We start from the raw sequence: 57,671 nt of genomic DNA on the forward strand, positions 1-57,671 counted from the left end.
GGGGAATACGGGGGCACCAAGGGGCCATCCAACTGCGGCGCCATAGATGGTGCCGGAAAAATCTGCTCCTGCGAGAATTGCTCGACACCGCGAATGGCAGCTTCAAGCGCCAATTCGGCCTGCTTCATCTCGGCCGGACCAGAATTGCCGAGTTGCTCTTGAAGCTTGTGGCGCGCGAGATCGTAAACGGTCCGGCGCATCAGCTCCGGGTCGCTCTTAACGGTATCGATCATGCGCGCGATGACGAGCGCGAACTGGACCTCAGACCCGGTCTGTTCTCCTTCGTCTAGGCTGGGCACTCGCAAATCACGGGACGTCATACTGCTTAGGCACCCCGCCGATGGATCATTTACTATCATAATCCGGTGTTTCAAAATTCTCAAAAGAAACTAGTGTACGGCGCATTAGCCGATGGGACTGAAAGTGTCAGTATCCATTCGGCAGGGAGAGGCATTGTGCGCATCAGATTAACCCCCGGCTTCGCGGCCTCCATTTTTCTCTGTTCACTTTTTGGTTCGGCCACCAGTCCGGCATCTGCGATCACTGCCGAGGTCGCTAAAAGGTGCGGCGCTCTCACGGCCAAGCAGTTTCCGCTTCGCGAACGGGGCAATCCCGCAGCGGGCAGTGCCAAGGGCAGCGGCAAGGATCAGCGGGCTTTCTTCAACAAGTGCGTCGCCAACGGCGGCAAGGTTGAGGATGGGAGCACCGAGAAATAGCAGCGAAAGGGTCGTCGCTGGGGGAGCACCTCGTCGCCTCTAGCCGTCGCCTTTTGGCGAGCTGGCTGCGTGAGCTGGCTCCGGGACATTGCCGTCCTTGCCCATGCATTCCCTGAAGTAGGTCTGACGATCTGCCGTTCCGGGGGCCGAGCCGGGTCGCTTGTAGGGATACGCTAGATAAGAAAAGCGCATGCATTTGCGTGCAGCATCTGCACTCGGACCGGCAACGGCGCTATCGTAGCTCACTGTCAGCGCCACGACTGACGCTCCTAGGATCCAGATCGGATTTTGAACAAACATCGCCATACCCGCTGCTCGGAGCAAATTCTTTTAGAAGTGCTGCTCCGCAATGCGAAATATGACATCGCTCGTCAAGCAGATGTTTCAATTGCGCTCTTGTTTGAGTTCGAGGAGCGGTCACCTGAAAGTCCCATGATTGCACCAGAGCATCTGAGTTCCACGGCAACTCCTGCTGTAGTGCGGACAAAACCCCTGTCCGTAATTTCACGGGCCTCTGCTTCTTGATGTACAAGAATTTAGGAGGCCGTTAAGTCTGTCCGTCGCCCTCGCACACATCATTCAACTTGTTGGCTTCCTGCTAAGTTCGCATTGAGGGGCATTTGATTGCTTGCTGCATGAAAAGGGCAAGCAGTCATGGCAAAACAAACCAAGTTGTTGAGCGGCGCTTACACGAGTGTGCTTTCTGGAACGTCTGGCTCGGACACTCTTTTTGGGGGCGCTGGAAATGACCTCCTCACGGGAGGGGCCGGACGTGACACCTTCGTCGTCTCGAAAGGTTATGGTTCCGACACGATTGCGGACTTCGCTGCCGGAGTTGGCGGCGATGTATTGCGAGTCGCGAATTACGGCTTTTCAAGCTTTTCCGTCTTCAAAGCCGCTAGCAAGCAGGTCGGGACGGACGTCGTTGTAAAGTTGTCGAGCAGCGAAACGGTTACGCTTAAGAATGTGAAGCTGTCTGCACTTGTGGCGGATAACGTAACTTTCGATAGCTCGGTTGCCACCAACGCTGCACCGGTGGCCAAACCTGTGACGCTGGCGGCGGGGACCGAGGATACCAGCTACGCCATCAGCGCGGCCACCCTGCTGGCGGGAGTGACGGACGTCGACAGCTCCTCGCTGTCGATCACCGCGGTGAGCATCGCAAGCGGCGGCGGCAGCCTGGTCAACAACGGCAATGGCACCTGGACCTACACCCCGGCTGCGAACTACAACGGACCGGTCAGCTTCAACTACACCGCCTCTGACGGCGCGCTGAGCGCAAGCTCGACGGCTAACCTGACATTGGCTGCGGTCAATGACGCACCGGTGGCCAAGGCTGTGACGCTGGCGGCGGGGACCGAGGATACCAGCTACGCCATCAGCGCGGCCACCCTGCTGGCGGGAGTGAGGGACGTCGACAGCTCCTCGCTGTTGATTACCGCGGTGAGCATCGCAAGCGGCGGCGGCAGCCTGGTCAACAACGGCAACGGCACCTGGACCTACACCCCGGCTGCGAACTACAACGGACCGGTCAGCTTCAACTACACCGCGTCCGACGGCGCGCTCAGCGCAAGCTCGACGGCCAACCTGACATTGGCTGCGGTCAATGACGCCCCGGTGGCCAAACCGGTGACGCTGGCGGCGGGCACCGAGGACACCAGCTACGCCATCAGCGCGGCCACCCTGTTGGCGGGGGTCACGGATGTCGACATCTCCTCGCTGTCGATCACCGCGGTGAGCGTCGCAAGCGGCGGCGGCAGCCTGGTCAACAACGGCAACGGCACCTGGACCTACACCCCGGCTGCGAACTACAATGGACCGGTCAGCTTCAACTACACCGCGTCCGACGGCGCGCTCAGCGCAAGCTCGACGGCCAACCTGACATTGGCTGCGGTCAATGACGCCCCGGTGGCCAAGGCGGTGACGCTGGCGGCGGGCACCGAGGACACCAGCTACGCCATCAGCGCGGCCACCCTGTTGGCGGGGGTCACGGACGTCGACAGCTCCTCGCTGTCGATCACCGCGGTGAGCATCGCAAGCGGCGGCGGCAGCCTGGTCAACAACGGCAATGGCACCTGGACCTACACCCCGGCTGCGAACTACAACGGACCGGTCAGCTTCAACTACACCGCCTCTGACGGCGCGCTGAGCGCAAGTTCGACGGCTAACCTGACATTGGCTGCGGTCAATGACGCACCGGTGGCCAAGCCTGTGACGCTGGCGGCGGGGACCGAGGATACCAGCTACTCCATCAGCGCGGCCACCCTGCTGGCGGCAGTGACGGACGTCGACATCTCCTCGCTGTCGATCACCGCGGTGAGCATCGCAAGCGGCGGCGGCAGCCTGATCAACAACGGCAATGGCACCTGGACCTACACCCCGGCTGCGAACTACAGCGGACCGGTCAGCTTCAACTACACCGCCTCTGACGGCGCGCTGAGCGCAAGCTCGACGGCTAACCTGACCTTGACGGCGTTGAATGACGCACCGGTGGCCAAGCCTGTGACGCTGGCGGCGGGGACCGAGGATACCAGCTACTCCATCAGCGCGGCCACCCTGCTGGCGGGAGTGACGGACGTCGACAGCTCCTCGCTGTCGATCACCGCGGTGAGCATCGCAAGCGGCGGCGGCAGCCTGGTCAACAACGGCAATGGCACCTGGACCTACACCCCGGCTGCGAACTACAACGGCCCGGTCAGCTTCAACTACACCGCTTCTGACGGCGCGCTGAGCGCAAGCTCGACGGCCAACCTGACGCTTAGTGCCTCACAAGTATCTCAACCTGCTCCGGGCGGAATCCTATTCGGCACCATCGGGAATGATGTACTCACCGGTAGCGGTGGTACCGACATGTTTGTTGTATCGAAAGGGTATGGATCCGATACGCTCAGTGACTTCGACGCTCGCACTGACCTCGTGCGAGTCCAGAACTATGGTTTTGCGACATTCGAGAGCTTCATAGCTGGCGCAAAGCAGGTCGGGGCGGATGTGGTTGTTGCACTGTCCGCAAGCGAGACGCTCACCTTCCAGAGCATAGCCCTTTCTTCTCTCACGGCGGCAAACGTGCTGCTCGATAATCCACTTGTGACCAGTGCTGCGCCAAATACCGCGTGGACCACAATTGGAGCCGGCGGAACACTCCTAGGCGGTACGAACAACGACTCGCTTCAGGCAATGGGCGACGGCGTAACGTTGATCGGTGGCGCTGGCGATGACACCTACTTCATGTACAATCACGGTACTCAGGTGGTTGAGCTCGCCGGCCAGGGAATCGATACAATTATCACTGGCATGATCGACGGCTATAGTCTCGTCAACGCCCCAAATGTCGAAAACCTGAGGCTCGGCGATAAGTTTGATTCACCTGCCACGGGCAATGATCTGAACAATATCATTGTCGGTAACGCCGGAAAAAATTTGATCGATGGCGGGAAGGGTAACGATGTTCTGACCGGCGGCGCTGGCATTGATACATTCGTGATCCGAGCGGGTAATGGCAACGATGTTATCACTGATTTCCAAGCTGGGGCAGGCGGAGACGTTCTGCAGATTAATGGTACAAGCTTCAAAGCTTTCTCAGATGTCAAGCTGGCCATGCAGCAGGTCGGAACGGATGTGGTTCTGACGTTGGGGAATGGCGAGAAAGTAACGCTTGAGAATACCAAGCTAGAGAACCTTACTACGTCGAATATTAACTTGGTCAATCTTCCGACCGGCTTGGTCCAGACGTTTGGCGACAATTTCAACTCGCTGTCCGCCGGACAGGATCCTCATCTTACCTGGAAAACGAGTTATGCCTGGAGCGGTGTCGGAAGCTACACGCTTTCTGGCGAACAGGAGGTCTATGTTGATCCAAGTTTCACAGGTCTCCCTGGGACGCAGGCACCCGGTCCCCTTGGCCTAAACCCTTTTTCGCTCCAGGACGGCCATCTTGTTATTACCGCAGCGCCGGTCCCGTCGACCGACGCGGCCTACGTCGCTAATCATCAATTCTATTCAGGTGTGATTACGACCGAAAACAGCTTCGTGCAGACCTATGGTTACTTCGAGATGAAGGCTTCGTTGCCTGGCACCAAAGGGGCATGGCCGGCTTTCTGGATGTTGCCGCTTAACACGCACGGGCTCGGCACGGAGTTGGACGTCCTCGAAGCGCTCGGCCGGGATCCCGACCAGGCTCATTGGGGCTTCGTGTCTGCTACGACATCCACCCAGGGCTATTGGGCCAATACCGCCGACCTAACGGCGGGCGACCACACCTTCGGTGTGGAATGGACGCCGTACTCGCTCACCTACTTTGTCGATGGCGTGGAGGTTGGGCAAGTCGCAACCCCATCAGATATGAACACGGCGATGTACATGATCGCCAATTTGGCGATGGGCGGCAGTTGGGCCGGCAATGCGGAAGCTACCGCCACGGCACAGATGAGCATCGATTACATCAAAGCCTACCAACTCGATGAGTATACGCTGGCAAAGTACGCGCTGAAAACCAGCGAAGCTCCAACATCAGTCATCGCTGGAACCGCGGGCGCAGATATCTTGACCGGAACGTCAGGCAGCGACCTGCTCGGCGGATCGGGCGGAGCCGATACCATGAGTGGCGGTGCAGGTGACGACACATACCTCGTTACGGACCCCAATGCGAAGGTCGTCGAGAGCTACGGTGGGGGTATTGATTCGGTAATGTCTTCCGTGAGTCATAAATTGGCCGACTATGTTGAGAACCTAACTCTAATGGGCTCAGCGGCGATCAGCGGAACCGGAAACTCCCAGTCGAATATCATTGTAGGAAACGATGCCGACAATCTTATCACGGGAGGTCTTGGTAACGACATACTGACAGGCGGAGGCGGGAGCGACACGTTCGCGATAAACTCGGGTGACGGATCCGACATCATCACCGACTTTGCAGCAGGCTCATCGGCGGGGCATGATGTCGTCCAACTCAACGGGTTTGCGTTTACCGCGTTCGGTGACATCACAGCGGCAATGACGCAGGTCGGCGAAGATGTATATTTCGCTTTAACTAGCCATGACACCCTGGTCTTTCGCCATACTCTGCTGTCGGATTTCACTGGCGACAACTTCCAGCTGCCAGCGACTTTGCCGGTTGGGGGGACCATTACATCGTGGGTCAACGGATCGACCAGCAGCCATACCGTTTATGGGACGGCGGCCAACGACAAGATCACTGCAGTGAACTCCGACGACACCCTTGTTGGGTGGACCGGAGACGATACATATGTGATCGGCAACCCGAACCAAAAGATCGCCGAAGAGGCTGGCGGCGGAATTGATAGTGTCGAAGCATGGTCGTCTTACACATTGGCGACTAACGTGGAAAACCTAGCATTGATGAAGGGTGGGCTCACCGGCGTCGGCAACGCGTTGGCCAACCGGATGGTGGGTTCAAGTGGGGGCGACGTTCTTAACGGAGCGGCTGGCGACGATTGGCTCTTCGGCGGTGCCGGCAATGACACATTTGTCATCGCGAAAGGAAGTGGTCACGATACCATCGCCGACTTCCACGTGTTTACCAGCACGACCGCAGAACAAGACAAACTGGTTTTGAAGGGGTATGACACCAGCGCCTATCTTACCAATACAGGTGACGAATGGAGTGTCCACTATGCCGGTGGAATCGACACCTTCCATATTGTCGGCGTAAACCAGCTTACATCGTCTGACTACTTGTTTGTGTCCTAAGAATGCCGCTCGCGTGCTTAGCTATGAGGTCCGGAGCCGATGAGCTGTCTGGTGAGCCTGGTCCCGAACCAGGCGACCGATGAAGGGTCCGTTCGCCGCGTGGGCAACGCCTACTCCGGAAGCATTCACTGCGCCTGAGACGCTGTAGGGGAGGGCTGTTTGGTCCCTTGGGTCGCTCCTGCACGTTGCGATTGCTCCGATCACACTGATTAAACGTGCTGCTGAAATCAGGGCTCGGTTGGGCCTTGGTGCCGTGAAGCGGCCGGTGCGGTGCCTTGTCCGGGGTTTTGAAAGGGGCGCTCGAGGGGTATGTCGCCGCAGCGGCATGGCCTGTTGTTCCTGCAGCGGACGCGGCGCCGGAGGTTCTGGTCGCGCCCCAACTCCCACTGCCGCTTGCACCGCCGCGCGTTGATGGCAAGGAGAGTGTCAAAATCGGCGCCTTGAAGAAGTCCAGGAGTCTGCCCAATTCGCATGAGCCCGCGCCTTGGTCTCATTGCTTTCAAGGGACGCTGCGAGCTCGGAAGTGAGTTGCGCATTTGTTGGGCGACTGCCGGTGTTAGCCATACGTTCACCAACTTATCGCCTTGCTAGTGCTCGCTTACCAAACGTTCAATCGCAACCTGCATGCTGACACGCACGTGTCAGAGGATGAACAACTATGCGAAGCTTGATCAGCGTATTGAGGGCGGGGTTGCTTGTTGCAGTTGTAGCTGGTCCAGCCAGCGCCACCCCCAACTGCCTCCGCGACAACAAGCCCTACAAACTTGCCGGTGATAGGATCGAGTGGACGATGAAAATCGCGCCAGGCGCTGACTGCATCCAAGGCCTACGCTGGTCAACAATGCAGATCTACAAGGTTGAGCTGGCAGAAGAGCCGAAGAGCGGCGAGCTGGTTCTGGTGGGACCCGGCTTTCGCTATCATGCTAAGCCGGACTTCGCTGGCACGGATAGATTTTCCCTTGTCGTCGTGGGTAAGAACCGTCACGACGAGGGTAAATCGACAGTTGAGATCACAGTATCGAGACCAAGCTCAGCCATTGTTGTTAGCGCAGCCGCTGACTCCCAGTGAGCGCGGCGTCTAATATAGACACGCTGCAGAACGGGTAGTGGAATCTGGATTTTACTGTCCAGCTTGGGTGCGGACGATCGCACTCTCGGCAAGTTCATCTGCAGGCGTTGACGTGTGGCGTTGTTCTCTTCAGTCCGATCGATTGGCTCTTTCTGGCCAAGAGAAAGCGAGCGGTTTAGCTCGCGTCTTTGGCCACACCGCTGTAAGGCCTTCTTGAAGACGCGGAAGGCGTTCGCCAAGCGAGCCGCTCCGTTTCGCGCGTCAATCGGGACTGACCATCAGCCACACTAGCCGGCCATACCAGCCTAGAACAATGCAGCTGGCAATCAGCGCACTAAAAATGGCGATGTAAACGAGACCGCGCGTCATATCTGCCCCATAGCCATTAGCAGAAGTCCCTCTCATCGAGGCCCTGATATCCACGCCCTCGTGGGCTGTCGGTTCGCTATCTTCAACGTGGCAAAAAAACGCCCGCCGGGTTGGCGAGCGTTCGCGATTTACAACAATAGAAGATGTGATCTATTTTCCGCCGATCGGTTGTTCAGGCGACCCAAGCCCGGAACCCGAACTGCCGATCGGCTGGCCGTTTGCGGAGTGGCCGACGCCGACGCCCGGCGCGCTGACGGCACCCGCCGCGGGAGCGGCAGTCTTGTTTCCTGAAAGAGCATTGTTTTGCTCAGATGCGACGGTTGCCTGGCTCGGATTTTGAGAATTGGCCGCAGGGGCCGATGTATTACTCGGAGTGGTCGGGGCTGCGCGCTGCCCATTATTATGGGGGGGCGCGATGCCGCCTTGGGTGGCCGAGTTCGCGGCCGGCGCACCAGCGTTGAAGTAATTGGTGCTCTTGTTTGGCGTCGCCTGGGTTGCGCTGGGGTTCGAAACGGCTGAGTTAGCATTGCCGGCAGACGAAGTTCCGGTCGTAGCGGTGGATCCTCCGCCGCTTGATCCCGCGCTGGCGGCGCCGCTTGCACCACCGGCGCCGCCACCACCAGCTCCACCTCCGCCGCCCCCTTGGGCGAGGGCGGGCGAACTAAGCGCAAGGCAAGTAAGCGCGACGACAAATGATCGCTTCATGGCGTGTCTCCTGCGTTTCGAAGACAACCCGCTTCTGACGGTGATAGTTCCTGAGGTCAGTGTCCGCTCTCTGGGTTAAGCTCCGCTGCGCTCAAAGCCTTAAAGGGGAGAGTCCGTCGGCTTGACCGGGATATTCCAGGGCCTTTTGCCATTAGCATCACGATTCCACCACCGCTCTTTCGAACCAGCGGCCTCATCGATTTTATCCTTTGCGCGCGCGGCCTTAATCTGGTCTCGGATAGATGTGTCGGCCGGCGAAGTCTCGGGCGCTGGTATCTGAGCTGCGGCGGATGATGAGATGGCGAGTGATGCAACGATAAGAAAGATTTTCATGACTTACGTTAGCATTTTCCGGTCTGGCCGTCCGATTTAGTTCATTCCAATTCAGGAGTGACGTGGATGTTCAAAGAGCCATCTTGTGAGCGCCCCAAACATCAGGCGTCGAAGGTGCGTCAGGCCAAACCCGGCCCTCCTTACCTGTTTCGCGGGACAGGCATAGAGAGCAGGTCTAAAGGAAATGTCGCCTACTTGTCTCAAGTCTCGGAAGGATTAGCGGTGATTCGGATTCCATTGCCGTTGCACCTCGGGAAATAGGGCATCGCCGGAGAGGTGCGTTTGGGCGGTTGAGGCTAAACCGAACTGCCATCATCCCGTGCCATGACAGCGGCTTTAGCGAAAGGATCGTCATAAAGCTGGGGCGGTCAGGCCATACGTCGCCCGGGTGGCGCATGATGTTGGTCGAGACCGGGCCCAAGCCGATCCGCTTCGATCAAGCTGCCCTATCAAGACACTCGGCGTCGAGATCTGCGATGACATCCTCGAAAGCAGAGATTGTCTGCTGGATGGCAGCAATCTTCTGAAGCTCATCGTCGCCGATCGGGCCGATGCGACTCTGAAGCGCCACCACCATCTCACGGCGCCGCTCTTTCAGCTGAACAAGGGGCAAGCCATGGTCCGGTAGATATCTCATGAGTGCCTCACGGGTGAACGCTCAATCAACATACCGGAGACAGCTGAAAGGTGGTTCAACTTCCATCGAACTTTATCGGTCTGATTCACTCGCCTCGGGAGTGCTCTCCGCTCAGTCGACGAAGCCTCTTGCAACAGAAACGCGATGAGCTCTCATCTTTGTAGAGGAGGATTCGCATCTGCCGCGCTCGCGCCGAATAGCGCTAACCCGTCGGCCTAAGATCCGTGCCGCGCGTAGGGCGCTCACCTGTTCCTTGGCCAAACTAAAGAGCAAAGCCACCTCCTCGGGAGTCCAATCGCCTGGTTGTGCTTTAAGGCCCATGCGCGTCCATACCCAGGGGTGCCCAACCGAAGATAATTCATTATTAACGGCTGCTAATCATCACATAGCGCCATGGTCAAAACCGGGCTGCAAGCTTCCCTCAGGGAAGCTGCCGCTCCGGTGAGCGGGTTATTGGCGCTGGAATAAGTAAGCATCGCTCTCTTCAAGGGACTGATCCAGTTGCGTCGCGCTGAAGGTTGTTCGTCACGCAGCTATGGCAAATGATCAGCTTTGCAGTTAGTCTGCGATCGTTTTCGGCCTCAATGGCGTCATCACATTCCCGTCGCACGCCATCCGTCGGGCGCTCGATTGTTCGCCGTTGCCTTGCTGGTCGGCTGTGCTGCAAGGCCGATACCCCATAAAGGCCCTCTGGCTTGCTCTTGCACACCGGGCTTCAGCTCGCGCGGAGAGCAGGCGCATTCCTTTAAGGTTGATCAGTGAGGTTAATTGCAACGAGCATTTGTCCCTCTGTGCAGAGAACGATATGTCCTTCTCTCCAAGGCAGGGACAAATGCTTGATAGGACCGAGGCCATCGCGCGAACTGACCGGCGCCAGGCCAGCGATTACTTAGTTCCGATACTCTTCTTCGGCCTCGCCGGCTTGGCGATGATCGCGTGGATCTCTGCAATCGGATGGATGAGCTGGTGCTTCACCCTCTGGCTGCTGCTTTGAAAACGACGTTGATTGCACATGGACTATTTCCGCAGCCTGTCGGACTACTTCCTCATCCAAATGTATGAAAACATTCTGCGCGAACTACACGTCGATCTATCGCGCGGTACGCGCCTGGTTGGCGATGCCGAGCAACGCGCTGATCAGCTTCGTCGGGAGATCGACCGACGGGGTCTTTTCTGCAAGCCGATCGAGTGGCCAGTCCTGAAAGATGGCTTGACCTGCTGAAAGTGAACTGCACCTGACCATATCAAACGGCTGGGATCGCTAGAGCGGGACTCTAGGCCTAGCTGGGCGCGACGGTCCGTCTGGAGCCGTCATTGTTTGAGCGGGCGCACAGGGTAAGCGACGTGGCCAACCGCCCTCTCCATGTTTGGAGCGGATAAAATGCGGTCCGCAGACTAGCTTCCTGCCATCAAATCAGCCGGTTGTTTTTGATCGCGCGAATGCCCGGCGGCGCTTTGCGTTGCAACCCCCCAATCTGCCTTCGTGGTCCGATGTCTGACTCAACGTGGGAGAGACTGCCCCCCGTTTCGCCGCGCCAGGCCATGTTTTGGTTGACCGGGCTGCCCGATATGTCCAGAGAAGGGTGGTCTCCCGGGATTAACTTGATCGGGGTTTTTAGAGAGGGCGATCGCAGGGTCTAACTGCCGCCAGGAACTCGGAATAGGAACAGGGCATTTCGACATGAGTGAGCGGATCGCTCTCATCACCGGCGTGACCGGGCAGGATGGCGCCTATCTCGCTGAATACCTGCTGTCGCTCGGCTACGTCGTGCACGGCATCAAGCGGCGTTCGTCCTCGTTCAACACCGCGCGGGTCGATCATCTCTACCAGGACCCTCATGTCGGTAACGTGCCGTTCCTGATGCACTACGGCGACATGACGGACTCGAGCAATCTGATCCGCCTGGTGCAGCAGATCCGGCCGACCGAGATCTACAATCTCGCCGCCCAGAGCCACGTCGCCGTCAGCTTCGAGAGCCCGGAATACACGGCCAATGCCGACGGCATCGGCGTACTCCGCCTGCTGGAAGCAATCCGCATCCTCGGCATGGAGAAGGAGACGCGGTTCTACCAGGCGTCGACTTCGGAGCTCTACGGCCTGGTCCAGGAGATCCCGCAGAAGGAGACTACGCCGTTCTATCCGCGCTCGCCCTACGGCGTGGCAAAACTCTACGGCTACTGGATCACGGTGAACTACCGCGAAGCCTATGGCATGTTCGCGAGCAACGGCATCCTGTTCAATCACGAGAGCCCGATCCGCGGCGAGACGTTTGTGACCCGCAAGATCACGCGCGCTGTCGCCCGCATCGAGGTCGGGCTGGAGGAGACGCTCTATCTCGGCAATCTCGAAGCCAAGCGTGACTGGGGACACGCGCGCGACTACGTCGAGGGCATGCACAAGATCCTGCAAGCCGACAAGCCCGACGATTTCGTGCTCGCCACCGGCGAGATGCACTCGGTGCGCGAGATGGTCGAGCTATCGTTCGCGCAAGTTGGCCGCCGCATCGCATGGCGCGGGGCAGGCGTCGAGGAGACCGGCGTGGACGAGACGAGCGGCAAGACGGTGGTGAAGATCGATCCGACCTATTTCCGCCCCACCGAGGTCGATCTCCTGGTCGGCGACGCCAGCAAGGCGCGCAAGGTGCTCGGCTGGACGCCGAAGCGGAGCTTTGCAGAGCTCGTCGCGGAGATGATGGCGAGCGATCTGGCGGTAGCAAAACGGGACGCGACGAGTGGCAAACGCTCCGTTTGAGCTGACAGGCAAGAGTGTCTACGTAGCCGGCCATCGCGGCATGGTCGGCAGCGCGCTTGCGCGCCGGCTGACGCGGGAGGACGTCAAGCTCGTCACCGTGGACCGGCGCGAGGTTGATCTGAGCAACCAGGCCGCGGTGTTCGACTGGTTCGCGAGGACGCGGCCGCAGGTGATCTTCCTCGCCGCGGCAAAGGTCGGCGGCATCGTCGCCAACAACACGCTGCGCGCCGAGTTCATCTACGACAACATCGCGATCGCGGCGAACGTGATCCAGGCCGCGCATCGGAACGGCGCCGAGAAGCTGATGTTCTTGGGGTCGTCCTGCATCTACCCGAAGCTGGCGGCGCAGCCGTTGCGCGAAGATTCCGTGCTGACCGGCCCGCTCGAGCCGACCAACGAGCCCTATGCAATTGCAAAAATCGCCGGCATTAAGATGGCGGAGGCCTATCGCAGCCAGTATGGCAGCGACTTCATCAGCGTAATGCCGACCAATCTCTACGGCCCCGGCGACAATTATCACCCCGAAATGAGCCACGTGGTCGCGGCGCTGATCCGCCGCTTCCACGAGGCCAAGATGTCGGGCGCGAAGAGTGTCATTGTGTGGGGCACCGGCACGCCGCGGCGCGAGTTCCTTTATGTCGACGACATGGCCGATGCCTGCGTGCATCTGATGAAGACCTATTCGAGTGCCGAGCTGGTCAATATCGGCACGGGCGAGGACATTACCATCGCCGACTTCGCGCGAATCGTCGCCGAAACCGTCGGTTACGGCGGCGAGATCAGTTTCGACAGCTCGCGGCCCGACGGCACGCCGCGCAAGCTGCTTGACGTCAGCCGGCTCGAAGGGCTCGGCTGGCGCGCGACGACCTCACTTGATGATGGCTTGAAGCGCGCATATGCCGCTTACCTGTCGAATTTGTAGGCTCCAGGGAGCGGCCAAGGCCTATTCGTCCCGGCTCGTGCCGCCCGCGGTCTTCTCTGCGGCATCAGTGATGCGGCTATGCGATTTGGCGTCAATGCGCTCGGACAGTTCCAGCGAGCGACGGCGATCCGTCGGTGAGAACACTCGCGCCGTGAGCATGATAATCTTTAGATCGTCTTGCGGGGACCAACGGTCGGGGGACTTGTCCGTGCCTCCGCGCGCCACTTCTGCAAGCCCACAAGGCATGTGCGTGTCAGTGCATCAGCTAACCCCACGGAGAATGACCGTGTATACCCCCAAAACAACGTGATCGGATGAACCTGCGATTCGCAGATGCTATCCACCATGCTAATCAAGAATGCAGGCGACCAGGAAGCGAACTGGGTGCCAAGCAATCCACCCCGATCGCCCCCAACCAAACAATCGTAGCCAGGGCGGCTACAGCACCGAAGGCGAGGGGAAAGACCAGATCGAACAGCCTGCGCGGCTCGTGGGTATCTGCGGTTTGATCCGCGGTTCTATCTGACATTCGGATTTCCTCTGGTCCAGGTCATACCGAATTTCCCTGTTTAACGAAGCTTTGCTGAGGTTAACCTGACCAGTAAACCTTAACAGCCACGCCCCTTCTCAAGGGATTTGGCGGTGCACAACAAGATTCTCTGGCAAGTTCGGCGAATCATCACCAATTTGGCACGTGACTAACGCACGGATGCAGCATGGGCGATGCGCTGCTGATCAGCTTGGCATTGTGGGGCATGACCGTCTGCGCGGCGGTAAAGTTGGTTGCGCTGATGGTGTAACGTTTTGCCGAAGGCGAGGCGAACGTTGGCATCTCACTTCCAGATCGTCCATCGGATCGCTGCGACAACTGCCGGCCGAATTCACCTTACTAGTCATCAGTCGCTCAGCTTTTAGGGCGTGTTTGTGCAGGGGCGTTTCTGGCGCGACCGAACATCAGCCCCAGCAGGTTGGCGCGATTGCGAATTGCCTTCTGTGTTCGATCCAGGGCTGCCGCAACTTCGTTGGCTCGGTAGCCGCGACCGATCATTTCGCGCAACTGCCGCTCGTCTTCAGGGGTCCAAAGCTTTATGATCGGATAGCGGTCATTGCTCATCCCGAGCTTCCTGCTGTTCTCCATCAAATTGCTAGGAGCGATACTAGTTCCCAGACAGCTACTTTCTTCAAGAGACGGCGGGCCACCTCGCAGGATGGCGGACTCAAAATTGAGCGGGCTTGATGTCGAATGCCCCGTTGCGATCCAATCTGCATTCCAAGCGAACGACGATGCCAAGGATGTCGTCGAACCCCATGCGATGCTCGATGTGCTTCACACGAAGATAGCTCCATCGGGCACCCCGAGGACGCATTCAAGTGGACTACCCTGAGCGGTCGTGGCGCTCCGACCGACAAAGTTGCACGTCTCCTCAGCACGCGCTGACGCCCGGCGATCCAAGATCGCGAGCAACTATTGCAACAGCAGCTTCAGCCTAAGCGGTGAATGACTCGATGCCGGCTTCCCTAGGTCGAGCTGCCTCCCGCAGGTTTATCGATTTTCAAAGCTCCTGGCACCCCCATCGAGGTTGGTGCCTGCTGCTTGATATCCCCTATCAGGCGTGTTCATTGCCTCGGTTCTTTTTACCTGTTAGCTATCTCGAAGTTTCTGGTATGTTCCGTGCGCCAGCGACGTCACTCCCGGTTTTGCGGAGCTTTTCAGGTCTTTCGACTTGGAGACGCCCCCAACTGTGTGCCATGCTTTCACTGTTTATTCCCCGTTTTAAGGGCACCGCCCCGATGCAACATCGGGTGAAATGTTGAGCTTGATCGGACCGAGGTAGGAGCATGATCGGAGGCTATGGATGGGTAAGATCTTCACTGCTTGCGCAATGGCGGCCATCTGTCCGCCTTCAGTCTAGGGCAAGCGGTGTACTCGGTCTTGCCGGTCTCGATCTGGCGCTCACGATAGCCAACACGGGCAAAGCGGCATTCCCAATTCGTTGGCGGCCATTCCGCCTTCAATTGGCCGCTCAAGTGGGTGTTCTGTCTCTCATGTCCTGCTCTGGCATGGCTTCGCGGAATGAACAAAATGACAACTTCACCGCCCGTGGTGGTTACCGGCGCTGCCGGCTTCATCGGCAAGCATGTCTGTGAGCGCTTGCTTGCGCGCGGCGAACGAGTTGTCGGCGTCGACGCAGTAACTCCTTACTATGATCCGGCGCTAAAACGCGCTCGCCTCGAGACGCTCAAGCATGATGCCTTCACATTCCACGAGATCGACCTTGCAGACTTCGCTGCGGTGATGCGTGTGTTCGACGAGGTCTCGCCCGACCGCGTGGTGCACCTTGCGGCGCAGCCCGGCGTGCGCGCCTCGATCGACGATCCCATCACCAGCATCCGCGCCAATTGTGATGGCTTCGTCACCGTGCTCGAAGCGGGCCGACGCCACGGTTTGGCGCATCTCGTCTACGCTTCGTCGAGCTCCGTGTATGGCGCCAATCGCACCTTGCCGTATTCGACCGAGCATTCGGTCAATCATCCGGTCAGCCTCTATGCCGCGAGCAAGAAGGCCAATGAGCTGATGGCGCACACGTTCGCACATGTTCACAAGCTGCCGGTGACCGGTCTTCGCTTCTTCACTGTCTATGGTCCATGGGGTCGGCCCGACATGGCCGCCTGGCTCTTCACGCACGCGATCTTTGCGGGTGAGCCGATCAAGCTTTTCAATGATGGAAATATGTGGCGCGATTTCACCTATGTCGACGACATCGTCGAGGGCGTGATCCGCACCCTCGATCGCCCCGCGACGCCGAATCCCGCGTGGAACGCCGAGCAGCCGGAAAACTCGTCGAGCTATGCACCGTATCGCGTCTACAACATCGGCAACAACCGCTCGGTCAATTTGATCGAGTTCGTCGAGACACTGGAGAAGATCATCGGCAAGCCCGCGATCCGTACGCTTTTGCCGATGCAGGCTGGCGACGTCCTCGAGACGCGCGCCGACATTTCGGCCCTGCAACGCGACGTCGGCTTCACCCCCTCGACGCCACTGGCGGATGGCCTGGGCCGCTTTGTCGAATGGTATCGAAATTATCACCGCGTATAAATCCCTCTATAGAGTAGCTCACACGTGTCCCAAAAAATCATCCCCCTGATCATGTGCGGCGGTGCCGGCACGCGGCTGTGGCCGGCTTCGCGCGAGGTGCGCCCCAAGCAATTCCTGCCGCTGTTCGGCACGCGCTCGACGTTCCAGGACACGCTCTCGCGCGTCTCGGAGGCGTCGCTGTTCGATCGCCCGATCGTCATCACCAATGCGTCCTATCGTTTCATGGTGCTGGAGCAGCTCGCCGAGATCGGCATCGAGGCCGACGTGATCCTCGAGCCGATGCGGCGCGATTCCGGCCCGGCGATCGCAGCCGGCGCGGTGTTCGCGCAGAACCGCGCGAGTGAGGCCATCGTGCTGGCGCTCGCCGCCGACCACGTGGTGCAGGACAATGCCGCGTTCGTCGCGGCCTGCCGCCAAGGCCTCACCGCCGCGAGCGCCGGGCGCATCGTCACCTTCGGCGTCAAGCCGGAGCGGCCGGCGACCGAATACGGCTATATCAGCCCGGGCGAGGTCATCTCCGGCGAGGTGCACGCGGTCGCGCGCTTCGTCGAGAAGCCGGATGCGGTGAAGGCGGCCGACTATGTCAATTCCGGCTATCTCTGGAACAGCGGCAATTTCATGTTCCCGGCAAGTGTCCTGCTCGACGAATACCGCAGGGTCGATGCGGCGAGCGTGGAGGCGATTTCCACTGCTGTTAGTAACGCCGGACGCGATCTCGGCTTCGTGACGCTGGAGCCCGAGGCGTTCGGCGCGGCCAAGGCGATCTCGATCGACTATGCGGTGATGGAGAAGACCGCGCGCGCAGCGGTCGTGCCGGTGTCGTGCGGCTGGTCCGACGTCGGCTCCTGGCACGCGGTGTGGGAATTGTCAGACAAAGACGGGCAAGGCAATGCTTCGCATGGCGCCGCCGTGTTCGAGGACAGCCGCAACTGCAACGTCACCACTGATGCTGCGCTGGTCGCGCTCGAAGGCGTTGATGATCTTATCGTGGTTGCGACTGCCGATGCGGTTCTGGTCTCGCGCCAGAAGGATGCCAACGGGCTCAAGCGGCTGGTCACAAAACTCAAGGCGGTCGCGCCGAAAGTCACCGAGGAGCATCTCAAGGTGCATCGGCCCTGGGGCAGCTATCAGTCGGTCGACAATGGCGAGCGCCACCAGGTCAAGCGCATCGTGGTCAAGCCGGGCGGGCGTCTGTCGCTGCAGAAGCACCATCATCGCGCCGAGCACTGGATCGTCGTCCGCGGCACAGCCCGCGTCACCGTCAACGAGACCGTCAAAAGCGTGCACGAGAACGAGTCGATCTACATCCCGATGGGCGCGGTGCACCGGATGGAGAACCCGGGTAAAATCATGCTGGAGCTGATCGAGGTCCAGACGGGAAGCTATCTCGGGGAAGACGACATCATCCGGATTGAAGACGATTATCACCGCTGCTGACGGGGGGTAAGCCGTTTCGACAGAGCGGGCCCGCCTCTGTGCACGATACGAACCCAAGGACCTGGCTTGACCATCCCCGGCGCGTCGCATCGTAAATGCCCGCCGCTGGTTCCGCGCTGAGCGGCGAAGATTTATTCGCCCGCAGCAGCTTGCCCCAATGTTGGCCGTGTGGCCGGATAAAGAAATGTTGGGGTGTTCACCGGATCCGTCTTCAACGGAGAGAGGTTTTCATGCGCATTGCTATGATCGGCACGGGCTATGTGGGACTGGTGTCCGGAGCATGCTTTGCGGATTTCGGTCACGACGTCGTCTGCGTCGACAAGGACGAGAAGAAGATCGCAGCCCTTCATCGCGGCGAGATACCGATCTACGAGCCCGGGCTCGACGAACTGGTCGCGACCAACGTCAAGGCCAAGCGGCTGGAGTTTCACCACAGATCTGTCCAAGCCGGTCGCGGATGCCGATGCCGTGTTCATCGCGGTCGGCACGCCGTCGCGCCGCGGCGACGGTCACGCCGATCTGTCCTACGTCTATGCGGCCGCGAAAGAGATCGCGCAGTCGCTGTCCGGCTTCACCGTCGTGGTGACCAAATCGACCGTTCCGGTCGGCACCGGCGACGAGGTCGAGCGCATCATCCGCGAAACCAGCCCCAAAGCCGACGTCGTCGTCGCCTCGAACCCTGAGTTTCTGCGCGAGGGCGCGGCGATCCGCGACTTCAAATTCCCCGACCGCATCGTCGTCGGCACCGCCGACGAACGCGGCCGCAAGGTGATGAGCGACATCTATCGGCCGCTGTCACTGAACCAGGCGCCGCTGATGTTCACGGAACGTCGTACCGCCGAGATGATCAAATACGCGGCTAACGCCTTCCTCGCGACCAAGATCACCTTCATCAACGAGATCGCGGACCTCTCCGAAAAAGCCGGCGCCAACGTGCAGGAGGTCGCCCGCGGCATTGGCCTGGACAACCGCATCGGCACCAAATTCCTGCATGCCGGCCCCGGCTTCGGCGGCTCGTGCTTCCCAAAGGACACCAAGGCGCTGATCAAGATCGCGCAGGACTACGACGTGTCCTTGCGCATCGTCGAATCCGTGCTGGCGGTCAACGAGAACCGCAAGCGCGCGATGGCGCGAAAAGTGAGTCAGGCGCTCGGCGGCTCGCTGCGCGGCAAGACCATCGCCGTGCTCGGCCTCACCTTCAAGCCCGACACCGACGACATGCGCGATGCGCCGTCGATCCCGCTCGTCACAGGCCTGATCGACATGGGCGCGAAGGTGAAGGCCTTCGATCCCGTCGGCATGGAGCAGGCGAAGAGCGAACTGCCCAGCATCACTTATTGCGAGGACGCCTATTCCTGCGCGGAAGGCGCCGACGCGATCGTCATCGTCACCGAATGGGTGCAGTTCCGTGCGCTCGACCTCGACCGGCTGAAGGCGACCATGGCGCAGCCCGTCATCGTCGACTTGCGCAACATCTACCGCCCCGAGGAGATGGCTGCGGCTGGCTTCGTCTATGAGAGCGTTGGACGGCCGAGCGGGTCGCGCGATTAGCCAATCGTGGGCCGCTCCTTCCCAAGGTGAAACGGCCTTTTCCCTGCGCTTCCTCCCGCTTTTTATCGATTGTATCCCGTTTAGCTCGATGCTTTTGGAAACTGATCGCAGGCCATGGCGCTCATAATGATGGGAACGCGCGCCAAGCAGCGTTTCGTCGCGCCGCTAAGCAATAAAGGCCGCAACGAAACGGCCGCCGCTCCTCCATCGAGTCGGTTCAGTACCTCCAAGGCACCGCGGCACTCCCATTCAGGGATTGATCCTGTAGAGTTCAGCTGCCAATGGGGGTGGGCAACGCCCAAATCGAACCGTCGTCATCCTGGGGCATAATGGCTGTTTGAGCGAAAGGTCTCAATAAAGATAGGCGGGTACCCATACCCCAGTTGTGCATGATCTTCCTCGCGGTTCGATCTTGAGCAAGCCGGTCCTCCGCACAAGCTGCCCGATCGACGCATTCGGCGTCGAGATCTGCGATGACATCCTCGAAAGCAGAGATCGTCTGCTGAATGGCTGCGATCTTCTGAAGCTCGTCGCTGATCGGGGCGATGCGGCTCCGAGCGCGACGACTATCTCGCGGCGCCGCTCTTTCAGTTGGAAAGGGGAAACCATGGTCGGGTAGATATCTCATCAGGTTCAGGCGGCGCAGCGGCCTCGACGAAGCGCCCCCTGTTGACTTAAATAATAAATTGACATTTAATATCTCGGCTTTAAATATCGAAAATAATAGTGAAGTTAAAAGCCGTGCGGCGGCCAAATTTGGAGTAACTCAATTGCGCGTGCTTCCGATCGCTTTGATTGCATTCGGTTTGCACACCGAAGCCCAAGCTCAATACGCGGCTAGGAAGGAGCCCAATCTTGCAAATCCTTGCACATATACGATTCGAGCTTCTGCTTATGAAGTTCCCGTCGACGGCCACCTGTGTTGGCGCGCACCTGCGCCGTATTACTCTGAGTACGCACTGTTGCGCTGCGCGCCACCATATGGTCTTCAGGAGCTCACCTTGGTAAAGCGCGCGGATTCCCGATGTAGCCAATACGAGTTGCGCTAACAAGGGTGCCGCAGTCACCTGCACACGCGGTGATGAGGCCGGACGCCAGCAGTCGGCGCCTGAGCGGCGGCCCGTTTGCACATCATTCCAGAAGGCAGACAAAGAACGGTCTACCGGCTTTTCCTCAAGCCGCTGCTCGAATTAGCAGTTGAGCCAGTCTTGCAATACTGGCTCCGGCTACGCCTCCCGCGATCTTCTCTCCGGCATCGGCGATGTGGCCGTGCCGATCTGGCGTCAAATGTTGCAGCAATTCGAGCGCGCTTGCCACGACGAGGACTAAAGCTATGACGCGTAGCAAGTGTTGAGGGTAGGCCATGACAAAGAGTGCGCCAAGCAGGCCATAAGCGAGGAACCGCTCGATACCTGCGGAACCGGTACCTGGACGCATCCCGATCGGCGACAATGTTGCAAAGATAATAAAGCCTAGTACGCACCAGGCCGCCAAAACGATCAGTTTGCGGGACATAGCCAATCGAATAGTGCCTCCCGCGGCTTGCGTCGAGCTATTGTTCTGCGGTCAACCCGTGCGAGTCGCTTGCTGCTCAAGGTTGAGTTAAAGTTTCCCTCTCAGTTCTGGGAATTGAGCTGCATCGCTCTTTCCGAGTTCTTTTGCTGCTCTGCATGACCGCCAGCCCGCAAGCCGGCCGATGCACAGGGATGCGCGGCCTTTGCCGCCGAATGCGATTGGCCTGCGCAGTCGCAAAGTATCCCGCGTTCGGCGCCCGTCGAGCGCGGCAAAAACGAGGCGCGCAATGGGCTTGCGGATTGCGAGAGGTGATCCCGGACTTAGCGGCTACGTGGCCGATTGTGTACGCCGCCTTCCGGCGGTAGCTCGACCTGAGCGGAATGCTATTCACGGACCGCCATTGACGGCGATATGGCTGAGCTTAGCGACTTCTCAACGGCCTGTCCGCTCCGCTCGGGAGGTGAGTTCATTTGCTTCAAGGCAGAGGCTTAGCGCCGACACCCGCGAAAGCGGCAGATAGCCGGGGGTCAACTAACCGCGCCGCAAGCTCCGCCGCGCGCGTGCGCGCTGATCCCATCGGGTCAGCATTTGACCAAGCTCACCCTTCTGCGAAGACTCCTTTTCGTTTCGGTTTGCAGGCTGAGTTGGTAGCCATCTGGGCTGCAAATAGGGTGCCCAGCGGCGCTCTTCGGCGCGGCGCCTACGAGAAATGAGATCTCTGGTCAAGTAACCGGCGCCAAAGGAGACAGAGATCATCGTAGACAAGATGAGGACCGCGAACACTAAACAACTCCACTTACGACGCTGCGGGTATTTGATGGGGATGGGCAGTCAACTGCTTGCTACCGTCGCCTCCCTCAGGGGCCGGTTCACTTCCTTCAAAGCTGTGCTCGGGATAAGCAGCGCGACAAGCGCGGCAGCTACGTCGCTAGCCAGCGCAGCGAAACGCTGAAGGAGGCGAAATGCCAATCCCGTCGCAACGCTTGGGCTGCATTGTGTCTCCTTCCGAAAGGCCGTCATCAATTCAGCGGACTCTGTCGTCCTTGCCATTTGGGCTGCCATCGCCGCCACCGTTGCCCCAACCATTATTGCCGTGATGATGGACGGCCCTTGCACCAGACTGGGCAATCGCATCCGATGGGAGAGAGGTTGATAGGAAAATTTCCCACCCACTTAGTCGAACGGAATTAAAACATATTAAATAATTAAATCAAACATATTTTGTTCCAGGACCAAGTGCGTTGTCCGTTTACCCCCTCGCGTCAGCGCGTAAGACGTTTCCTCTGAAGGTCCGCATCTAAAATGCTCCTCCTTAACCGGCCCGGCTGCTCGATCGCTCGCACTCCGCGCCTGCAGACGGCGTACTTGCTCGGCCGCCACATCGATCGCCTGCGCTCGATGGCATGATCCGTTCCTAGCCGAGCTTAAGCGACTACAAAAAAAGCGCGCGCCGGCCGGCTGGCGCTACCTTGAGGAACAAGGCTGGACCATGCTGCGCCGAAGCGAAGGGGCTTCCGAGGTGCGGCGCTGCGCTGCCTGCGATCGAGCACGGCAGCGATGAGCATCATGCGACCGAGGCGCTGGACGTCGTTGCCCGCACGCGTCCGCTCGAAGCCGAGCCTACAGCGTTTTCGTAAGCAGCTAGGTCGAGTAAGCCGAACCAGCGGCCGCGCCTTTGCGCAGTGGATCGGATAAGTGCGTGGATTTGCGAACAACGCGTCATGTTGTTCGACCGCGCCATCAACATTGTTGGAGCGTCGCTTTAGCCACCTGACGTCTCCTTTTTAAAAACCAAAACTAGTGCAGGAATTCTGATAGGATAAAGGCTGGCTGCGCGCTGCAGCTCGCGGCGGCTTGGAGGCCAGAAGGTACGCCGACTAATCGCTATGCTCAGGCGTCCCTGCCGCGCCTACCGACTGGACCCATGTCCAAAGCTGCGCCCGAGGCCCCAGCACACATCGACCGGCTCGCGGTCACAGCCGACGACGAATGCCAGGCTTTCGTCGACGGCGTTTCGCAGTAGCCAACCCATGTCGAAACCGCTGCTCGGTATCATTAAGCAACGAACAGGAGCGCCCGCCGAGGCTAAAGCATGTAAGTAAGTGTAAGCCAACCCGATACTGCGAAACACACTACAAGACCGATATAGGGAAGAGCCACGCTCATTGGAATCTCCCAAGGAAAGAATTACGTCGAAATGGCCGTCTTTCCGACGCTCGCATCTACGACGAGCCTAAGGCCTCGCCTTGTCGCAAGGGGCGCTTTCTTAGCGGCCGTCTGTTTTCGGAGTTCGATCTCTGCTAGCGCAACGCGCCTGCGCAGCCCTTGGACTTCCAGCATCAAGTCGTTTAGCTTTTGAAGTTCCTCGGAAAAATGGCGGCGACGCGGACTACAAAAAGCATCCATTGGCCCCTCACAATAAGTCAACGCTGCAAAACATAGCTCAATAGAATAACTCTATACGTATTTCTGGTTTTCGAAAATAATTTTGGACGGAACTAAGGTAGGCGCTTCCGATCGCCACTTATTTGAATCAGACTATTAAAGTTGTATTATAAGGCCGGACGTTGCGGCTGTATATATCGAAATTCAATAATTGACTTCGGCCGCTCTAGATCTGCCGGAAGGGATTTATTTCCCTGAAACTGATTTCGGCTTGCTCAATTAACCGCGCGCGCCTCGGGGTGCTCCGTGAGTTCAGGTGATCCCGAGAAGTGTTGAGAGCTCGAGGCTGAGGATGATGTTGGTTCTTCTTGTCATCGTGCTGGCCGTATCCGCCGTCTCGTCATTAGTCGCAAACCATGTTGTTCGTCGACGAGACGTTCTGTGGCAGGTGCGAAGGAATAATCGAGAAGGTCGCCAGGCTCTTCATTCAGCGTCCGTCATGAATAGGCGCCCCATCCCAATCTCCTTCAGAAGCGGTTCGAACGCGACGTCGGACGATCCAACGTCGCAGCCGATCAACGACCTTCGCTCGCAATCCAGCGGCGATGCGCGGAACTTTGACCGGCCGAGAGCGGCGGCCATTGCGATCCTTAGATCCCTGAACTCGTATGGGTCGTAAGGGCCGCGCAGCATTTCGATGCCTTGTCGGAATACGGCGACTGCCTCGGGCGTCACCTGCGCAGAACGACGCCCCTTGTCATATTTCAATCGTGCCGGCATTCAGCGTGGTTAACGAATGAGCGAGAGCCCAGGGCTGGAATGAATCTTTAATCGTCGACAGAACGAGTATAGCGGGAGCTCCTTCGACAAGGCTCGCCATCGACAGAAATATAGAAGATCGCCTGCACAATCTCGCGCAGATCGACCGCGCGCCGGCCCAACCGCCGTCGCGGCGGTATCTTCCGAACGATCAACGCCCTTCTGTACCGGGCAAATCACTTGTGTAACGCAGGACACTGCGCTGATGCTTGTTACGAGCGGCTTTGGTCCCGCGCTATGGTGTCCTCCCCCGAAACTTTGCAAATCCGAAGGAAACCGCGCACCTTTTTCGGTCAGGCTCTCGGGCCACGATCGGATAAGCTCCAGCGTAGGGTACGGAGGGAGGTACTTGGGTCGGGCTCGGGAATTTTGTCGACGTACTCGAGACACACTCACTCCCCGAGGTCGGCAATCGTGGTCCACAGCTGAGGGTTGTTCGGCATCTGACTTCGTACCCAGCGATACGGCGCACGCGCCCACGGTTTGATTTGCGGCGTCAGATTGTCGAGAACTAAAGTACCGCTTCGGGTACGCACGACGACAACAAGATGATGTTTTCCCAGTTTTGTGACGACCTCACTCAGCAGCAGCGCCCCCGCGGGCCAGCCGCGATTGAGCAGTTCGTGGCGCTTGCTCACTGCGTAGTCGTTGCAATCGCCCCGACTTGGATTGATCAACCAGGTTTCGACAACTGGGCCCAATTCCTGGTTCTCAGGAATGATGCTGCGATTAACGGTCTGATTAACCAGCTTAAGATCGGCCCAGCGTTTGTCAGTGAGGCGAACCGCCCCGCCGCGAAACAACGGCCTTCTGCGGCATTCATCCCCGTAGCGCAGGCAAAACATAGTGTAGGCCATCGGTGGCAGCGTGGGGGTCCCGAATTGGATGTGCTGGTTCACTGAGAGCGTTCTCGGGGGCATGTCCAATTGTCCCGCATTGCCGGGCTGCAACCCGGTCATCATCTCCCCGACTGCCAGCGCGGCTCCGGCTAAAGCGGCGGAAAAGGGTGCATTTGGAGCTCCCCACGTACTTATAACTTCCTACGTACTGTCTGCCGTAGACGCGGGCGGAAGGCGTAGAGTATTAGTGCCGTCGCCGGCGTGACGTGCGTCGTTGCGCAGACATCACTATAGGTTGTTTGACAAACGGCTTCGACCGGAAATGGTTCCTAAGATCCGCCTCTAGCATTGGAAACCGAACGGAGTGCTGGAGACCAGCTTGGGATGTCGGCGCAGATGAGCTCCGATCCCAGCACCCCGGGTCTCGGCATCTGGTGAGTGCCGCAATTGCTGCATTGCGCAGAACAAGGTGGCGCAAAAGCTGCTAGACCTACCAGCAGTTGCGCAAATGCGATCGCAACCCCTGAGAGATTGGCAAAGATCGTCAGCTGCATGCTACGCGTGGTTCGCAAGATTTTGCGCCGGCAGTAGCAGTGAGGCGGGTGCCAATACCCACAGGTTTGTCAGCAGCGCCACGGGGTGAGCTGATGCGCGGGCATTCACGATGATGAGCGTTCGAAATCCGGGCGTGCGACAACAGCCCCGCTCAAAGCCTGAGCGGTGCGTGGGCCACGAACGGCCAGTCGCCCATAAGTCCAGCGCAACCGGCAACGGCGTGATCTGCAAGTTACCCCACCAAGCTCGTTCATTGCCCACCGATGCAGCTCTGAGTGATGGGCACGGCAGAGCGGCACCGTGAACTCGTCGCCGACCTTGCGCCCGAGAGTGCTCGGCTGAGCGAATCTCAGATGATGAGCGTCGCTCGGGGGTTGCTGGCAGACGAGGCAGGGCTGTTCTCGGACACGACAGGTGGGCCTTGCTGCACTTACGGGGCGGCTCTTTTGGGATAGGCAAGCCCATCCCCCTTTAGGAGTAGCTGCGACGCCGCGTCAGTCGCTGCGGCCGCATCCGGGAGCAGCTCCATTGTCATTTCGAGCGTTGGTTCGAAGCCACTGGCCGGCGAACGGGCAACGTCTTCAAGCTTGTTCTGATAAGCGGGCTCGGCGAGCCGGGCATCCGCCTCCAGAAGGGTGTTCTTTGAGCGGTGGGCTGGCCTTCGCCCAGGGGAGCAGAACTTCAAGTTGGCTCAACAGTTGTTCGCGGAGCTCAGCGGACTTCGATGGGTCTGCGCCGGTGCACGGTTGAGATTCCCTAGTCCGCTTCCTCGTTGCGCGAGAGGTGATTGCGGCTCGCGGCGTCGAACATCCTCCGGCTGCTGTTCGTCGTCGAGACCGAAGCCTCGACCATGATGGTGCGGCTCATGGCCGTTCACCGTATGGCAGCGCTGTGCCTTCGTCGGCGCGCTCAGGGCGAGTGGCATGACCGCGCCGATGGTCCTCGACGGCCCCATGGGTGATCCGGCGTGAGAGGCTTACGTGACGCAGGCGCTTGCGCCGACCGTTGGGCCCGGCGACCTCGCGGCCAGCAGACAAGCGGGCCGGAGTCGGCAGCGCGATCGAGACGGCGGGCGCCGAGCTCCTTTATCTGGCGCTCTATTCGGCCGATCTCCATCAAATCGACATGGCCTTCGCCAAGCCCCAGGCCCCCTTCGAAAGACCGCCGCTTGATCAATCAAGGCTTTGGTCGACGCTATTGGCCCCGCTCTGCCGCCTTCACCGCCCTTGAGCGTCTGAACTGCTCGACACAGCCGGTTATGATCACACTTGATCAGAATCTGCTCGATAAACGCGCTGTTTCCATTTCAATTTGGCTGGTCCGTCCGGGTCTCTCAATGGCAGCTCTAATTTCTTCGTTCACGCTGCAAATTGTTCTCGATCTTCTGCCTTTTTAGCGACGTGGGTCAGCGACGGAGTGCGGTGCCGGGGTAGTCAAAGGAGACAGTGCAGAATTCCCGGTCGCAAATCGGACCGGCGAATTAAATGCCCTAGCGTTATTCGCGCGCCACTGTATTACCGCCCTCTTGCCTTTATCGCCGCTGGTTGCTGCAATTAAATGTGGATTGGGGAACAGTTTTGTAAGCCGTGCCTTGCCCGCTGCTTGGGCTTGATGGATTAATGCTCTTAGAATCGGGGATGGAGCTATGAACATCGATCATCTGAAGTTGCTATCGCTTGACGAGCTTTCGGAAATTCGCGACGAGGTGATCGCCAAACTTGGCGACGCGATGTTGGCGGAAAAAGCTAGATTGGAGGAACGGCTGCGCAGGATCGGAATGGCTCACGAAGTCACCCGGTTTGAACGTAAGCGCCGCCAATACCCGCCCGTTCGTCCGAAGTATCGGAATCCAAAGAATCCGACGGAGACCTGGTCGGGGCGGGGCAGGGTGCCGCGATGGCTCAAGCCGCAACTTCGAGGCGGCCGCAAGCTGGCTGATTTCCTTATTGCCAAAGCTCTTGATTAGACGCGGCCGATCAATTGATCACGCAGCCATCTGCACCCTGTCGGCCGAAGAAATATCATAAAGGTGCTTCGGGTTTGCGCGCTCGGTGCGCGCCGAGGAATGCCGCGGCCGCAGCGAGCTGATGCGGTTTGGAGGGGCCGTTTGCGGGACGCCCGAGGTCATCATCCGTCGAAGGCCAAGCCGCGCGGCCGCAGATCGTGAGCCGAGCTGCAAGCCCCCGCTCAGATGTCGGTCTCGCTGTCTCATTCGCGGGCGCACCGGCTTCTCTCCTGAGAGAGCAAACTCGGACGCTAGGCGTTGAACAATGAACGCTTTGCGACTTGCACGGTTGCGCGAAGGCGGCCTTCGCCTCGCGACCGCCAAAACAAATGCGTTCCATTGTCTTGCTTCTCGACCCACAGTCTGCCTCGCCTTGACGAGCGATGCGGGAAGCCTCAGCTCTCAGCCGGTCTATTTCGCGCGGAGCAGCGCTTACGATGAGATAGTGCACGATTTTGTCCTTCTTAAGAAACCCGAATTAAACGAGAAGTTGATGTCCGGGATACAGGAGCGCATGCGCATGGCCGATTAAAATGCCCACGCTCAAAACAATTAAAAAAAGAGCAACCAGGTACTCACGGCCACCTTCCCACTTGGAAGTGAACCTAGCTGTTTATACGCAGTCAAAGCATCGCGCAGCGAACCGCGATTTCAGCGGCGGCTGAGGGTTCATTGCCCCGGGCGGTCTATCGTCGGAACGCAAGAAAAAGGAGTGTGCCGACGATGGCGGTCGCGAGAAGTGGAAACCAAATGTCCGGCACTTCAGGGACTCCGACTCACTGCGTCGGATTGAATGCGAGCCGGGCTCATAATTCTTCTGGTTTTCGCTATTCTCCACAACTCAAAAGCAGTGGCTGCCACTCGCAACGGATAATTGCGGTATGGTATTCGGGGTTGGCCGCCCTCGGTTCGAAGATATGCGATCTGTTCGTTTAGCTAGCCGGCCCTCGCGTGCAGATCCACTTCTGATCGGCAGTTCCAGCTTTAACACATCTCGCGAGCATCAAGCTTAACGAGTGACATTCGTTGCCAAGTTGCCGAGACGGAATATCGTCGCGTCGATCGGGTATTTCCGAACCACCAGTTAGTGGGTTGCCTGAAAACAGGGCATCGATTTCCATGATTCGATATTCGTCGTATGGAAGTTCGAACTATCGTGCACCTGCCAAGCAGTTCCCTTATCGCGACCCGCTGGAAGCCGAGTACCTTCAGCTCATCGAGCTCCGAGAGCGGGTCAGAAAGGCCGAAGCTGCGGCCTCGAAACGACTTACCGTCGCGACAAAGAAAAAGAACTCGCCGCAATGAAGATGAATTCGCTGGTAGGCAGCTGTTCGATGCACGCGGCGGAGCTTGTGGCGCCCGGGTTGTAACCACCTAAGTAAAGTTGTCTACTGCGGTCGGATCGGCTTGGTGGGCAGGCTTGGCGAGATGCGTGCAGTCTGGACAATCCTTCAGATTTCCGGCGATGCACTGCCATCCGGTCTTTTTCAAGGTTCTCTCGCAGGCATTAGACCTTGTCCGCCGAGCTGTGGCTGAAAACCGCCCTCAGGCTCTCATCTTGCGCCTTGCTTTGGTCAAACCGGCGTCGGGGACTGCGGACTTGCCCGATTTAATGCTCGCCCTAGGTTCGGGTGACATTGCGTGCGGTACAAGCAATAAGGACCAAAGGACTATTGGCCATCACGCGTCCGGGACACATCTGTCCCCGCAATACAGGCCAAAGGAAACACCGGTGTCGGTTACTCAACTACTGCTCAGCCCATCGGAACGTTTGGGAGGCACACCAGTCTTTCGGACCAGGTGAGCGGGCCACGCGCCGCGCGAGCTGGCGATAAAGTGCTCGACGCCCAGGCGCAGGTCGAGCGACCGCTTCGCCCAAACGCGTTCCCGCCACGATAAAGGAAGGTTTCTGGTCTGCGAGCGAAGCGGCGAGCAGACTTGTGACCGACATCTGGTGGGTGGCAGGGTGCCACGATCGCTCGAGCCGCAACTCGCGGGGGCCGGAAGCCGGATACCGCACGATGAATAAGCGGCTAACCAGCAGTTAAGAAAGAACGAATATCCTATTCCGCAGTTAACTCATGCGCCATCCCGGCAAGCAAGGTTATTGTTTCCGCCGAGGATGAGTTTTGAACCGAGGCCGGAACAACATGAAGGACCTCAGGCCACGATTGAATAAGCTCCGCGCTGACGCCAGAGACTTTGCCGTTATGAGTCAGCTGGCGACGGATGCCGAAAAGCGCGCGTTCTTTCAACGCTTGGCGGATGAACTCGCCTTCGAAGCTCTTGAGCTCGAGGTAATCGTAAAACAGCAAGGGCAGTTGGATTGCAGCGACCAGCACGAGGTCGTGGAATTTAAGCCGTCCTCTCAGAAGACGCGCGGCTGATGCGGAAAGAGGCTAAGCGCTCGGCTTTATTTTCCTTATCGGCCCCGCGCGCATAACGGTCTTCGAGCAAAGCTCCTTCAACGACCGGTGCGCCGCCTTCCGCCCCATGCCAAAGCGCATGGATCCGGACATCGCGATGTACCGCTCGTCAAGATCCCGCCATTCGGCTTCGCACGGCTTGGCGCGATCACCGCATTTGCGGTGGTCAGGTCGGCCGAGATGCGCACCGCGACCGGTCAGAATTTGGTGCGACGGGCCGCCGTTAAACTGCATTCACTGCGCATGCGCCCTGGGCGGCCCATCGTTGCCACGAGGGGCCGCGGCGTATTTGCTTGTCGATCGTGCTAGCAGCGTGACCAGGTCGTGAAGGCGAAACGCCCGTTCATTGACGCGGTGCCTCCGAGCCGTGTTGGGATCCAGGCACTTGATTGATCGCGCTTGCGTCGCCGGGCCGATGAACTGGGCTGGCGTCCCACAGCTCCTTGGCAATTGGCAGAGGTGAGATCTGCATGTTGGTCCACCATGTGGTCTCGTTGCCATTCAGGTGGAGCTCCTCGTGATGACAGCGGCAAAGCGGGACGGTAAACTCGTCGCTGACCTTGCGTCCCAGGGCGCGCGCCTGAGCAAATTTCAGGTGATGGGCATCGGCCGGAGTCTTTTTGCAAATCAGACAGGCTTGGCTGCGGACGAACGCTAGATGCAACTTACTGCGCGTTCGCCGTGGCTCCTTCGGGAAGGCGAGGCCGGTCTGCTGCTCCTCAGGGGCGGGATCAATTCCAGCATGGGATTGGCCTAGAGGCGGCGTCCCGGAAGGTGGGTCTGACGGTTGGGCCGCTTGCTGTACTGCCGCATCAAGCTCGGAGGCCTCCTGAAGCTTCTTTTCGTAATCGGCCTCGAGAATACGGGCGTCAGGTGCCAGGAGAGTGTTCTTCAGGGGCAGAGTGGCTCGAGCCCAACTGAGCAGGCCATCGGCGTCTCCCTGGGAGGCAAGCTCGCCAAGTAGCCGCTGCAATAGCTCCGCCGAGCGTTCCGGCGGCAGGACGGCGGGACGGTTTAGAACCCCCTTGTGTGGGTTTGCCTTTAGTCCTGGTGCGGCTTGCGGCTCGGTGGCGGCCGGCGGCCCGGCGATCGCATCCGGGGCGTCCAAGTCGTCCTCGCCGGCAATTCCGACCAGAGCGAACAGGGCATAGCGCCTTGCATAGGTGAGAGCCGCCCCCATCCGGTGCGGTGCCTCGACGTCCTTGGCGGCGCAGACCGGCCACTCCGAGGCGATCCACTCGCCGGAGGAATGGGCAAGCAGCGTCGTGAGATGGATCTGGGCCGTGGCGGCCTCGATCCGGGTGGTCTGGATGGTGGCGATCTCCTGCTGGCTTAAGGTTTTGCGAACGATCTCTAGACCCGAGGCGAGGGAGGCGTAGCGGAAGGTGCGATCGTCCTCGCGCGGAAACGGCGAGCGGATCACCGCAGTCAGTGTCTTCTCTGGGTTTGTCAGTTCGGCTTGGGCCCGGGCGAGGGCCGCAGCGATGGCGCCGATCCGCTCACTGGATTGGTGCATGTTCGCCCTCCGGAGGCTGCGCCTCGAAGCTGATCGCGCCCGACTTGGAGCGTTTGGCCTTGATGCCGTGGCCGGTTGCCTCCTTGGCATCCTCCGGCATCAGTTTTTTCAGATCCGCTTTGGCCGTCTCGTGCTCGCCATGGGTCTCTCGCGTCCGCAGGTAGGTCGCTGCCAGTTCAGCCCATTGGTTTGAGGTCGACATGTCGACGACCTTCACCGCCTCGAGTCTGGGGCGCGGCGTTTCGATATTGAAGAGGATGGGCGGTGCGCCGCTTTGGACACAGCGCCAGAACTTTTTTTCGGCCGTGAGCAGGAGGTGCTGATAGAGCGGATCAGCGTGGATTTTGATCTCGACCCATTTGCCGCCACCGGTGATGATCGAGAGCACGGCATTGCGAGACGCGGTGACCCACATGTTGTGCTGCAACTGGGCCATGTACTTCTCGGCCGCGGCTTCCTCGGTAAAGGCCCACGGCAGCATGAACTTGGCTTCGAAGACGGCGCCCGTCTGCTCGACGCGACCGTCCAATGTTGCAGCCATCCAGCGATGCACGGGATGAAATATCCGCCGTTGCGCATCGATGATGGCTTGGCCGGTATTTATCTCGTACCAATGCTGGTTTAGTTGTTCGGTTGCTGTGCCCAATTGGACGAGAAGATTGTTTGATAAATCAGCCGGTTCAATTTCGCCCCGCTTTTCTTTCCAGAGCCGCAGCAGGGCCAGATCATCATCGCCCATGATAATCCTTGCGTCGGAGCCGCCGACAAAAGAGCGGCGAGCCAATGAATCAGCTATTCGGTCAGTTGAGACTAGCATATGGCAACCCTGAGATTCTGTATGAATTATACAATATCATATCAAAAATACAAGTCTAAAAATGAAAAGGCTCGTTAGCGCGCAGCTGCGTGCAGCACGCGCCTTGCTACGATGGAGCGCACTCGATCTGGCCCAAGCAGCCAAAGTCGGAGTCGCAACTATCCGCAGGGTCGAAGTGTTGGAGGGAGAACTTCCGGTCACTGCGGCCAATGAGGAAGCGCTTCGGCGCACATTAGAGGCGGCTGGCGTGGAATTCATAGACGAAGATAATGGCTATGGTGCCGGCGTTCGTCTTCGCAGCGGGACGCGAGAACAGCCTAAGAAAATGAGCTGAACGCTACCCTCGGCTGATATCCACTCCGTCCGTGTTGATCGGGGAAATGGCCATTGCCCACTTGTCGTCGACGCTTTGCTATAGCCGCCATTTTAGTCAAAAAGGGGGTTGTGTCTGCGCGAAGCCGCGTTCCCTCCGCAAAAGCAAAGGCGTGTCGGACGCTGGCCTGGTGTGATGTGGTTCGTACTACTCGTCGAGGAGGTAAATCGGCGCCGTGATCGGCGCCGATTTCTTTCGTGAGGTCGATTTTAATCCTCACCCTCCCCTTCGCGAATAGTCATCTGAGTTTTTTCGAGAATGCTCTCGAGAGCGTCCAGTTCGTCGGCGCTCAGCTTGTTGAGGTCGTAGCCGATTTCTTGGTGGCTGCCATCGAAGACGCCACATTCTCGGGCGATCTCAACTATAACTTTCGTCGCGTGAGCATCCCCTTGCAATGCCCGGTCCGCCTGGTCCGCGACGATAGCGCTCAGCAGCGCAACTCTTTGACGACTGGACCCTTTGCGTAAAACAACCGGTGTTTCGAGAAGGTCTCGAAGCTCGGCTTTTAGATTCTTTCGGCTTTTCATGGCGGATCTCCAGATGCGCGCTACACGCGAGTGATGGGTGAATTTCGGATTGTTGTCGCGGTCGCATCGCGCCAGCGACGTTTGCTCGCTGCATTCGACGAATGCAATGAATCGGCATCGTGGCCGGTGTCGGCATCGCTCGATCACCGCCTTGCAGGCTTCGCCCGCGGCCGCCCATTCAATGGGGGCGCAAAAGATTGTATCGCAATTGCAGAGCTTAGCAAGACGTGGATCAGTTCAACGGCTTAGGCGCTCCGCGCTTTGCGAATTGGGCGCCCGCGAAGCTTATTGAAAAAATCTCGCAGCTGAGCCATAATCTGACTGCGGCGACGAGTTCGCCCGCAGCGTCTCGGGATCCGAGGCAGCGCAGTTTCCGCGGATCGCCGAGACTGTGACTTTCACTTTACTGCACATGTTCGTGGCACGCCGGCTACGCCGGCAGCCAACAGATTGCGTGCGCCTCCAGCTCCACGGCCGAGCGGGGGAGGGCAAGTTGTTGCCGCGTCGGCCGATAGCCACGGAGCACCCCATGAGCCCGCGATATGACAGCAAGCAATTCGACCTTCTAATCTCGGCAAGTTCATTGCTCATTACCGAATCCAAGGAAGCGTTCGCGACCCTGCAACGAGAATTGGCGCGTGAAATACAACCCAAGAATATCGTCGAGAGAATCTTCCTTGACGACGTTGCCGCCTGTATCTGGGAGATGATGCGGCTACGACGATGCAGGGACCACGTCATCAACTTGGCCTTCAGACAGGCAATTTCTGAGGTCCTGGACCGCGTTCTGGGCCCGCCTGAGAGTCCCGCCGAATGCGAAGCGCGCACCGCGCTCGAACGTGACTGGTTCTCTAAGCCGGAGGCGCGGCGAGAGCTTGCAAAACAGCTCGCCGAGTTTCAGCTCGACGAGGGTGTGATCGAAGCCGCCGCGATCAGCAGCCAAGTTGATCAGCTCGAGTGCCTCGACCGGATGATTTCGGCGCAGCAGGTGCGTCTGCACCGCGCTCTTGGTGCCATTTCGAACTACCGGGCGGCGTTTGCGCTTCAGGTCCGGACCGCGCTGGAGCGCGCGGCGGACCAACCCTCGCTGGGGCAGCTCGAAGCTCACGTGGGGTGAACTATGGCGAGCCAAGGCCAGATCGCCGCGAACCGGGAGAATGCGCGCAAGAGCACTGGGCCGCGCTCGCGCGGCGGCAAGGCACGCGTCAGCCAAAACGCTTGGCGCCATGGGCTCTCCACACCGTTCCAAGCCAATGCCGCGCAGATCAAGATGATCGAGAAGCTCGCCAAGCAAATCGCTGGCCCTCTGCGCGGCCGCATCGCGCTTGAGTTGGCCCGCGCCGCGGCGATCGCCGCGTTCGACCTCGCCCGTGTCCGCCAGGCGAAAGCGCAAATCATCAAAGACGCACCGGGATCCGTCGAGCCGCCGCCGATTTTCACGGGAAGCATAGGAGAAACGCGCTATCTCAAGCTCGCGCTGCGGCGCAAGGCTTTGCCCCCGCGACCGACACCAGAGGACCTATGGTCGACGATGCCCTGTGACGAGGCAGAACCCACCGCCGAGGCTGTACGCCGGGCGCTGCCACAGCTCGCTAGGTTGGACCGCTATGAGGCGCGCGCTGTGGCCCGGCGCGACCGCGCGATCCGCGCCATCATCAAGCTCGGCTGTTGACAATGGATCCGCTTCAAGCGGCGCGAAAACATGCAGGGAAATACAATTATAAGTAGAAATGTGGCCCAACGATTGCGGCCCCGTGCAGAAGGAACCCAATTTTCCTCCGAACTTGTAACGGGTTGGGACTGAGCAGAAGCTGGACTAGACCTCCTGCAAAGACATCGCCATGAATCCAGGCTAACCATTCGGTCATGACTGATGACACGCACACGATGCGCAGCGGCGGGCTCACTGCGGCCATCAAGGCACAAGGCGCCGAGATGTGTTCACTGGCGAGCGATGCCGGCGTCGAGTTCGTCTGGCAGGCGGAGCCGGCCTGGCCGCGCCATGCGCCGCTGCTATTTCCGATCGTCGGGCGTCTCGCCAATGACGAATTGCGGCATCGGGGCAGGACCTACCGGATGACCCAGCACGGCTTCGCGCGTGACAGCCGCTTTGCGTGGGCGGAACGTGGCGAAAGTCGCTGTGTCCTGGTGCTCGAAGACAGCGAGACGACGCGCGCGCTCTACCCCTTCGCGTTCCGCCTGACGGCAACCTATGCGCTCGACGAATCCGGTCTCGATCTTTCACTCGTGGTCGCGAACACCGGCAAGGAGATATTGCCGGCCTCGCTCGGCGGCCATCCCGCTTTCAACTGGCCGCTCCAACCGGGACTGGCGAAGGAGAGTTACGCGCTGAGCTTCGCGAACGCAGAGCCATCTCCCGTCCGCCGTCTCGACGGCGGCTTGCTGCGTCCGGCAACGGAGCCGAGCCCGATCAAAGGCTCCGTGTTGCCCTTGTCCGAATCCCTGTTCGTCGACGACGCAATCATCTTCGATCGGATCGCGAGCAATTCGGTCCGTTATGCCGCGGAGCAGGGCGCGTCCGCCGGGCCGTGGTTGGAAATGTCATGGCGAGGCTTTCGCGAGCTTGGCGTCTGGTCGAAACCGTCGGGCGCGCCGTTCCTCTGCATCGAGCCCTGGCGCGGCTATGCCAGTCCCACGGGCTTCGACGGCGAGTTCGCCGACAAGCCCGGCCTGATGCACATCGCGCCCGGAACGGAGGAGCAGTTGTCGTTTCGGGTCGAGGTTGGATCGGCCTGAGGCCGGACGGCCTTCGCGCATCTCGAGTTCTCAGACCTCGATCCGTGTGAGGTCCTCGCCGAGCACGACTGGACCTGCGTAGTCCCGCCTGACGTCCGCAAGCAGCGCGTTCAGCATGGAATCGTCGGTGCGAGGCCGGTGATGGGTCAGCGCGAGCTTCTTGACGCCGGCCTTGGCCGCGACCTTCCCGACCGTATCGCCGCAGGCGATCGTGAATTTCGCAAGCCGGCGCAGGTGCTCGGTGTCGATCTCCGGCGTGGCGAGGAAGCAGCACTGGACCAGCAGGTCGGCCCCCTGAGCCAACCGCTCGAGACCGGGGCAGGGCACCGTGTCGCCGGAAATTGCGATGACCTTGCCCTCGGCCTCGAAGCGATAGCCGAGACACATCCAGCGTGCGAGGAAGGCCGGCGACATGTCGAGGCCGTCGCCATGCGAGACCAGTTCGGCGCTGATCTTCCAGCGCCCGGTGTCGAGAACGGGGCCCGGTATAATGTCGGTCGCGACGACAGGTTTCCACCCGCCAAAGCTCGGCTCGCCCTGATCGCGCCAGGCGATGTCCTTGTCGTAGACCTGCGTGACGAGCGTATTGACGAGCCGTTCGGTATCCGGCGGTCCATAGATGCGCAGATCGTCCTTGCGCCCGTGCAACCATGAATTGAGCATCACATCGTAGAGGTCGCCGATGTGGTCGAAATGGTGATGGGTGAGAAAGACCGTGTTGATCGAGCCGAGCGGCACGCCCGCCTTGCTGAGCTGCACCATGACGCCGCGGCCTGCGTCGATCAGGACATTTTCCTCGCCGAGCCTGATCAGCGTGGTCGTCGCCATGCGGCGCGGGTCCGGGCGCGGGCCCCCGGTGCCGAGCAGGATGATTTCCATGGCGCCACCTCCTGGGTCAGGCTTTTCGGGCGCCACAGTAGATTTGAAGCTCTTGGCGTGGCAAGCGGCCGCGGGATGGGCTTCAGCCCGCACAACAGCCGCTTGTGCGGGGCTCCCGAACATGATGCGTGGGATGAGAAGTGTGGGCCAATTCATACTTAATCCAGCTCGATCGTGACCAATGTTGTTTGGGCGCGATAACGCGCCTAGTATTGCAGCAGGCAATTCGAGGGGGCTCGAACGAGTCGTGAATGTACGTTCACAGGACGGCGCGCTCGGCGACCTGAGCTTCCAGGCCGGCCCGCAAGCACACAGGACATCCAACATCGTGGCTGATTCCGCAGTTCAGGAATTGCGTGTCGCCGGCCGCGAGCGGCTGATCGTGGTCGAGGACGATCCGGTGACGCGGACGATGCTGGTCGGTTATTTCAGCGAAAACAATTTCGAAGTGGTCGGCGCCGGCTCCTGCGCCGAATGCCGCCAGGCGCTGCGGACGCGGACCGATCTCGTCTTCCTCGACGTGCAGCTGCCTGATGGCGACGGCTTCGATCTCGCCAAGGAGATCCAGGCGACCAGCAACGCGGGCATCATCTTCGTCACCCGCCGCGACACCGACGTCGATCGCATCCTCGGCCTCGAGGTCGCGGGCGACCACTACGTTACCAAGCCGATCAATTTGCGCGACCTGCTCGCGCGCGCGCGAAGCGTGCTGCGGCGGCGCTCGATCGACCGCAAGGCGGCGCGCAACCATAATTCGATCGCCTTCGGCGACTGGATCATCGACCTGACGCGGCGCGAGCTGCTCGGCAGCGACGGCAAGCCGGTGGCGCTGACGCGCGCCGAATTCGACCTGCTCGCGGCGCTCGTCGGTGCCGACGGCAGGCCGCTCAGCCGCGACTATCTGATCGAGGTGGTCAGCAACCGCCAGGCCGAGGTCGACATCCGCACTGTCGATGCCTTGGTGGCGAGGCTGCGCCGCAAGCTGGTCGGCAGCGGCACGCCCGTCATCACCACAGTCACCGGCGTCGGCTACAAGCTCGCGCTGAGCGAACGGCTCTAGACGCAGGCGCAGCACGAAATAGTGCCGGCTGCGCCGCCGGGTTCAGCCACTGAAACCGACCAGGAATCGAATCGCGAGAAAGGCCGACAAGGCCACGGCACCGGTCGCGACGATTGCAAACAAAACTCTCAAACTATTGTGCATGATCTCTATTCAGGTTCGGTTTCAAAGTTCGGTTTCAAAAATGTCGTTCGTCCATCGGCTGCTCGTCTCGAGGCAGCAACTCTAATTCTATTGGCGTGATGCGACCCGTTTCCACTTGGCTTCGACGCGAGCCTTGATGAGGCGGACCCGGGCTTCCTGTGCTGCCCAATAGGCCCTGCTCGCGACCGCCGTGCCTTGACGGTAACGCGCGTAAACGTCCTTCGGCTGTGCCGGTCTCTTTTGATTGTGCGCCGACCTCTGATTGTGCGCTGACTTCGAGACGGTGGGCGTCGGTGTTGGCGCCGGTGCCACATCTGGGACGGCCGCAGCCTGGTTTCCCACACTCGTCGAGTTCATCGAGACAAGACGATTGCGGGCGCGATTACAATAAACCTGGGAGCGCGGGGTCATGGACTCCTCGTCATGACCGGCTCGATATTTCATCAGGGCTCGGCAAAGGTCCCCGCCTGCCAGGCGCCATGCGCGGCTCAGATAGAGAACGCCGTAGTGGATGTTGATGTCCGGCTCTGCGAGCTCTGTGCTATTTCCCCGAAATCCAAGCATCGCTGCCGTTTCGGGCCGAACCTGCATGAGGCCGATCTCGCCGACGGCGCCGATGGTGCCTGGATTGTATCCGCTTTCAACGAAGACGACGGCCTCCGCGATGTCGGCGGGCAGATCGGTCTTGGCCGTTTCTCTTTCGATAATTTTTCGGATTGCCGCCCGCGACGCCGGCGTCTCTCCAGCGCCGAGATCTGCATCGCGAGCGCCCGCCGCCAACGCCGGTTCCACGTCGTTCTGGGCGTGCACGGAGGTGGATGCCAACCAAAGCACAGCGATCGCAACGTGTGTCCACGCTGCGCGGGCATTGATGTGTGTTCGATCCCGCAGCATGGACACGTATTATATCTTTCGAGTTAACAACCGATTTTCTGACGGCCCGGGGGGCGGCCCGGCTCGGACGGCGCGAGCGGCCGGCGGCGCAATGAAGCTATCGCGACCGCGAGCTCTGGTCGGTTGATATGCTTGGCGCAGCCCCGGTCAATTTGTCGTCGACCGCATAGAGCGTGCAGGCGGGCGACCATTTTGTGCAGGCGCCAAGTGAATCGCGCTGGGCGTCGTCGGCCGTCGCGCGCCCCGAACGCCAGCCGTAACCGCCGTTCGGCGATACCGCAAAAGCCTTGTGCGGCATCGTGCTGGCGAGATAGCGCGCAAACTCCGCACGCGCGGCCTCGCTGAGCTGGCCCGGCGGCGGGAGCGGATCGGGCGGGCTCAGGATGTCGTGGCCGAGACCTCGCTCGCGTAGGAAGGCGTCGAGATACGGCGTCCATTGCGGACCGCTCACGACCGAATAGAGATAGTGGCCATCGTCGCCAAAGGGCGGCGCTGCGATGAATTTCGCGTTGCCGCCATTGGCGCGAAATCCGTCATGGAGGCGGCGCGCGAGTTCGGGACCGAAGTAGGAATCGTTGCTGGCATAGACCCACAGCATTGGCGCGCGCGAGGTTTTGCCGAACGTGGCGAAGGCCTGCACCAGCCCGTTCGGATTGCAGACGTCGTCGTCGTCGCGCGAGCCGCGTCCGCCGGCAAAGCTGATTGCGGCGACGAGACCCGCTGGCGCCTGCGCGGTCAACGCGACGGTGGCGAACCCGCCGGCGGAATGGCCGGCTGCGATCATGCCTGATGTGGTGACGTCGCTTCGGCGCGCCATCGCCTCGATCGCCGCGCGTAAATCAGCCACCGCGACCGCCGCCGCCGGCAGATAAGCGGCATTGGCGCAGCCCCCGACGCTGTCGACGCGCCCACCGGGCGAGGTGCCGTAGCCGCGCCGCATCACGATCAGCGCGGCAAAGCCGCGCCGGGCATATTCGAGAGCGATGCCGTAATATTTGTGCGCGGACATCGTCGCCCGATCGTCGAAACTGCGCGGCGAGCCGTGGCTGAGCAGCGCGAGCGGACAGTGCTTGGTCCCGGCCGGCCGAACCAGGAACGCCTCCAGCCCCTGCGGCCCGGCCTCGGCCATCGGGATACGCAAATCCTCGGTATAGAACTCCGCGGCCATCGCATCGGGCGCGATGCCGGCCGTCGCAAGCCAGGCCACCAGAACAACCAAGAGCCTCTGAAACAGCATCATGCCCCGACTCGAATAGCCCCGATCGGAAGACCATAGCATGATCTCAGGAACGGCCGCCCCCTCGCGCGTGTTGTGCTCTTGGCGGGGGCTTGGCCGATGCTATGGTATCGCGCAATTCTACGATAGGACGAGGTATACCCAGTGGCTGATGTTCATCCCGCGGCGGGCAAGCAGGCTTCGCCGGACGTGCTCACCAACGTTCCGCGGCTGGTGACAGCCTATTTCGCCGGCAAGCCTGATGTCGCCGATCCCGCGCAGCGGGTGGCGTTCGGCACCTCCGGCCATCGCGGCACCTCGTTCAAGACCAGCTTCAACGAAGGCCATATCCTCGCGACTACGCAGGCAATCTGTGACTACCGACGTGAAAAGGGCCTGACCGGTCCGCTCTTCATCGGCATCGACACCCATGCGCTGGCCGAGCCGGCGCTGGTCAGCGCCGTCGAGGTGTTCGCGGCCAACGGCGTCGACATCATGATCGACAAGGACGGCGGCTACACGCCGACGCCAGTGATCTCGCATGCGATCCTGACCTACAACAAAGGCCGCAGCTCGGGCCTTGCGGACGGCGTCGTCGTCACGCCGTCACACAATCCGCCCGAGGACGGCGGCTACAAATACAATCCGCCGCATGGCGGGCCGGCCGATACCGATGCGACCTCCGTGATCGAGAAGCGCGCCAACGCCTATCTCGCCGACGGCCTCAAGGGCCTGAATCGCATCGACTACGCAAGGGCACGCAAATCTGCGAACGTCCACGCCTATGACTACGTCACACCCTACGTCGCCGATCTCGGCAAGGTCGTCGATCTCGACCTGGTCAAATCCGCCGGCGTCAATATCGGCATCGATCCGCTCGGCGGCGCCGCCGTGCATTACTGGCATCCGATCATCGAGCGCTACGGCCTGAAGGCCACGGTCGTGAACGAGGCGATCGACCCAACTTTCCGCTTTATGACGGTGGACTGGGACGGCAAGATCCGCATGGACTGCTCCTCGCCTTACGCGATGGCGAGCCTGATCGCCATGCGAGACCGCTTCGACGTCGCCTTCGCCAACGACACCGACGCGGACCGCCACGGCATCGTGACGCGCACCGGCGGCCTGATGAATCCGAACCATTATCTCGCGACCGCGATCTCCTACCTGTTCGCGCACCGCCCGAACTGGGGCAAGGATGCCGCGATCGGCAAGACCGTGGTGTCGAGCTCGATCATCGACCGCGTCGCGAAAAAACTCGGCCGCAAGCTGGTCGAGACGCCGGTCGGCTTCAAATGGTTCGTCGATGGCCTCCTCACGGGCGGCTTCGGCTTCGGCGGCGAGGAGAGTGCAGGCGCCTCGTTCCTGCGCCGCGACGGCACGGTGTGGACGACCGACAAGGACGGCATCATCCTCGGCCTGCTCGCGGCCGAGATCATGGCGAAGACCGGCCGCGATCCGAGCCAGCTCTTCAACGACCTCACCGCCGAGTTCGGCGTGCCCCATTACGCGCGCATCGACGTCGCCGCGACCCCGCCGCAGAAAAACATCCTGAAGTCCGTCACGCCCGAGCAGCTTGGCCTGAAGGATCTCGCCGGCGATCCCGTCCGCGCCACGCTGAGCAAGGCGCCCGGCAACGGCCAACCCTTCGGCGGCATCAAGGTCGAAACCGATTTCGGCTGGTTCGCCGCCAGGCCGTCGGGCACCGAGGACGTCTACAAGATCTACGCGGAGAGTTTTCGCAGCACTGAGCACCTGAAGGCGATTCAGCAGGAGGCTCAGGCCGGATTGGCGACGGTATTCGGGGCGTAGTCGTCGAGCCAAGCGCCGCTGCCACTGCTCCTCCAAGGGAGGACTCGCCGCATCAACAGGTGTCATCACCCGCGAGAGCGGGTGATCCAGTACGCCGTGGCGCCAGTTGAGTGAACTAATGACCGGCGCGGCGTACTGGATTCCCCGCCTTCGCGGGGAATGACGGCGGAGCAGATGTGTATACACGATTAGATATAAAGGTATTATAATACGTCTTATCTGCCCTTGAACGATTCCATTCCTCCGCTATTGTATACATAACGTATTCATAAGCTTTGGGAGTGAGACCGGTGACAAAACCCTTCCCGATGAACGCCTGGTATGCCGCCGCCTGGGACGCCGACGTCAAGCCGGCACTGCTGCCGCGGACGATCTGCGGCAAGCACGTCGTGATGTACCGCAAGGCCGATGGCTCGGTCGCCGCGCTCGAGGATGCCTGCTGGCACCGCCTGGTGCCGCTGTCCAAGGGCCGGCTCGACGGCGACACCGTCGTCTGCGGCTATCACGGCCTGAAGTACAATGCGCAAGGGCGCTGCACCTTCATGCCCTCGCAGGAGACCATCAACCCGTCGGCCTGCGTGCGCGCCTATCCCGTGGTCGAGCGTCACCGCTACATCTGGCTCTGGATGGGCGATCCCGCGCTGGCCGATCCCGCGCTGGTGCCGGACCTGCACTGGAATCACGACCCGGCCTGGGCTGGCGACGGCAAGACCATCCACGTCAATTGCGACTACCGCCTCGTGCTCGACAATCTCATGGACCTCACCCACGAGACATTCGTGCACGGCTCGTCCATCGGCAACGAGGCGGTCGCGGAGGCGCCGTTCGACGTCACTCATGGCGAGAAGACGGTGACGGTGACGCGCTGGATGCGCGGCATCGAGGCGCCGCCGTTCTGGGCCAAGCAGCTCGGCAAGTCCGGTCTCGTCGATCGCTGGCAGATCATCCGCTTCGAGGCGCCGTGCACCATTGCGATCGACGTCGGCGTGGCGCCGACCGGCACCGGCGCACCCGAAGGCGACCGCTCGCGGGGCGTCAACGGCTTCGTGCTCAACACCATCACCCCGGAGACCGAGAAGACCTGCCACTATTTCTGGGCCTTCGTGCGCAATTATCAGCTCGGCGAGCAGCGCATCACCACCGAGATCCGCGAGGGCGTCTCCGGCATCTTCCACGAGGACGAGCTCATCCTCGAGGCGCAGCAGCGCGCGATGGACGAGAACCCTGATCGCATCTTCTACAATCTCAACATCGACGCCGGCGCGATGTGGACGCGCAAGCTGATCGACAAGATGGTGGCGAAGGAAAACCCGCCGCAGCACCTCCAGGCCGCGGAGTAAGCCGACATGGCCGAGCGTGACGTCGACCGCTCCGTCTCGCAGACCGTGAAGGCGCAGCTCGCGCTGCGCGACCAGCTCCTGTCGGGTTCATTGCGCCCCGGCGAGCGCATCTCCGAGCTCCAGGCGGTGGAGACGACCGGCGCCTCGCGCACCCCGGTGCGCATGGCGCTGGTGCGGCTGGAGGAGGAGGGCCTCTTGGAGGCGATTCCCTCCGGCGGCTTCATGGTGAAGGCGTTCTCCGAGCGCGACATCTCTGATTCCATCGAGCTGCGCGGCACGCTGGAAGGGCTCGCCGCGCGCTTTGCCGCCGAGCGCGGCGTCTCCGCGCGCGAGCTCGAGCCGCTGAAGGAGTGCCTGGCCGCGATCGACGAGTTGCTGCGCCAGGTGCCGATCTCGGTCGACGCCTTCTCGGCCTATGTCACGCTGAACGCGCGCTTCCACGCTCTGCTCACGGAATTGTCGCGTAGCCCGCCGCTGATCCGGCAGATCGATCGCGCCTCGGCGCTGCCGTTCGCCTCGCCGAGCGGTTTCGTGATGGCGCAGTCGGCGCTGCCCGAGGCGCAGCAGATCCTGATCATCGGGCAGGAGCACCACCGCGTCGTGATCGACGCGATCGAGAACCGCGAAGGCGCCCGCGCCGAAGCGGTCATGCGCGAGCATGCGCGGCTCGCGGTGCGCAATCTGCGGCTTGCACTGCGCAATCGGACCCATCTCGACCTGCTGCCGGCGCTCGCGCTGATCAAGTCCGCAACCGATTGAGGGGAGTGCCATGCGCTTCATCGAGACCTGGATTCCGGCCACGCTCGTCTCGACGCGCGATCTTTCACCGGGCATCCGCGAATTCCTGATCCGGCCGGACCAGTTCGACGGCGCCGCCTATCCGGTCGGCAGCCACATTAATATCAGCGTCACCATCGATGGCCTGCCCGAGACGCGGTCCTATTCGCTGGTCGGGGAAGCCTCGTCGCGGGGTTTAAGGATCGCGGTGCGCCGCGCCGAGGATTCGCGTGGCGGCTCGCGCTATATGTGGTCGTTGCAGCCGGGCGCGCGGCTCGACATCACGACGCCGGCGTCGCTGCTCGCGGTCGATTGGGCGCGTCCAAACTACTGCCTCATCGCCGGCGGCATCGGCATCACGCCGATCCTCGGTGCGGCGCAGGCGCTGGCGCGGCGCGGCGCAAATGTGGTGCTGCACTATGCCGTGAGTTCGCGCGAGGATGCCGCCTATCTCGACGATCTTGCAAACCTGCTGGGTGATCGCCTGGTGGTTCATGCGAGCAGCGAAGGTCGCCGGCTCGATCTCGACGCGTTGTTTGCGTCACTGCCTCCGGACACGCTGGCGCTGTTCTGCGGCCCGATGCGGATGCTGGATGCCGCGCGCCACGCCTGGATCCGCGCCGGCCATCCGCTTCCCGATCTCCGCTACGAGACGTTCGGCTCCAGCGGCACGCTGCCGACCGAGACATTTCGCGTGCGTCTGAAAGGCTCCGATGTCGAGCTGGAGATCCCGCGCGAGCGCTCGATGCTTGATGTCCTCAACGCCAGCGGCCACGACGTGATGTACGATTGCAAGCGCGGCGAATGCGGCCTGTGCGCCATCGACATTGTCGCCGTCGACGGCGAGATCGACCACCGCGACGTCTTCTTCAGCGACCATCAGAAGCAAAGCAACCAGAAGATCTGCGCCTGCGTTTCGCGCGCGCGGGGCACCATCACGGTTGACACACTGCTGCGAGCGGATGCGGTCTGAGGGGTAGGGCGTCTCCTCATACGCTTACCCCACGAAGGCAGGCCTTGTCCGCCCTGCCTTCTGGGGCCGGCAGGTTCAGTTCGCCCTAGCCGGATGGCTAGAGGCCAAGAAGAGACCTCGCTCGGGCAAAGAAGCCAAACATCTCCAGCGTAAGCAACTCTTGGTCGAGCCGAGACTGCGTCATCGCCGTAATACTAGTATCCCCCGCTGTTACCATTCTGTCACGGATTTGGACGCTGCTTGTGCCCTAGTATTGGATGCCCGTCGTAACTTAAGGTTCCGCGGTTCGCGGGGCGCTTTGCAGTAGCCCGCCACTGGTTGCAATGCCGCCCAGAGGTTTGCAATGAGATCAAACAAATCGGGAAGCTGCGTCATCAACTATGCGGCAGCGGTGGCTGCTCTCGTGCTTTGCGCTGATGTTTCGCATGCCGACCAGGGCGGTAGCTCATTCTGGTTTCCGGGTCAGTTTGCGAGTCTCGCCGCCATGCAGCAGACACCGGGCTGGGCGCTCAGTGTGATCGATTACCATTCCAGCGTCGCCGCCGCTGGGAGTGCTGCTGCAGCCAAAGAGATCCTGGCCGGCAAAATTCCCGCGAACGTCAATGTTAATTTGAATCTGAGTCTGAGCGGGCGGGCCGATCTGGTCGCCCTTACGCCATCGTATACATTCGCGACGGCGGTGCTTGGCGGTCAGTTGGTCGGAGGCATATCGGGCCAGTACGGCAGAGCCGCCACCAGTATCGCCGGAACGCTGACTGCGATAGCCGGACCGATTGTGGTGACGCGCACCGGAATGCTGGAAGGATCGCTTACCTCCTACGGCGACCTCGCACCGTTCGCGGAACTGCTATGGAACCATGGCGTCGGCAATTACATGGCTTACGTCACGGGCAATGTTCCCGTCGGCGACTATGATCCGACGCGGATTCCCAATATCGGGCTCGGGCACGGCGCGATCGACATTGGGGGCGGCTATACCTATTTCGACCCGGCGGCAGGAAACGAAATCTCGGGCGTCGCCGGCCTGACCTACAATTTCAGGAATCCCGACACCCAGTACCGGAGCGGCATCGATTTCCACTTCGACTGGGGCGCATCGCACTACCTGACGAAGCAGCTTTTCGTCGGCATTGTCGGATACGCCTACCAGCAAATTACCGACGATTCCGGCCAGAACCCGATCCTCGGTAGTTTCAGGTCACGCGTTTTCGGTGTCGGTCCGCAAATCGGGTACAGCTTCCCGGTCGCAGACATGCAGGGCTTCCTTGGTCTGAGGGGATACGGCGAATTCGGTGCAGCCAACCGTCCGTCAGGATGGAATACCTGGCTGACGTTCACCATTTCCCCGTCCGCGCCTGCCGCCATAGCACCCACGACGCATCTGGTTGTGAAATAAACCTCGTGCCAACCGGACGTCGTCTGCGATCGGCCGGTGTCAAATGGGTCAATCGCATCACTTTGGCCGTATGCCGGCCGTTTCTGCTCGCCTACGCCGCGTAGGTCGCCCGCAACTTCTTCGGATCAAGCAGCGCTCGAACCTGATCCGCCGACACCGGCCGGCTGATGAGATAGCCCTGCACCTCGTCGCAACTAATCTGGCGGAGATATTCGAGCTGGTCGGCGGTCTCGACGCCTTCCGCGACCACGCCGATGCGCAGGTCGCGCGCCAGCCCAATCACCGATTTCACGATTGCGGCGCAGTCCGGCTGCACCAGCATGTCGCGGATAAAGGACTGGTCGATCTTGATGCGGCTGAACGGCAGCTTGCGCAGGTAAGTCAGCGAGGAGAAACCCGTTCCGAAATCGTCGAGCGCCACGGTGACGCCGAGCTCCAGCAGCGCGTTCAGGACCGACGCGGCGGAGCCGTATTTCGACAACAGCATCGATTCCGTGATCTCGATCTCCAGGCGGTGCGGGGCGACCTTTGCGTCCGCAAGCGCCTGCACGATGATCTGGAGCAGGCCGTTGTTGTGAAACTGCGCGGCCGAGAAATTCACGGCGACCCTGATCTCTTCGGGCCATTCGGCAACCGTCGCGCAGGCGCGACGGACGACCCATTCGCCGATCTCGTGGATCAACCCGGTTTCCTCGGCGATCGGGATGAACTCGCTCGGCGGCACCAGCCCGCGCTGGGGATGCTGCCAGCGCAGCAGTGCCTCGAACCCGGTGATGCGGTTGCCGTCGAGGTCGAGAAAGGGCTGGAACACCAGGAACAGCTCGTCCCTGGCGATGGCGCCTTCCAGATCCGATTGCAGCGCCTTGCGGTCGCGGGACGAGCGGTCGTCGGCTTGCTCGAAGAAGCACACCGTGCCCGGCCCGGCCTTCTTGGCGCGGTAGAGCGCGGCGTCGGCGTTCTTCATGATGTCGAGTTGCGTGCTGCCGTCGCGCGGCGCCAGCACGATGCCGACGCTGGTCGCGCCGACGATCTCGCGGCCCTCGATCCGGAACGGTTCGTCGAAGGCCGCGACGAAGCGTTCGGCGATTTCGAGCGCATCCTCGGGGCGCGCCAGATTGGCCATCACCAGGGCGAACTCGTCGCCGCCGATGCGTGCGACATGCTCGGCCGCGCGGGTGCAGCGTTGCAGACGGCTCGCGATCTGGACCAGAAACTCGTCACCGGCGGGATGGCCGAACTTGTCGTTGACCTCCTTGAAACCATCGAGATCGAGCAGAAGCACCGCGAACTCCTCGCCGGAGAGGCTGAGCCGCTTCAAGGCTGCATCGAGCGTTTCGTTGAAGGCGACGCGATTGGGCAGATGGGTCAGCGGGTCCTGCCGCACCGAACGCTCGGCCTCGATTTGCCGCATCACGCGCCGTGCGAACGCGAATGAATTGACGAACACGCCGCGCAACAACACGCTTCCGTAGACCACGACGAGAAAGGCGATCAGCAGGAAGGCGAGGTCGCCGTTCCTGCCGAGGCAGATCGCGATCCCCAGGAAGATGGGCGCCGTGAAGGCGATGGCCGCGATCGGGATCGTGGCGAAGGCAAGCGCGCCGCCGGCCAGCATTCCCGAGCAGAGGCAGGTGATGACGAGCTGCCCGCCGGTCGAGGCGCCTGCAAAGAACGCGGCCGGGACGATGCCCCAGGCGGCGCCGAGGAGAAGGGCATTGCGAACGAGCCGGTGCATGGCGCGGCGCGAGACGAATTGCGGCTTGGTGATGCGGCGCGCGGCGTGGGATTGCAGACCGAAGCCGATGGCAGCGCCGGCCACGGCGAGGGCCCAGATCAGCGCGAAAATCCGGTCGGGCGACTGCCACAGCGCGATCGCCAGCACCGCGGCGTTGCAGGCATTGGCCAGCATGATGCCGACGGAATAGCCGAGCACCAGCGACATCTGTTCGGCGCGGATATGGCCGGTGACGGCTTCGTCGGTTACAGGACCGCCAAAGGCCGACAGATCGCCAGCGAACAGCCGCGCGACATAGCTGGTCGTTTGAGTCCGCATTTCCAGAGCCTAGCAGCATGGGCCGCTTGTCCGGCCCGGTCAGGAGAATTCGCTGCGAACCTTTGACGAACTATGAATTATCCGAGCTTGCGATGATTGCTGTGACCACTTCTGCGTGTTCGTGACGTCGTATCGATAACAAATCGATACAAATGCGGTGCCCCGCGTTACGGCTGTGACGGCAGCCCGTTGCTCGCCAACAATTCCACTGTCATGCCCCGCCTTGTGCGCACTTGTGCACTGGGGCGGGGCATCCAGTACGCCGCGGCCTATCGGATCAATCACAATCGTCTCGGAGTACTGGATCGCCCGGTCAAGCCGGGCGATGACACCGGTGTCAGCAAGGGCGAGCTCACCGCCCCAACTGTTTCGGATTGTAGTAGAATCGTTCTTCGATCAACTGATCGCCGCGCCATGTCTGCCAGGCAATCTCATCCAACGTTCGGATGATGCCCTCGGCATTGGTGAAGCTGAAGGTCCAGCGCGTGGCAACATGATCGCCTTCGATCAGGCTCGGCCCGATCCGCACCGCCTTGACCTCCTTGAAGGCGGCCAGCACGCCGCGCTCCTTGGCCGCGAGCTTGTCGCGTCCGACCAGAGGTTCGGCCTGGTTTTCATAGGTGGCGGCGTCCGGCGTGTAATAGTCGAGGATCGCCCCGACGAAATCCCCGTCCTCCAATCGTTTGGCGAAAGCTTCGACGACATCACGGCTCGGCATGGCGCACCTCTCGAGTACAACCGACTGATAGTCGGTAAATACCGACCGACGGTCGAAAAGTCAACTGGCTGTCCTCGTCCGTTTCGACTACAGCAGACCCATGGCCAAACAGGCGGAGCGGCGCGCAGCGACATCGGAGGCGATCCTGACGGCGGCGCGCCGCCTGTTCGGGACGCAAGGCTTTGTCGCGACGACTATGGACGAGATCGCCGAAGCCGCCCACGTCGCCAAGGGCGCGGTCTATCATCACTTCAAGACCAAGGAGGCGGTGTTCGAAGCGGTGTTCGACCAGGTCTCGCGCGATCTCGTCGCCGAGATCGACAGCACGGCCCGTGCCGAGAAGGACGTGCTTGCCGCGATGGTCGCAGGCACCCAGCATTATTTCGCCGCGACCGCCAAGGGCCCGACCAGCCAGATCATCCTGCGCGACGGCCCGGCCGTGCTCGGCTGGGAGCGCTGGCGCGAGATCGACGCCAAACATTTCGGCGGCAAGCTGCCGCGCGCGATTGCGGCGGCGATGGAGGCCGGCCTGATCGCGCGGCAGCCGGTCGAGCCGCTGGCCCGGCTGCTGCTGGGCGCGGTGACGGAGGCCGCGGTCGCCTGCGCCGGACGCGCCGATATCGCAAGGGCAGGTGCGGAATATGCCCGTGCGTTCAGGTCGCTGGTCGAGGCGCTGCGCGTCGCTGCATGATCGTGCTAAGTGGTGACACTGGAAACGTCCCCACCAACAAAAAGAACAGTAGCGCATGAACGCAACTTCCTCCCTGACGCCCTCCGACCCTGAATTCGACTACGTCATTGTCGGCGCCGGCTCTGCCGGCTGCGTACTCGCCAACCGGCTATCGGCTAACGGCAAGCACAGCGTGCTGCTGCTTGAAGCAGGCCCGAAGGATTCCAACATCTGGATCCACGTGCCGCTCGGCTACGGCAAGCTGTTCAAGGAAAAGACCGTCAACTGGATGTACCAGACCGAGCCCGAGCCCGAGCTGAAGGGCCGAGAGGTGTTCCAGCCGCGCGGCAAGACGCTGGGCGGATCGAGCTCGATCAACGGCCTGCTTTACGTCCGCGGCCAGCACGAGGATTACGACAGATGGCGTCAGCGCGGCAACGCCGGCTGGGGCTATGACGACGTGCTGCCCTATTTCAAGAAAGCCGAGAACCAGTCGCGGGGCGCCGATCAATATCACGGCAGCGGCGGCCCGCTGCCGGTCTCCAACATGGTCGTGACCGATCCGCTGTCGAAGGCGTTCATCGATGCCGCGGTCGAGACCGGTCTGCCCTACAATCCTGATTTCAATGGCGCCACCCAGGAAGGCGTCGGCCTGTTCCAGACCACGACCCGCAATGGCCGCCGCGCCTCGACGGCGGTGGCCTATCTCGGCCCCGCCAAGGCCCGCGGCAATCTCAAGATCGAAACTGGCGCGCTTGGCCAGCGCGTGTTGTTCGAGGGCCGCCGCGCAGTCGGTGTTGAATACCGTCAGGGCGCCAATTTGCGCCGCGCCCGCGCGCGCAAGGAGGTCGTGCTGTCGAGCGGCGCCTACAACTCGCCGCAGCTGCTCCAGCTCTCCGGCGTCGGACCCGGCGACCTCCTGCGCAAGCACGGTATCGATGTCGTGCTGGACGCGCCGGGCGTCGGGCACGATCTCCAGGACCACATGCAGGTCCGCATCGTGATGCGCTGCTCGCAGAAGATCACGCTGAACGACACCGTCAATCATCCGCTCCGCCGCACCATGGCCGGCGCGCGCTATGCGCTGTTCCGCAAAGGCTGGCTGACGATCGCGGCCGGAACGGCGGGCGCCTTCTTCAAGACCAGTCCGCGGCTGGCCTCGCCGGATATCCAGGTCCACTTCCTGCCGTTCTCGACCGACAAGATGGGCGAGAAGCTTCATGGTTTCTCCGGCTTCACGGCGTCGGTATGCCAACTGCGTCCCGAAAGCCGCGGGTCCTTGCGCATCAAAAGCGCCGACCCGACAGTGCCGCCGGAGATCCGCATCAACTACATGTCGACCGAGACCGACCGCACCACCAACGTGGAAGGTCTGAAGATCCTGCGCAAGATATTGCATGCGCCGGCGCTGAAGCCGTTCGTGGTCGACGAGTACGATCCCGGAGCGAAGGTAGCCACCGATGCCGAGCTGCTGGACTATTGCCGTGAACGGGGCAGCACCATCTACCATCCGACCTCGACTTGTCGTATGGGCAATGATGCGCTCGCGGTGGTCGATCAGCGGCTGAAGGTGAGGGGCCTCGAAGGGCTTCGAATCGTCGACGGCTCGATCATGCCCGATCTCGTATCGGGGAACACCAACGCGCCGATCATCATGATCGCCGAAAAGGCCTCCGACATGATATTGGAGGATGCGCGGTAGAGCATGATCCGGACCCGGAGGGCCGCGTTAGCGCAAAGTGGAAACCGGTTTTCCGATAAGATGATGCTCAAAAGAATGACGTGCGTTGAAAGGGACCAGGGCTTGGCTACGCGATTCAAGATCGGCACACGCAAGAGCGCGATGGCGCTGGCACAGACGGAAGAGATCGCGCGCCGCCTGACCGCTGCCATGCCCGATCTCGACGTCGAGATCGTCAAGTTCGACACCACGGGCGATCTCGACCAGACCAGCAAGCTGCTGCCCCATGGCGGCAAGGGCGGTGCCTTCGTGGCGCAGATCCGCGCCGCCGTGCTGTCGGGCGAACTCCAGGCGGCGATGCATTCGCTGAAGGACATGCCCGGCAACGAAGACACGCCCGGCCTCGTGATCGGCGCCACGCTGTCGCGCGATCCTCCCAATGACGCGCTTGTGCTGCGCGATGGCGTGACGCTGGAGGCGCTGCGTCAATCACGTGGCAAGGGTTTCAAGATCGGCACCAACGCCGTCCGCCGCGCCGCCTATGCGCGGCGATTGTTTCCCGACGTCGAGATCATCCACTTCCGCGGCGCCGCCGATACGCGCGTGCGAAAACTCGACAATGCCGAGAAGCAGCGCCTGCCGGATGGCGGCGCGGTGGGGCCTGCGGATGCGCTGATCATGGCGCGGTCCGGCCTCGACCGCGTCGGCCTTTCGCAGCGCATCACCTACGAGTTTACCGCAGCGGAGATGCTGCCGGCAGCGGGGCAGGGCATCGTCGCCGTCGAATGCGCGGCACAGGACTGGCAGACGCGTCGCATCCTCGCATCGATCGACGATCCCGCTGCACACGCTTCTGCCGATGCCGAGCGCGAGGTCCTGTGGGTGCTGAACGGCCATTGCAATTCGCCGGTGGCGGGCTTTTCGACCATTGCGGGCGATCAGATGTCGCTCACCGCGTCCGTGCTCGATCTCTCCGGGAACACCATCATCGAAGCCTTGCGGTCGGGCCCCGCCAATCGCCCACGCGAACTCGGCCGTGCGGTAGGACTGGATCTGCTGGCCAAGGGCGCCGCCGAGATCATCGAGCGCAGCCGGCCGCGCTAAGCTTTCCCGCAGGTTCGCATGACGACGGGGGCAGCGCTGCGATGATGCCATCATGCGCCTGTTTTGCCCGACGGGTCAAATGTTGGCGCGATCTGATGCGATGACGGCGCACCTGATTTACGTCCGCCCTAAGTCATTGATCGGGCGTGGCCTCTCTACTGTGCATGGGGTTGTTTTCGCGCTTTTTTGTTTTTCCGCTCCCCAGGCGCAAAATAATCAGCCCCGAACCCGCTTCAGCATCTGCTCGACATGGGCAATCGGTGTTTCCGGCTGGATGCCGTGGCCGAGATTGAAGATGAACCGCCCTTGCGCAAAATTCGCCAGCGTGTTGTCGACCGCGCGGTCGAGTGCGGCGCCGCCTGTGATCAGCACCAGCGGATCGAGATTGCCCTGAACCGGAACCTTGCTCTGCACACGCTCGCGGATGAAGGCCGGCTCCGCGGTCCAGTCGATGCTGACCGCGTTGACACCGGTCGCCTCGACGAAACCGGGTAATTGCGCGCCGGCGCCGCGCGGAAAGCCGATGATCTTCGCGTCCGGCACCTTGGCGCGCACGCCTTCGACGATGCGCCGGGTCGGCTCGACCGACCAGCGCGCGAACTCGGCGGGTGGCAGCACGCCGGCCCAGGTGTCGAAGATCTGCAAGGCGTTGGCGCCGGCCGCAAGCTGCGCCAGCAGATATTCGATCGAGTTCTCGACCAGCACGTCGATGATCTCAGCGAACGCCTCCGGATGCCGGTAGGCCATCATCCGCGCCGGTGCCTGGTCGGGCGTACCCTGGCCGGCGACCATGTAGGTCGCCACCGTCCACGGAGCGCCGCAGAAGCCGATCAGCGCGATCTTGGGATCGAGCGCGCCGCGCACGATCTTGAGGGCCTCGAACACCGGCGCGAGCTTGCCGAAATCGGCGTGCTTCGCCAGTGTTGCGACCTTGGCGGGATCATCCAGCGGCTCGAGCCGCGGACCTTCGCCGACCTCGAAGCGCACGGACCGGCCGAGCGCATAAGGGATCACCAGGATGTCGGAGAAGATGATCGCCGCATCGAAGCCGAACCGCCGGATCGGTTGCAGCGTCACCTCGGCGGCAAGCTCCGGGTTGAAGCAGAGATCGAGGAATCCGCCGGCCTTGGCGCGCACCTCGCGATATTCCGGCAAGTAACGGCCGGCCTGCCGCATCATCCAGACCGGCGGAATGACCTGCCGCTGGCCGGAGAGGACGTCGATGAACGGTTTTGTCGCAAACTGGGGCACGAACGGTCCTGAAGATGGTTACGGCTCCTGATACACCGCCGCGGCCCGGAGCGGAACAGGGGAACCAAGCGCAATTGGACCGCGTTGACCAGCCAACGGAGGACGAGACCATGGCCGAGACATTCAACCCCGCGCCGCATGACAAGCACGCCGACGATCTGCACGAAGCGCTCGCCGCCGATCGCCACGCCAAGCTCGACGCCGGTCTGAAGGATACATTCCCCGCTTCCGATCCCGTGAGCGCCGCCCAGCCGACGCCCTCGAAGGCCGATGCGGAGGCCGACAATCCTTCGCTCTGGGACAAGGTTAAGGCCATCTTCAGCTAGCCGCGGGGAGCGCCGAATTCCGATAGGTTTGCTAAAGGCTTGTTAGCGATGCGCCGAGTCCGGGGTCCGTACGACTACGGGAAACCGGGGACATCACTGCATATTTATCCCGGTGTTTCAGGGTTCACTAACAGAAGCAGCAGAGTTTCCGATCTTCGGAGAATTCTGCCGCATGAGTGCTGTGACCCAAAGAGCCGGATGGAGCCGCCTGCCGCTGCGGGCGGCTGCATTCGTTGCGCTGACCTGCGTGGCCATCCTCAGCGTCAGCGGCTGGCGGGAATGGGCTGCGCGCGACGCGGTGCTCAAGAGCGCCGAGGCAGAGATGGCGAATGTTGCGCGCTCGTTGACGCAGCATGCCGAGGACAGCCTCGATCTCCTGGATTCAGGCGTCGTCGGCGTCGTCAGCCGGCTGGAGATGGACGGCACCGAGCCGGCCACGATCGCCAAGCTTAAAACCCTGCAGGAGGCGCGCAAGAAGGCGATAGAGCGCATCCACAGCCTCGCCATCATCGACGACCGCGGCAACTGGCTGACCTCGCCCGGCACGATCGGCACGACGTTCAACGACGACGCGTTCTTTCGTTATCACCAGCTCTCGCCGAAACGGGAGCCCCATGTCGGCCGGCCCGTGAAGAGCCTGCTGGACGGCGAGTGGGTCGTCACCCTGTCGCGTCGTTTCAACAAGCTGGACGGCAGCTTCGGCGGCGTGGTGCTCGCGACCATCAGCTCGGGATATCTTTCGCATTTCTACGAACAGTTCGAGATCGGCCGCAACAGCTCGGTGGCGTTGACACACGGCGACGGCCTGATCATCGCGCGCAACCCGAGCAACGAGAAATTCATCGGCCGCAGCGTTGCCAATACGCCGCTGTTCCGCGACGCCGGCCTGCAGCGGCCGGGCGGCGTCTATCACTTCAAGTCGCCGCTCGACGGCGCCGAGCGCGTCAGCTTCTTCAAGCGCTCTGGCCGCTATCCGCTGGTCCTGCTCGCTACCGTCGATAAGGCCGAACTGCTGGCGCCCTGGCGTGCTGCGGCGATCTCTCGCATGCTCTACGTGCTCGCGCTGGTCATGCTGCTCGCGATCATCGGTGCTGTGCTGGTGCGGCAGTTGCAGCGGGGCCAGAGCATGGCGGCCGCGCTGGTCGAGAAGGAAGCGCATTTCCGACTGCTTGCCGAAGGCTCCAGTGACATGGTGACGCGTATCGGGCTCGACGAGCGGCTGCGCTATGTCTCGCCATCGTCGATTGGCGTCGTCGGCTGGCGCGCCAATCAACTGATCGGAACGCCCGCGCTCGCCGGCGTTCACGCGGACGACCGGCCGCAGGTCCAGGCTCTCGTCGATGCCATGAAGCGCGGCGAAAAGGAGGAGGTGCGCGTCACCTATCGCAACGCGCACCGGCAGAATGCCGAAGTCTGGCTCGAATCGACCATGCGGGTGACCCGCAAGGATAATGGCAGCGTCGACGGCGTGGTCGCGATCTCGCGCGACATCACCGAGCAGAAGAAGCTTGAGAACCGGCTTGAAACGCTGGCGATCGAGGACAGCCTCACCGGGCTTGCCAATCGCCGCCGCTTCGATGAACGGCTGAAGGAGGAGTGGGCGCGTGCCTATCGCGAGCGCTCCAGCCTCTCTTTGCTGATGATCGACGTCGATCACTTCAAGTCGTACAACGACGAATACGGCCATCCCGCGGGCGATGCCTGTCTCCGGCAGGTGGCGCAAATCATCGCCACCGAGATGCATCGTTCCAGTGATCTGGCGGCGCGTTACGGCGGCGAGGAGTTCGCCATGCTGTTGCCGAACACCGACGCTGCCGGCTGCGCCCTGATCGGCGACCGGATTCGACGGGCGATCCGCGATGCCGGCCTCGTCCACACCACCAACCATGCGGCTGGGTGCGTCACCGCTTCGCTCGGCGGGGCTGCCTGCCGGCCGGCGCTGGAGCGCACGGCCGGCGTCACCTCGCTGATCGAGGCCGCCGACCAGGCGCTCTATGCCGCCAAGGACGCCGGGCGCAACCGGCTGATGATGTCGGGCGAGGTGAGCAACCTCCTGCTCAAGGCGTCCGGTCAGTAACCCCGCTCAATAGTGCGGCGGACGCTCATTGGCCGCTCCCGGCGCATTCGCCTCGGCCTCCTGCAGCCGCTCGCCGAGCTCTGCGATCCTCCGTGTCAGCGCGTCGATCTGCTTCCACTGCGCGGTGATGGTCTGGTTCAGCGTCTCGATCGCGTCGTCCTGATAGGCGAGGCGCGTCTCCAGCGTGTCGATGCGCTCGCCGAGCGTCTTCATCTCATTCGTCACGTGCCGCGTCCTTATTCCGTTCGGGCAAGCTAGCTTCTCGCAATCCAAGGACTTGCAAACCATGGCCGAGCGCGACACGCTCGTCGAACACGAAGCATTCGCCGCGCCAGCGACTCTGAGCCTCCGGCACCTCTTCCAGATATTTGAGAATGCCGCCCTTGAGGTGATAGACCTCGGCAAAGCCGCGCGCGAGCAGGTGCGCGCTCGCCTTCTCGCAGCGGATGCCGCCGGTGCAGAACATCGCGATTTTGCGGTGTTTGGCGGGATCGAGCTGCTCGGCCGCAAATTCCTTGAACTGGCCAAAACTCCTGATGCCTGGGTCGAGCGCGCCGTCGAACGTCCCCATCGCCACCTCGAAGGCGTTCCTGGTGTCGAGCACCAGCGTGTCGGGCGCCGCGATCAGCGCGTTCCATTCGCTCGCATCGACATAGGCGCCGACCTGCCGCGTCGGATCGGCGGCTTCGTCGCCGAGCGTGACGATCTCCTTCTTCAGCCGCACCTTGAGCCGGCCAAATGGCATCGTCTCGGCGGTCGAGAACTTCAGTTCGAGATTGTTCAACCTGCCGCCGAACATGTCGCCGTGCGCGAGCTCATGGGTGAGCGCGTCGATCGCCTCGCCCGGGCCCGCGACCGTGCCGTTAATACCCTCCTGCGCGAGCAGCACGCTGCCCTTCAGCGCCAAGCCGGCGCAGAACGCGCGCAGCGGCTCGCGCAGCTCGCGGTAATCGGGGAGGGCGGCGAATTGGTAGAAGGCGGCGACCTTGTAACTCATCGCGCCCGTTTAGCAGGCGCAGCGTGCCCGGAAAACCCGCAACGAGCAGCTCTATTCCGAGCGGATGGCAGCCATTTCCCTGGCATGCCAGCATTGCCCCGGCAGGCTGGAATGTGTCATGTAGGCCCGGTTTTTCCGAGCCGGTGCGCCATCCGCGCCAGACGTCCAATGAGAGCAAGAATTCGATGAGAAACTTCCATTTCCCCGGCAGGTCCACGGTCCACGCCACCAACGCGATGGTGGCGACCTCGCATCCGCAGGCGTCGCTCGCCGCGATCGAGGTGCTGCGCGAGGGCGGCACGGCGGTGGACGCGGCAGTCGCGGGCTCGGCCATTCTCGGCGTGATCGAGCCGCAATCGACCGGCATCGGCGGCGATTGCTTTGCGCTGATCCAGCCGCGCGGCGAGGGCAAGATCATCGCCTATAACGGCTCCGGCCGCGCCCCGAAGGCGGCGAACGCCGACTGGTATCT

The 57,671-nt window shown here is 61.3% G+C and carries 42 protein-coding genes and 3 pseudogenes (1 of these 45 running past the window's edge); 26 read left to right on the plus strand and 19 right to left on the minus strand.

Annotated elements, in window-relative coordinates; all coding sequences use genetic code 11:
- Positions 1-299, minus strand: a pseudogene (locus GWG67_RS22155) (hypothetical protein); the annotation flags it as partial.
- 156 nt (positions 300-455) lie between these two features.
- Here GWG67_RS22155 and GWG67_RS22160 point away from each other — a divergent pair.
- From GWG67_RS22160 to GWG67_RS22170, 3 genes are all read left to right on the plus strand, one after another.
- Complete coding sequence (locus GWG67_RS22160) at positions 456-716, plus strand: hypothetical protein (protein WP_275171397.1); 261 nt, start codon at positions 456-458, stop codon at positions 714-716.
- Between the two features lie 654 nt (positions 717-1,370).
- Positions 1,371-6,422, plus strand: coding sequence for a cadherin-like domain-containing protein (locus tag GWG67_RS22165; protein ID WP_275171398.1), 5,052 nt, complete (start codon positions 1,371-1,373; stop codon positions 6,420-6,422).
- A 658-nt stretch (positions 6,423-7,080) separates the two neighbouring features.
- Complete coding sequence (locus tag GWG67_RS22170) at positions 7,081-7,491, plus strand: hypothetical protein (protein WP_275171399.1); 411 nt, start codon at positions 7,081-7,083, stop codon at positions 7,489-7,491.
- A gap of 1,843 nt (positions 7,492-9,334) precedes the next feature.
- On the opposite strand, the gene GWG67_RS22175 is transcribed toward GWG67_RS22170, so the two are convergent.
- Complete coding sequence (locus GWG67_RS22175) at positions 9,335-9,535, minus strand: hypothetical protein (protein ID WP_275171400.1); 201 nt, start codon at positions 9,533-9,535, stop codon at positions 9,335-9,337.
- A 1,012-nt stretch (positions 9,536-10,547) separates the two neighbouring features.
- Between GWG67_RS22175 and GWG67_RS22180 the strand changes: the two genes are divergently transcribed.
- From GWG67_RS22180 to GWG67_RS22190, 3 genes are all read left to right on the plus strand, one after another.
- Positions 10,548-10,757 carry a hypothetical protein gene (locus GWG67_RS22180; protein WP_275171401.1) on the plus strand — a complete coding sequence of 70 codons (210 nt, stop codon included), beginning with the start codon at positions 10,548-10,550 and terminating at the stop codon, positions 10,755-10,757.
- A 459-nt stretch (positions 10,758-11,216) separates the two neighbouring features.
- Positions 11,217-12,287, plus strand: coding sequence for a GDP-mannose 4,6-dehydratase (gene gmd, locus GWG67_RS22185; RefSeq protein WP_275171402.1), 1,071 nt, complete (start codon positions 11,217-11,219; stop codon positions 12,285-12,287).
- Positions 12,268-13,209 (plus strand): GDP-L-fucose synthase, encoded by a 942-nt coding sequence (locus GWG67_RS22190; protein WP_275171404.1) that lies wholly within the window; start codon positions 12,268-12,270, stop codon positions 13,207-13,209. The genes gmd and GWG67_RS22190 overlap by 20 nt, the downstream gene beginning before the upstream one ends.
- A gap of 904 nt (positions 13,210-14,113) precedes the next feature.
- Here the strand turns inward: GWG67_RS22190 and GWG67_RS22195 are convergent.
- A complete protein-coding gene (locus GWG67_RS22195) occupies positions 14,114-14,323 on the minus strand; it encodes a hypothetical protein (RefSeq protein WP_275171405.1) in 210 nt (69 codons plus the stop codon).
- A gap of 969 nt (positions 14,324-15,292) precedes the next feature.
- On the opposite strand from GWG67_RS22195, the gene GWG67_RS22200 reads away from it, so the two are divergent.
- From GWG67_RS22200 to GWG67_RS22210, 3 genes and pseudogenes are all read left to right on the plus strand, one after another.
- Positions 15,293-16,309 (plus strand): NAD-dependent epimerase/dehydratase family protein, encoded by a 1,017-nt coding sequence (locus GWG67_RS22200; protein ID WP_275171406.1) that lies wholly within the window; start codon positions 15,293-15,295, stop codon positions 16,307-16,309.
- Positions 16,310-16,333: 24 nt separating this feature from the next.
- Positions 16,334-17,746 (plus strand): mannose-1-phosphate guanylyltransferase/mannose-6-phosphate isomerase, encoded by a 1,413-nt coding sequence (locus tag GWG67_RS22205; protein WP_275171408.1) that lies wholly within the window; start codon positions 16,334-16,336, stop codon positions 17,744-17,746.
- 230 nt (positions 17,747-17,976) lie between these two features.
- Positions 17,977-19,297, plus strand: a pseudogene (locus GWG67_RS22210) (UDP-glucose/GDP-mannose dehydrogenase family protein).
- A gap of 271 nt (positions 19,298-19,568) precedes the next feature.
- On the opposite strand, the gene GWG67_RS22215 reads toward GWG67_RS22210, so the two are convergent.
- From GWG67_RS22215 to GWG67_RS22235, 4 genes and pseudogenes are all read right to left on the minus strand, one after another.
- Positions 19,569-20,051 (minus strand): hypothetical protein, encoded by a 483-nt coding sequence (locus tag GWG67_RS22215; RefSeq protein WP_275171409.1) that lies wholly within the window; start codon positions 20,049-20,051, stop codon positions 19,569-19,571.
- Between the two features lie 419 nt (positions 20,052-20,470).
- Positions 20,471-20,812, minus strand: coding sequence for a VanZ family protein (locus GWG67_RS22220; RefSeq protein WP_275171411.1), 342 nt, complete (start codon positions 20,810-20,812; stop codon positions 20,471-20,473).
- Between the two features lie 3,228 nt (positions 20,813-24,040).
- A pseudogene (locus tag GWG67_RS22230) lies at positions 24,041-24,209 on the minus strand (transposase); the annotation flags it as partial.
- Positions 24,210-24,408: 199 nt separating this feature from the next.
- Complete coding sequence (locus GWG67_RS22235; protein ID WP_342761052.1) at positions 24,409-24,978, minus strand: transglutaminase-like cysteine peptidase; 570 nt, start codon at positions 24,976-24,978, stop codon at positions 24,409-24,411.
- A gap of 1,600 nt (positions 24,979-26,578) precedes the next feature.
- Between GWG67_RS22235 and GWG67_RS22240 the strand changes: the two genes are divergently transcribed.
- Together GWG67_RS22240 and GWG67_RS22245 are read left to right on the plus strand one after the other, a co-directional pair.
- Positions 26,579-26,806 (plus strand): hypothetical protein, encoded by a 228-nt coding sequence (locus GWG67_RS22240; RefSeq protein WP_275171414.1) that lies wholly within the window; start codon positions 26,579-26,581, stop codon positions 26,804-26,806.
- Positions 26,807-27,055: 249 nt separating this feature from the next.
- Entirely contained in the window at positions 27,056-27,376 is a 321-nt protein-coding gene (locus GWG67_RS22245; RefSeq protein ID WP_275171415.1) for an H-NS histone family protein, read from the plus strand.
- A 2,102-nt stretch (positions 27,377-29,478) separates the two neighbouring features.
- Here GWG67_RS22245 and GWG67_RS22250 read toward each other — a convergent pair.
- The 4 genes from GWG67_RS22250 to GWG67_RS22270 form a co-directional block, all read right to left on the minus strand.
- A complete protein-coding gene (locus GWG67_RS22250) occupies positions 29,479-29,757 on the minus strand; it encodes a hypothetical protein (protein ID WP_275171417.1) in 279 nt (92 codons plus the stop codon).
- A gap of 427 nt (positions 29,758-30,184) precedes the next feature.
- Positions 30,185-31,357: an ERF family protein gene (locus tag GWG67_RS22255; protein ID WP_275171418.1), complete on the minus strand. Its 1,173-nt coding sequence runs from the start codon at positions 31,355-31,357 to the stop codon at positions 30,185-30,187.
- Positions 31,341-32,174, minus strand: coding sequence for a YqaJ viral recombinase family protein (locus GWG67_RS22260; RefSeq protein ID WP_275171420.1), 834 nt, complete (start codon positions 32,172-32,174; stop codon positions 31,341-31,343). Before GWG67_RS22260 ends, GWG67_RS22255 begins: the two co-directional genes overlap by 17 nt.
- 582 nt (positions 32,175-32,756) lie before the next feature.
- Entirely contained in the window at positions 32,757-33,074 is a 318-nt protein-coding gene (locus GWG67_RS22270; RefSeq protein WP_275171423.1) for a hypothetical protein, read from the minus strand.
- A gap of 529 nt (positions 33,075-33,603) precedes the next feature.
- Between GWG67_RS22270 and GWG67_RS22275 the strand changes: the two genes are divergently transcribed.
- The 3 genes from GWG67_RS22275 to GWG67_RS22285 all read left to right on the plus strand — a co-directional run bounded on the left by GWG67_RS22275 (position 33,604) and on the right by GWG67_RS22285 (position 35,831).
- Positions 33,604-34,191 carry a hypothetical protein gene (locus GWG67_RS22275; RefSeq protein WP_275171424.1) on the plus strand — a complete coding sequence of 196 codons (588 nt, stop codon included), beginning with the start codon at positions 33,604-33,606 and terminating at the stop codon, positions 34,189-34,191.
- Positions 34,192-34,194: 3 nt separating this feature from the next.
- The gene (locus GWG67_RS22280) at positions 34,195-34,746 is read left to right on the plus strand and encodes a hypothetical protein (protein ID WP_275171426.1); all 552 of its coding nucleotides are present in this window, start codon (positions 34,195-34,197) and stop codon (positions 34,744-34,746) included.
- A gap of 194 nt (positions 34,747-34,940) precedes the next feature.
- Positions 34,941-35,831, plus strand: a complete 891-nt coding sequence (locus GWG67_RS22285) for an aldose 1-epimerase family protein (protein WP_275171428.1) — start codon at positions 34,941-34,943, stop codon at positions 35,829-35,831.
- Positions 35,832-35,861: 30 nt separating this feature from the next.
- Here the strand turns inward: GWG67_RS22285 and GWG67_RS22290 are convergent, their stop codons facing one another.
- Positions 35,862-36,710 (minus strand): MBL fold metallo-hydrolase, encoded by an 849-nt coding sequence (locus GWG67_RS22290; protein ID WP_275171429.1) that lies wholly within the window; start codon positions 36,708-36,710, stop codon positions 35,862-35,864.
- A 247-nt stretch (positions 36,711-36,957) separates the two neighbouring features.
- Here GWG67_RS22290 and GWG67_RS22295 point away from each other — a divergent pair, with 247 nt between their 5' ends.
- Positions 36,958-37,770: a response regulator transcription factor gene (locus GWG67_RS22295; protein ID WP_275171430.1), complete on the plus strand. Its 813-nt coding sequence runs from the start codon at positions 36,958-36,960 to the stop codon at positions 37,768-37,770.
- Between the two features lie 231 nt (positions 37,771-38,001).
- Here the strand turns inward: GWG67_RS22295 and GWG67_RS22300 are convergent, their stop codons facing one another.
- Together GWG67_RS22300 and GWG67_RS22305 are read right to left on the minus strand one after the other, a co-directional pair.
- The gene (locus GWG67_RS22300; RefSeq protein WP_275171805.1) at positions 38,002-38,808 is read right to left on the minus strand and encodes a transglycosylase SLT domain-containing protein; all 807 of its coding nucleotides are present in this window, start codon (positions 38,806-38,808) and stop codon (positions 38,002-38,004) included.
- 97 nt (positions 38,809-38,905) lie between these two features.
- On the minus strand, positions 38,906-40,048 hold the full coding sequence (locus GWG67_RS22305) for a S9 family peptidase (protein ID WP_275171431.1): 1,143 nt from the start codon (positions 40,046-40,048) through the stop codon (positions 38,906-38,908).
- Between the two features lie 141 nt (positions 40,049-40,189).
- Here GWG67_RS22305 and pgm point away from each other — a divergent pair, with 141 nt between their 5' ends.
- The 5 genes from pgm to GWG67_RS22330 all read left to right on the plus strand — a co-directional run bounded on the left by pgm (position 40,190) and on the right by GWG67_RS22330 (position 46,322).
- Positions 40,190-41,836 (plus strand): phosphoglucomutase (alpha-D-glucose-1,6-bisphosphate-dependent), encoded by a 1,647-nt coding sequence (pgm, locus tag GWG67_RS22310; RefSeq protein ID WP_275171432.1) that lies wholly within the window; start codon positions 40,190-40,192, stop codon positions 41,834-41,836.
- A gap of 290 nt (positions 41,837-42,126) precedes the next feature.
- Positions 42,127-43,176: an aromatic ring-hydroxylating dioxygenase subunit alpha gene (locus GWG67_RS22315; protein WP_275171433.1), complete on the plus strand. Its 1,050-nt coding sequence runs from the start codon at positions 42,127-42,129 to the stop codon at positions 43,174-43,176.
- A gap of 6 nt (positions 43,177-43,182) precedes the next feature.
- A complete protein-coding gene (locus GWG67_RS22320) occupies positions 43,183-43,935 on the plus strand; it encodes a GntR family transcriptional regulator (protein ID WP_275171434.1) in 753 nt (250 codons plus the stop codon).
- Between the two features lie 10 nt (positions 43,936-43,945).
- Complete coding sequence (locus GWG67_RS22325; RefSeq protein ID WP_275171435.1) at positions 43,946-44,926, plus strand: PDR/VanB family oxidoreductase; 981 nt, start codon at positions 43,946-43,948, stop codon at positions 44,924-44,926.
- A gap of 343 nt (positions 44,927-45,269) precedes the next feature.
- Positions 45,270-46,322 (plus strand): transporter, encoded by a 1,053-nt coding sequence (locus GWG67_RS22330; protein WP_275171436.1) that lies wholly within the window; start codon positions 45,270-45,272, stop codon positions 46,320-46,322.
- Between the two features lie 91 nt (positions 46,323-46,413).
- Here GWG67_RS22330 and GWG67_RS22335 read toward each other — a convergent pair whose 3' ends face one another.
- Both GWG67_RS22335 and GWG67_RS22340 read right to left on the minus strand, forming a co-directional pair.
- The gene (locus tag GWG67_RS22335; protein WP_275171437.1) at positions 46,414-48,375 is read right to left on the minus strand and encodes a bifunctional diguanylate cyclase/phosphodiesterase; all 1,962 of its coding nucleotides are present in this window, start codon (positions 48,373-48,375) and stop codon (positions 46,414-46,416) included.
- 352 nt (positions 48,376-48,727) lie between these two features.
- Positions 48,728-49,093: a nuclear transport factor 2 family protein gene (locus GWG67_RS22340; RefSeq protein WP_275171438.1), complete on the minus strand. Its 366-nt coding sequence runs from the start codon at positions 49,091-49,093 to the stop codon at positions 48,728-48,730.
- Between the two features lie 100 nt (positions 49,094-49,193).
- Here GWG67_RS22340 and GWG67_RS22345 point away from each other — a divergent pair, with 100 nt between their 5' ends.
- The 3 genes from GWG67_RS22345 (at position 49,194) to hemC (ending at position 52,548) form a co-directional block, all read left to right on the plus strand.
- Positions 49,194-49,784, plus strand: a complete 591-nt coding sequence (locus GWG67_RS22345; RefSeq protein ID WP_275171439.1) for a TetR/AcrR family transcriptional regulator — start codon at positions 49,194-49,196, stop codon at positions 49,782-49,784.
- Between the two features lie 55 nt (positions 49,785-49,839).
- Positions 49,840-51,465: a GMC family oxidoreductase gene (locus GWG67_RS22350; protein ID WP_275171440.1), complete on the plus strand. Its 1,626-nt coding sequence runs from the start codon at positions 49,840-49,842 to the stop codon at positions 51,463-51,465.
- 102 nt (positions 51,466-51,567) lie between these two features.
- Positions 51,568-52,548 (plus strand): hydroxymethylbilane synthase, encoded by a 981-nt coding sequence (gene hemC / locus GWG67_RS22355; RefSeq protein WP_275171442.1) that lies wholly within the window; start codon positions 51,568-51,570, stop codon positions 52,546-52,548.
- Positions 52,549-52,764: 216 nt separating this feature from the next.
- On the opposite strand, the gene hemE is transcribed toward hemC, so the two are convergent.
- Positions 52,765-53,799 (minus strand): uroporphyrinogen decarboxylase, encoded by a 1,035-nt coding sequence (gene hemE, locus GWG67_RS22360; protein WP_275171443.1) that lies wholly within the window; start codon positions 53,797-53,799, stop codon positions 52,765-52,767.
- Between the two features lie 110 nt (positions 53,800-53,909).
- On the opposite strand from hemE, the gene GWG67_RS22365 reads away from it, so the two are divergent.
- A complete protein-coding gene (locus tag GWG67_RS22365; protein ID WP_007595236.1) occupies positions 53,910-54,125 on the plus strand; it encodes a hypothetical protein in 216 nt (71 codons plus the stop codon).
- A 172-nt stretch (positions 54,126-54,297) separates the two neighbouring features.
- Complete coding sequence (locus GWG67_RS22370) at positions 54,298-56,202, plus strand: diguanylate cyclase (RefSeq protein ID WP_275171444.1); 1,905 nt, start codon at positions 54,298-54,300, stop codon at positions 56,200-56,202.
- A gap of 6 nt (positions 56,203-56,208) precedes the next feature.
- Here the strand turns inward: GWG67_RS22370 and GWG67_RS22375 are convergent, their stop codons facing one another.
- Positions 56,209-56,427 (minus strand): SlyX family protein, encoded by a 219-nt coding sequence (locus GWG67_RS22375; protein ID WP_275171445.1) that lies wholly within the window; start codon positions 56,425-56,427, stop codon positions 56,209-56,211.
- Positions 56,417-57,199 carry a rhodanese-related sulfurtransferase gene (locus GWG67_RS22380; RefSeq protein ID WP_275171447.1) on the minus strand — a complete coding sequence of 261 codons (783 nt, stop codon included), beginning with the start codon at positions 57,197-57,199 and terminating at the stop codon, positions 56,417-56,419. The genes GWG67_RS22375 and GWG67_RS22380 overlap by 11 nt, the downstream gene beginning before the upstream one ends.
- 185 nt (positions 57,200-57,384) lie before the next feature.
- Here GWG67_RS22380 and ggt point away from each other — a divergent pair, with 185 nt between their 5' ends.
- Positions 57,385-57,671, plus strand: the beginning of a protein-coding gene (gene ggt, locus GWG67_RS22385; RefSeq protein ID WP_275171449.1) for a gamma-glutamyltransferase. Its footprint extends 1,300 nt past the window's final position; only the first 287 of its 1,587 coding nucleotides appear in the window; its start codon is at positions 57,385-57,387; its stop codon lies off the right edge, out of view.

Source organism: Bradyrhizobium sp. CSS354 (genome assembly GCF_029051725.1).
GTDB lineage: Bacteria > Pseudomonadota > Alphaproteobacteria > Rhizobiales > Xanthobacteraceae > Bradyrhizobium.

Excerpts from the sequence above, each read along its gene's own strand:
- GWG67_RS22285 (WP_275171428.1), top strand. The coding sequence starts at position 34,941 with ATGACTGATGACACGCACACGATGCGCAGCGGCGGGCTCACTGCGGCC.
- GWG67_RS22260 (WP_275171420.1), bottom strand. The coding sequence starts at position 32,174 with ATGCTAGTCTCAACTGACCGAATAGCTGATTCATTGGCTCGCCGCTCT.
- GWG67_RS22255 (WP_275171418.1), bottom strand. The coding sequence starts at position 31,357 with ATGCACCAATCCAGTGAGCGGATCGGCGCCATCGCTGCGGCCCTCGCC.
- GWG67_RS22200 (WP_275171406.1), top strand. The coding sequence starts at position 15,293 with ATGACAACTTCACCGCCCGTGGTGGTTACCGGCGCTGCCGGCTTCATC.
- GWG67_RS22220 (WP_275171411.1), bottom strand. The coding sequence starts at position 20,812 with ATGTCCCGCAAACTGATCGTTTTGGCGGCCTGGTGCGTACTAGGCTTT.
- GWG67_RS22280 (WP_275171426.1), top strand. The coding sequence starts at position 34,195 with ATGGCGAGCCAAGGCCAGATCGCCGCGAACCGGGAGAATGCGCGCAAG.
- GWG67_RS22270 (WP_275171423.1), bottom strand. The coding sequence starts at position 33,074 with ATGAAAAGCCGAAAGAATCTAAAAGCCGAGCTTCGAGACCTTCTCGAA.
- GWG67_RS22290 (WP_275171429.1), bottom strand. The coding sequence starts at position 36,710 with ATGGAAATCATCCTGCTCGGCACCGGGGGCCCGCGCCCGGACCCGCGC.
- GWG67_RS22165 (WP_275171398.1), top strand. The coding sequence starts at position 1,371 with ATGGCAAAACAAACCAAGTTGTTGAGCGGCGCTTACACGAGTGTGCTT.
- GWG67_RS22320 (WP_275171434.1), top strand. The coding sequence starts at position 43,183 with ATGGCCGAGCGTGACGTCGACCGCTCCGTCTCGCAGACCGTGAAGGCG.
- GWG67_RS22350 (WP_275171440.1), top strand. The coding sequence starts at position 49,840 with ATGAACGCAACTTCCTCCCTGACGCCCTCCGACCCTGAATTCGACTAC.
- GWG67_RS22300 (WP_275171805.1), bottom strand. The coding sequence starts at position 38,808 with ATGCTGCGGGATCGAACACACATCAATGCCCGCGCAGCGTGGACACAC.
- GWG67_RS22330 (WP_275171436.1), top strand. The coding sequence starts at position 45,270 with ATGAGATCAAACAAATCGGGAAGCTGCGTCATCAACTATGCGGCAGCG.
- GWG67_RS22305 (WP_275171431.1), bottom strand. The coding sequence starts at position 40,048 with ATGATGCTGTTTCAGAGGCTCTTGGTTGTTCTGGTGGCCTGGCTTGCG.
- GWG67_RS22275 (WP_275171424.1), top strand. The coding sequence starts at position 33,604 with ATGAGCCCGCGATATGACAGCAAGCAATTCGACCTTCTAATCTCGGCA.
- GWG67_RS22195 (WP_275171405.1), bottom strand. The coding sequence starts at position 14,323 with ATGAGCAATGACCGCTATCCGATCATAAAGCTTTGGACCCCTGAAGAC.
- GWG67_RS22345 (WP_275171439.1), top strand. The coding sequence starts at position 49,194 with ATGGCCAAACAGGCGGAGCGGCGCGCAGCGACATCGGAGGCGATCCTG.
- GWG67_RS22175 (WP_275171400.1), bottom strand. The coding sequence starts at position 9,535 with ATGAGATATCTACCGGACCATGGCTTGCCCCTTGTTCAGCTGAAAGAG.
- GWG67_RS22170 (WP_275171399.1), top strand. The coding sequence starts at position 7,081 with ATGCGAAGCTTGATCAGCGTATTGAGGGCGGGGTTGCTTGTTGCAGTT.
- gmd (WP_275171402.1), top strand. The coding sequence starts at position 11,217 with ATGAGTGAGCGGATCGCTCTCATCACCGGCGTGACCGGGCAGGATGGC.
- GWG67_RS22380 (WP_275171447.1), bottom strand. The coding sequence starts at position 57,199 with ATGAGTTACAAGGTCGCCGCCTTCTACCAATTCGCCGCCCTCCCCGAT.
- GWG67_RS22335 (WP_275171437.1), bottom strand. The coding sequence starts at position 48,375 with ATGCGGACTCAAACGACCAGCTATGTCGCGCGGCTGTTCGCTGGCGAT.
- GWG67_RS22370 (WP_275171444.1), top strand. The coding sequence starts at position 54,298 with ATGAGTGCTGTGACCCAAAGAGCCGGATGGAGCCGCCTGCCGCTGCGG.
- GWG67_RS22180 (WP_275171401.1), top strand. The coding sequence starts at position 10,548 with ATGGACTATTTCCGCAGCCTGTCGGACTACTTCCTCATCCAAATGTAT.
- GWG67_RS22235 (WP_342761052.1), bottom strand. The coding sequence starts at position 24,978 with ATGATGACCGGGTTGCAGCCCGGCAATGCGGGACAATTGGACATGCCC.
- GWG67_RS22325 (WP_275171435.1), top strand. The coding sequence starts at position 43,946 with ATGCGCTTCATCGAGACCTGGATTCCGGCCACGCTCGTCTCGACGCGC.
- GWG67_RS22340 (WP_275171438.1), bottom strand. The coding sequence starts at position 49,093 with ATGCCGAGCCGTGATGTCGTCGAAGCTTTCGCCAAACGATTGGAGGAC.
- GWG67_RS22365 (WP_007595236.1), top strand. The coding sequence starts at position 53,910 with ATGGCCGAGACATTCAACCCCGCGCCGCATGACAAGCACGCCGACGAT.
- GWG67_RS22245 (WP_275171415.1), top strand. The coding sequence starts at position 27,056 with ATGAACATCGATCATCTGAAGTTGCTATCGCTTGACGAGCTTTCGGAA.